The sequence below is a fragment of the Paenibacillus sp. TY11 genome (assembly GCF_059772165.1).
Genome location: NZ_JCBAIQ010000006.1, coordinates 115,192 through 172,862, shown reverse-complemented (window position 1 = coordinate 172,862; position 57,671 = coordinate 115,192). Strand labels below are relative to the sequence as shown.

General features: G+C 45.3%; 51 protein-coding genes, 1 pseudogene and 1 riboswitch. Of the genes and pseudogenes, 13 read left to right on the top strand and 39 right to left on the bottom strand.

The window, feature by feature from the left end:
* Positions 1-725 precede the first annotated feature (725 nt).
* Positions 726-893, top strand: a complete 168-nt coding sequence (locus AC6EJC_RS08425; RefSeq protein ID WP_007432475.1) for a hypothetical protein — start codon at positions 726-728, stop codon at positions 891-893.
* Positions 894-1,008: 115 nt separating this feature from the next.
* Here AC6EJC_RS08425 and AC6EJC_RS08420 read toward each other — a convergent pair whose 3' ends face one another.
* The 11 genes from AC6EJC_RS08420 to AC6EJC_RS08370 all read right to left on the bottom strand — a co-directional run bounded on the left by AC6EJC_RS08420 (position 1,009) and on the right by AC6EJC_RS08370 (position 13,094).
* Positions 1,009-2,055 carry a FecCD family ABC transporter permease gene (locus tag AC6EJC_RS08420; RefSeq protein ID WP_444953564.1) on the bottom strand — a complete coding sequence of 349 codons (1,047 nt, stop codon included), beginning with the start codon at positions 2,053-2,055 and terminating at the stop codon, positions 1,009-1,011.
* Between the two features lies 1 nt (position 2,056).
* Complete coding sequence (locus AC6EJC_RS08415) at positions 2,057-3,121, bottom strand: FecCD family ABC transporter permease (protein WP_444953563.1); 1,065 nt, start codon at positions 3,119-3,121, stop codon at positions 2,057-2,059.
* 226 nt (positions 3,122-3,347) lie between these two features.
* Positions 3,348-4,295 (bottom strand): ABC transporter substrate-binding protein, encoded by a 948-nt coding sequence (locus tag AC6EJC_RS08410; protein WP_444953671.1) that lies wholly within the window; start codon positions 4,293-4,295, stop codon positions 3,348-3,350.
* A 71-nt stretch (positions 4,296-4,366) separates the two neighbouring features.
* The gene (locus tag AC6EJC_RS08405; RefSeq protein ID WP_444953562.1) at positions 4,367-6,082 is read right to left on the bottom strand and encodes an ABC transporter ATP-binding protein; all 1,716 of its coding nucleotides are present in this window, start codon (positions 6,080-6,082) and stop codon (positions 4,367-4,369) included.
* 37 nt (positions 6,083-6,119) lie between these two features.
* Positions 6,120-7,118 (bottom strand): ABC transporter substrate-binding protein, encoded by a 999-nt coding sequence (locus AC6EJC_RS08400; protein ID WP_444953561.1) that lies wholly within the window; start codon positions 7,116-7,118, stop codon positions 6,120-6,122.
* A 215-nt stretch (positions 7,119-7,333) separates the two neighbouring features.
* Complete coding sequence (gene rbsB, locus AC6EJC_RS08395; RefSeq protein WP_444953560.1) at positions 7,334-8,254, bottom strand: ribose ABC transporter substrate-binding protein RbsB; 921 nt, start codon at positions 8,252-8,254, stop codon at positions 7,334-7,336.
* A 34-nt stretch (positions 8,255-8,288) separates the two neighbouring features.
* Complete coding sequence (rbsC, locus tag AC6EJC_RS08390) at positions 8,289-9,257, bottom strand: ribose ABC transporter permease RbsC (RefSeq protein WP_444953559.1); 969 nt, start codon at positions 9,255-9,257, stop codon at positions 8,289-8,291.
* Between the two features lies 1 nt (position 9,258).
* Complete coding sequence (locus tag AC6EJC_RS08385; RefSeq protein WP_444953558.1) at positions 9,259-10,740, bottom strand: sugar ABC transporter ATP-binding protein; 1,482 nt, start codon at positions 10,738-10,740, stop codon at positions 9,259-9,261.
* 30 nt (positions 10,741-10,770) lie between these two features.
* Positions 10,771-11,193 (bottom strand): D-ribose pyranase, encoded by a 423-nt coding sequence (gene rbsD, locus AC6EJC_RS08380; RefSeq protein WP_444953557.1) that lies wholly within the window; start codon positions 11,191-11,193, stop codon positions 10,771-10,773.
* 1 nt (position 11,194) lies between these two features.
* The gene (gene rbsK, locus AC6EJC_RS08375; RefSeq protein WP_444953670.1) at positions 11,195-12,073 is read right to left on the bottom strand and encodes a ribokinase; all 879 of its coding nucleotides are present in this window, start codon (positions 12,071-12,073) and stop codon (positions 11,195-11,197) included.
* Positions 12,066-13,094, bottom strand: a complete 1,029-nt coding sequence (locus AC6EJC_RS08370; RefSeq protein WP_444953556.1) for a LacI family DNA-binding transcriptional regulator — start codon at positions 13,092-13,094, stop codon at positions 12,066-12,068. The genes rbsK and AC6EJC_RS08370 overlap by 8 nt, the downstream gene beginning before the upstream one ends.
* 210 nt (positions 13,095-13,304) lie before the next feature.
* Between AC6EJC_RS08370 and AC6EJC_RS08365 the strand changes: the two genes are divergently transcribed.
* Positions 13,305-14,036: a DsbA family oxidoreductase gene (locus tag AC6EJC_RS08365; protein ID WP_444953555.1), complete on the top strand. Its 732-nt coding sequence runs from the start codon at positions 13,305-13,307 to the stop codon at positions 14,034-14,036.
* A 94-nt stretch (positions 14,037-14,130) separates the two neighbouring features.
* On the opposite strand, the gene AC6EJC_RS08360 is transcribed toward AC6EJC_RS08365, so the two are convergent.
* Together AC6EJC_RS08360 and AC6EJC_RS08355 are read right to left on the bottom strand one after the other, a co-directional pair.
* Positions 14,131-14,919: an SDR family oxidoreductase gene (locus AC6EJC_RS08360; protein WP_444953554.1), complete on the bottom strand. Its 789-nt coding sequence runs from the start codon at positions 14,917-14,919 to the stop codon at positions 14,131-14,133.
* Positions 14,920-15,127: 208 nt separating this feature from the next.
* On the bottom strand, positions 15,128-16,132 hold the full coding sequence (locus tag AC6EJC_RS08355; protein WP_444953553.1) for a copper amine oxidase N-terminal domain-containing protein: 1,005 nt from the start codon (positions 16,130-16,132) through the stop codon (positions 15,128-15,130).
* Between the two features lie 250 nt (positions 16,133-16,382).
* Here AC6EJC_RS08355 and AC6EJC_RS08350 point away from each other — a divergent pair, with 250 nt between their 5' ends.
* Positions 16,383-17,300 (top strand): AEC family transporter, encoded by a 918-nt coding sequence (locus tag AC6EJC_RS08350; protein WP_444953552.1) that lies wholly within the window; start codon positions 16,383-16,385, stop codon positions 17,298-17,300.
* A gap of 351 nt (positions 17,301-17,651) precedes the next feature.
* On the opposite strand, the gene AC6EJC_RS08345 is transcribed toward AC6EJC_RS08350, so the two are convergent.
* From AC6EJC_RS08345 to AC6EJC_RS08335, 3 genes are all read right to left on the bottom strand, one after another.
* Positions 17,652-20,726: a cellulose binding domain-containing protein gene (locus AC6EJC_RS08345; protein WP_444953551.1), complete on the bottom strand. Its 3,075-nt coding sequence runs from the start codon at positions 20,724-20,726 to the stop codon at positions 17,652-17,654.
* 476 nt (positions 20,727-21,202) lie between these two features.
* The gene (locus AC6EJC_RS08340; RefSeq protein ID WP_444953550.1) at positions 21,203-21,712 is read right to left on the bottom strand and encodes a peptidase dimerization domain-containing protein; all 510 of its coding nucleotides are present in this window, start codon (positions 21,710-21,712) and stop codon (positions 21,203-21,205) included.
* Between the two features lie 44 nt (positions 21,713-21,756).
* Positions 21,757-22,266 carry a GNAT family N-acetyltransferase gene (locus AC6EJC_RS08335; protein WP_444953549.1) on the bottom strand — a complete coding sequence of 170 codons (510 nt, stop codon included), beginning with the start codon at positions 22,264-22,266 and terminating at the stop codon, positions 21,757-21,759.
* A gap of 114 nt (positions 22,267-22,380) precedes the next feature.
* On the opposite strand from AC6EJC_RS08335, the gene xerS reads away from it, so the two are divergent.
* Positions 22,381-23,481 (top strand): tyrosine recombinase XerS, encoded by a 1,101-nt coding sequence (xerS, locus tag AC6EJC_RS08330; protein ID WP_444953548.1) that lies wholly within the window; start codon positions 22,381-22,383, stop codon positions 23,479-23,481.
* Between the two features lie 4 nt (positions 23,482-23,485).
* Here xerS and mobB read toward each other — a convergent pair whose 3' ends face one another.
* Both mobB and AC6EJC_RS08320 read right to left on the bottom strand, forming a co-directional pair.
* Entirely contained in the window at positions 23,486-24,034 is a 549-nt protein-coding gene (gene mobB / locus AC6EJC_RS08325; RefSeq protein WP_444953547.1) for a molybdopterin-guanine dinucleotide biosynthesis protein B, read from the bottom strand.
* Entirely contained in the window at positions 24,031-25,308 is a 1,278-nt protein-coding gene (locus AC6EJC_RS08320) for a molybdopterin molybdotransferase MoeA (protein WP_444953546.1), read from the bottom strand. The genes mobB and AC6EJC_RS08320 overlap by 4 nt, the downstream gene beginning before the upstream one ends.
* Positions 25,309-25,825: 517 nt before the next feature.
* Here AC6EJC_RS08320 and AC6EJC_RS08315 point away from each other — a divergent pair.
* On the top strand, positions 25,826-26,041 hold the full coding sequence (locus AC6EJC_RS08315) for a helix-turn-helix transcriptional regulator (protein ID WP_444953545.1): 216 nt from the start codon (positions 25,826-25,828) through the stop codon (positions 26,039-26,041).
* A 565-nt stretch (positions 26,042-26,606) separates the two neighbouring features.
* On the opposite strand, the gene AC6EJC_RS08310 is transcribed toward AC6EJC_RS08315, so the two are convergent.
* The 4 genes from AC6EJC_RS08310 to AC6EJC_RS08295 form a co-directional block, all read right to left on the bottom strand.
* Positions 26,607-26,738 (bottom strand): hypothetical protein, encoded by a 132-nt coding sequence (locus AC6EJC_RS08310; RefSeq protein WP_444953544.1) that lies wholly within the window; start codon positions 26,736-26,738, stop codon positions 26,607-26,609.
* Positions 26,723-27,259, bottom strand: coding sequence for an accessory gene regulator ArgB-like protein (locus AC6EJC_RS08305; RefSeq protein ID WP_444953543.1), 537 nt, complete (start codon positions 27,257-27,259; stop codon positions 26,723-26,725). Before AC6EJC_RS08305 ends, AC6EJC_RS08310 begins: the two co-directional genes overlap by 16 nt.
* Complete coding sequence (locus AC6EJC_RS08300; protein ID WP_444953542.1) at positions 27,210-27,923, bottom strand: hypothetical protein; 714 nt, start codon at positions 27,921-27,923, stop codon at positions 27,210-27,212. The genes AC6EJC_RS08305 and AC6EJC_RS08300 overlap by 50 nt, the downstream gene beginning before the upstream one ends.
* Before the next feature lie 120 nt (positions 27,924-28,043).
* Positions 28,044-28,502 carry an SRPBCC family protein gene (locus tag AC6EJC_RS08295; RefSeq protein WP_444953541.1) on the bottom strand — a complete coding sequence of 153 codons (459 nt, stop codon included), beginning with the start codon at positions 28,500-28,502 and terminating at the stop codon, positions 28,044-28,046.
* A gap of 208 nt (positions 28,503-28,710) precedes the next feature.
* Here AC6EJC_RS08295 and AC6EJC_RS08290 point away from each other — a divergent pair, with 208 nt between their 5' ends.
* Positions 28,711-29,034: a helix-turn-helix transcriptional regulator gene (locus AC6EJC_RS08290; RefSeq protein WP_444953540.1), complete on the top strand. Its 324-nt coding sequence runs from the start codon at positions 28,711-28,713 to the stop codon at positions 29,032-29,034.
* 120 nt (positions 29,035-29,154) lie between these two features.
* Here the strand turns inward: AC6EJC_RS08290 and AC6EJC_RS08285 are convergent, their stop codons facing one another.
* The 5 genes from AC6EJC_RS08285 to AC6EJC_RS08265 all read right to left on the bottom strand — a co-directional run bounded on the left by AC6EJC_RS08285 (position 29,155) and on the right by AC6EJC_RS08265 (position 32,772).
* Complete coding sequence (locus AC6EJC_RS08285) at positions 29,155-29,910, bottom strand: DUF4247 domain-containing protein (RefSeq protein WP_444953539.1); 756 nt, start codon at positions 29,908-29,910, stop codon at positions 29,155-29,157.
* Between the two features lie 13 nt (positions 29,911-29,923).
* Positions 29,924-30,430: a DUF4178 domain-containing protein gene (locus tag AC6EJC_RS08280; RefSeq protein ID WP_444953538.1), complete on the bottom strand. Its 507-nt coding sequence runs from the start codon at positions 30,428-30,430 to the stop codon at positions 29,924-29,926.
* Between the two features lie 25 nt (positions 30,431-30,455).
* Positions 30,456-30,863 (bottom strand): DUF350 domain-containing protein, encoded by a 408-nt coding sequence (locus AC6EJC_RS08275; RefSeq protein ID WP_444953537.1) that lies wholly within the window; start codon positions 30,861-30,863, stop codon positions 30,456-30,458.
* Positions 30,864-30,993: 130 nt separating this feature from the next.
* A complete protein-coding gene (locus AC6EJC_RS08270; RefSeq protein WP_010348252.1) occupies positions 30,994-31,662 on the bottom strand; it encodes a PspA/IM30 family protein in 669 nt (222 codons plus the stop codon).
* 87 nt (positions 31,663-31,749) lie between these two features.
* Positions 31,750-32,772, bottom strand: coding sequence for an NADH:flavin oxidoreductase/NADH oxidase (locus tag AC6EJC_RS08265; protein ID WP_444953536.1), 1,023 nt, complete (start codon positions 32,770-32,772; stop codon positions 31,750-31,752).
* 305 nt (positions 32,773-33,077) lie between these two features.
* Here AC6EJC_RS08265 and AC6EJC_RS08260 point away from each other — a divergent pair, with 305 nt between their 5' ends.
* Entirely contained in the window at positions 33,078-33,884 is an 807-nt protein-coding gene (locus AC6EJC_RS08260) for a polysaccharide deacetylase family protein (protein ID WP_444953535.1), read from the top strand.
* A gap of 197 nt (positions 33,885-34,081) precedes the next feature.
* On the opposite strand, the gene AC6EJC_RS08255 is transcribed toward AC6EJC_RS08260, so the two are convergent.
* The 3 genes from AC6EJC_RS08255 to AC6EJC_RS08245 all read right to left on the bottom strand — a co-directional run bounded on the left by AC6EJC_RS08255 (position 34,082) and on the right by AC6EJC_RS08245 (position 37,353).
* Positions 34,082-34,750 carry a 3D domain-containing protein gene (locus AC6EJC_RS08255; protein ID WP_444953534.1) on the bottom strand — a complete coding sequence of 223 codons (669 nt, stop codon included), beginning with the start codon at positions 34,748-34,750 and terminating at the stop codon, positions 34,082-34,084.
* A 6-nt stretch (positions 34,751-34,756) separates the two neighbouring features.
* Positions 34,757-34,925: riboswitch (cyclic di-AMP (ydaO/yuaA leader) on the bottom strand.
* 255 nt (positions 34,926-35,180) lie between these two features.
* Positions 35,181-35,903, bottom strand: coding sequence for an amino acid ABC transporter ATP-binding protein (locus AC6EJC_RS08250; RefSeq protein ID WP_444953533.1), 723 nt, complete (start codon positions 35,901-35,903; stop codon positions 35,181-35,183).
* Complete coding sequence (locus tag AC6EJC_RS08245) at positions 35,890-37,353, bottom strand: ABC transporter substrate-binding protein/permease (protein ID WP_444953532.1); 1,464 nt, start codon at positions 37,351-37,353, stop codon at positions 35,890-35,892. The genes AC6EJC_RS08250 and AC6EJC_RS08245 overlap by 14 nt, the downstream gene beginning before the upstream one ends.
* A 149-nt stretch (positions 37,354-37,502) precedes the next feature.
* Between AC6EJC_RS08245 and AC6EJC_RS08240 the strand changes: the two genes are divergently transcribed.
* Positions 37,503-38,681, top strand: coding sequence for a M20 family metallopeptidase (locus AC6EJC_RS08240; protein ID WP_444953531.1), 1,179 nt, complete (start codon positions 37,503-37,505; stop codon positions 38,679-38,681).
* A 39-nt stretch (positions 38,682-38,720) separates the two neighbouring features.
* Positions 38,721-39,737 (top strand): UCP032817 domain-containing protein, encoded by a 1,017-nt coding sequence (locus AC6EJC_RS08235; protein WP_444953530.1) that lies wholly within the window; start codon positions 38,721-38,723, stop codon positions 39,735-39,737.
* Positions 39,738-39,824: 87 nt separating this feature from the next.
* On the opposite strand, the gene glgA is transcribed toward AC6EJC_RS08235, so the two are convergent.
* Positions 39,825-41,267: a glycogen synthase GlgA gene (gene glgA / locus AC6EJC_RS08230; protein ID WP_444953529.1), complete on the bottom strand. Its 1,443-nt coding sequence runs from the start codon at positions 41,265-41,267 to the stop codon at positions 39,825-39,827.
* A gap of 20 nt (positions 41,268-41,287) precedes the next feature.
* On the bottom strand, positions 41,288-43,210 hold the full coding sequence (gene glgB, locus AC6EJC_RS08225; protein WP_444953528.1) for a 1,4-alpha-glucan branching protein GlgB: 1,923 nt from the start codon (positions 43,208-43,210) through the stop codon (positions 41,288-41,290).
* 237 nt (positions 43,211-43,447) lie between these two features.
* On the opposite strand from glgB, the gene AC6EJC_RS08220 reads away from it, so the two are divergent.
* Positions 43,448-44,674 carry a glucose-1-phosphate adenylyltransferase gene (locus tag AC6EJC_RS08220; RefSeq protein ID WP_444953527.1) on the top strand — a complete coding sequence of 409 codons (1,227 nt, stop codon included), beginning with the start codon at positions 43,448-43,450 and terminating at the stop codon, positions 44,672-44,674.
* A gap of 95 nt (positions 44,675-44,769) precedes the next feature.
* Here the strand turns inward: AC6EJC_RS08220 and AC6EJC_RS08215 are convergent, their stop codons facing one another.
* From AC6EJC_RS08215 to AC6EJC_RS08195, 5 genes are all read right to left on the bottom strand, one after another.
* On the bottom strand, positions 44,770-46,194 hold the full coding sequence (locus AC6EJC_RS08215) for a sensor histidine kinase (protein WP_444953526.1): 1,425 nt from the start codon (positions 46,192-46,194) through the stop codon (positions 44,770-44,772).
* The gene (locus tag AC6EJC_RS08210) at positions 46,191-46,889 is read right to left on the bottom strand and encodes a response regulator transcription factor (protein ID WP_444953525.1); all 699 of its coding nucleotides are present in this window, start codon (positions 46,887-46,889) and stop codon (positions 46,191-46,193) included. Before AC6EJC_RS08210 ends, AC6EJC_RS08215 begins: the two co-directional genes overlap by 4 nt.
* A gap of 1 nt (position 46,890) precedes the next feature.
* Positions 46,891-48,225: a hypothetical protein gene (locus AC6EJC_RS08205; RefSeq protein WP_444953524.1), complete on the bottom strand. Its 1,335-nt coding sequence runs from the start codon at positions 48,223-48,225 to the stop codon at positions 46,891-46,893.
* Positions 48,222-48,947, bottom strand: a complete 726-nt coding sequence (locus AC6EJC_RS08200; RefSeq protein ID WP_444953523.1) for a phosphonate ABC transporter ATP-binding protein — start codon at positions 48,945-48,947, stop codon at positions 48,222-48,224. Before AC6EJC_RS08200 ends, AC6EJC_RS08205 begins: the two co-directional genes overlap by 4 nt.
* 82 nt (positions 48,948-49,029) lie before the next feature.
* Positions 49,030-50,187 carry an MFS transporter gene (locus tag AC6EJC_RS08195; protein ID WP_444953522.1) on the bottom strand — a complete coding sequence of 386 codons (1,158 nt, stop codon included), beginning with the start codon at positions 50,185-50,187 and terminating at the stop codon, positions 49,030-49,032.
* A 446-nt stretch (positions 50,188-50,633) separates the two neighbouring features.
* On the opposite strand from AC6EJC_RS08195, the gene AC6EJC_RS08190 reads away from it, so the two are divergent.
* The 3 genes and pseudogenes from AC6EJC_RS08190 to AC6EJC_RS08180 all read left to right on the top strand — a co-directional run.
* Complete coding sequence (locus AC6EJC_RS08190) at positions 50,634-51,551, top strand: hypothetical protein (RefSeq protein ID WP_025722652.1); 918 nt, start codon at positions 50,634-50,636, stop codon at positions 51,549-51,551.
* A 65-nt stretch (positions 51,552-51,616) separates the two neighbouring features.
* The gene (locus AC6EJC_RS08185) at positions 51,617-52,381 is read left to right on the top strand and encodes an HAD family hydrolase (RefSeq protein ID WP_444953521.1); all 765 of its coding nucleotides are present in this window, start codon (positions 51,617-51,619) and stop codon (positions 52,379-52,381) included.
* A 253-nt stretch (positions 52,382-52,634) separates the two neighbouring features.
* Positions 52,635-53,019 (top strand): annotated as a pseudogene (locus AC6EJC_RS08180) (transposase); the annotation flags it as partial.
* 30 nt (positions 53,020-53,049) lie between these two features.
* Here the strand turns inward: AC6EJC_RS08180 and AC6EJC_RS08175 are convergent.
* Together AC6EJC_RS08175 and AC6EJC_RS08170 are read right to left on the bottom strand one after the other, a co-directional pair.
* Positions 53,050-55,416, bottom strand: coding sequence for a type IA DNA topoisomerase (locus AC6EJC_RS08175; protein ID WP_444953520.1), 2,367 nt, complete (start codon positions 55,414-55,416; stop codon positions 53,050-53,052).
* Positions 55,417-56,050: 634 nt separating this feature from the next.
* Entirely contained in the window at positions 56,051-57,538 is a 1,488-nt protein-coding gene (locus tag AC6EJC_RS08170; protein ID WP_444953519.1) for a glutamate synthase subunit beta, read from the bottom strand.
* Between the last annotated feature and the right edge of the window lie 133 nt (positions 57,539-57,671).

Genomic DNA, 57,671 nt, shown 5'->3' with positions numbered 1-57,671 from the left:
CATCCGATTTTTAAATAATCATTATTGTATCTCCCCACTTCCAAAATGTTATAGCCTCATATTCTTTTCTTTTCATTAGGTAGTTGTAATGACTCCGACATTTAGAACTGCAAAATTTGGTTAACTGAGCTCGCTGATATGGAATAAACCAATGATTGCATTGAATACACCTTTTCAGTTCTAGTTGCCCCCCTCCATAGCTTTCAGCAAACTGATAAGTGATTCCATATACATTCGCTTTAACTGGTCGGGTTCATCTATAAATTCTGTATGTAAATGCTGATCTTCAGAAACCTAGCTAACTTTTAAGCGCACAAATTGATTTTCTGCAAATACACAATTGATCCTTTGTATTAACTCGCTATTAAGCCCCTGCTTGTTCAGGACAGCCTGAGCAATATCCAATACGCTCCTTACGGACAAATATTTTAAATGGATTAATACACTTAATCCGTTTATATCAAAAAAACTATTATATACATGAAGTTAATTACGCCTAATCCCCTGTTATCGCCAGCATCAGGAAGTATATCTAAGAACTCATGGGGTGAGTCGCTGTCGACACGGCATGGATGATGAGAAAAAGTAATTTGCAGTCTCGCTCCGTTTTCCCTTGATCATCTAGCACGATATACTTAAAGAAGTCGAAAGGCAACCTTATATTCAGCCTATGCTCATTTCAAAAATGTAGGTTTATTCATGACAAAGGGAGTGTTCATTTATTTATGAGTACCGAAATGCTGGAACGTCGAAGTGAAATTCTAAAACGAAACATCCATCAGTTGCTGGTTCAGGAAAATCAACACGGCGTGACACGTCAGGAAAATTACACGTTGCATAAAATGATCAGAGAGCTGCATCAAACCTCTCATGCCTTGAATACTTCCCGTTGAGATGAAAGGCTGCTAAATCAAATGAACAAATAACCTTCAGCCCACTTCTTTAGTGGTGTTGAAGGTTATTTGTTGTGTGTAGCCTTTAATTGACAGGTGGTACCCTTTCGTGATGTTACCCTTTGGATCGACTCAGCAGATATAAGAAGTATGGCGCACCAATGATGGCTACAATCAAACCTGTCGGAATTTCTTTCTGTAAAGGTAAGGATCTTGTGATCGTATCCGCTACGAGTACCAGGAGTGCTCCGATTAAAGCACAGGCTACCAGCAGCATTTTATGCTTCGGACCCACCAGTTTTCTCGCCAAATGTGGAGCCACCAAACCGACAAAGCCGATACCGCCACTAACCGACACACTAGAACTGGCCAATCCAACCGCAGCAGCGAGAAGGAGAATACGTTCCTTTTCGATAGGTGTACCTAACCCGGATGCCGTCTGATCCCCCAGATTAAGCACATTCATCACATTTGCTTTATAGTATGCGAAAGGAAGCAATACAATCAGCCAAGGCAACAGGGCCATTACGAATTTCCAGTTTGAGCCCCATATGCTTCCTGCTAACCAACTAGCCACAAACGTGTAACTTTCAGGTGTCAGCTTTAGAGTCATAATGATCATGGCAGCACTGATACCCGCCGCTACGCCAATTCCGCTCAGCAGTAGCCTTGTCGGGGAAATTCCTTCGCCTTTCTTGTAAGAAAGCGCGTAGATCAGAATAGCAGCTGCTCCTGATCCAATCAGCGCAAGAGCGGGAAGTAAAAACAATGAATTCGTAGTTTGCATAGATGGGAAAAGCAATACAAACAGCATGACCATCAGCCCGGCGCCCGCATTAATCCCCAGAATACCAGGGTCCGCTAGGCCGTTACGCGAGACCCCTTGCATGATGCAGCCAGAAACAGCCAGACCTGCACCGATTAGAAGGGAAATAACCATTCGTGGCAATCGGAATTCAAATAGGATTAATTCCTGCTGTGGAGTCCCTTGTCCAAACAAGGTTCTAAATAGCTCCATTGGCGAAAGCCGGATGGTTCCCGTATTCGCACTTATGGTGAACGCAGCAATGAGCAATACGAGCAGAATGACTACAACCATCCAATCATGGATTTTTTTACGATGACTAGCTTTGGCAATAGCCCCATTCGTAACGTTATTCATCTTACAGTGCCCTCCTTTCTTTACGTGCCAGATAAAGGAAGAACGGAACACCAATTAAGGCAATAAGCACGCCCACCGGTGTTTCCTCAGGTGCGTTAATCATACGGGCCGCCAGATCGGCAAACACGATGAGTAAAGCTCCCATAATAGCCGAACATGGAATAATCCAGCGATAATCGACGCCAACCAGCTTGCGGGTTATATGGGGAATAATCAATCCCACGAAACCTATAGAGCCAACCAACGATACCGCGGCACCCGCCAGGATCAGAACAAGAATCATCCCGGCCACTTTTACCAACCCAGTTCGCTGACCAAGACTCAACGCAATTTCGTCTCCAAGACTAAGCAACGTAATTGATCGTGACAACATGAGAGCGCCGATAAATGCTGCCACAACCCAAGGCAAGACAATACCTAGCTGAACCCACTTGGTTCCACTAAGTCCTCCAGCATACCAAAAGGCCAAATCCTGCCCAACATTAAAGTACAAACTGATCGCATCCGCTAAGGCAGACAGCAATGCCGTCACAGCTGCACCCGCCAATACAAGACGAACTGGCGTAAGACCGGCTTTGGATATGGAGCTTGTACCATATACCATCACAACAGCCAAGGCTGCACCAACAAAGGAATACAACATCAACTGTAAAAAGGAAGAGCCGGGAAAAAGAGCAAAGCAAATCGCCATCGCCAAGCTGGCTCCCGAGTTCAGCCCAAGCAAGCCCGAGTCAGCAAGCGGATTGCGGGTCATCCCTTGCATAATTGCCCCTGCTACGGCAAAGCAAACTCCGATTAACACACCCCCCAGAATTCGAGGTAGACGGATTTCCCAAATAATTTGATGGTTTTGCAGCTCAGGATTAAAATGAAAAACGGCGTTCCATACCTCTTCCAGCCTGATAGAGGCTGCACCAAATGATAGGGATAGAGCGATACCGAATGCTAAAAGTGCTAGCCCGGCTGTCAGGATAAGCGAAGCTGCCCAAGGTCGCGAGTGGAATTGAGTCGGCGACTGGTTATGATTACTTTGAGCGGGACTATCCGATGATTCTGATAATTTCATAACTATTGTTCACCCTTACTGTTGAATAGTATGTAGCTATCACGAAAACTGTATTGAAGATGATGTTGATAATGAGAATTATTATCACGCAATCTTTACTATTGTAAATTAATGCGGCAACGGCTTCAATAGCAAATTTCGACGAATACCTAATGCTCTGCTATATTGTGAACAAATAAAGCCCTTCGGTATAAATACCAAAGGGCTGCCAACAACACCGAAGCGGCTACTTCTGTGCGGCGTTCTCTTTATTCCGCTGGACAATCATATCTGCGATTTCTTCAGCTTGCCCTACAATGGCAATGGGATCGAAGTACCAATATCGATCCTCCTGGAGCTCAAAAACTTTACCCTTCCGGACCGCATTTAGTGATTTCCATATACTGTCCCCTGCATAACCGGTAGTATCCTTGCTAACCGTCAGAAAAATATAAGAGCCGGCATATTGATTAATGACTTCTTTGGAAACCGACTTCCATTGAGTCTCACCTAATAATTCTTTTTGGACTAGCGGCGGAGGTGTCAAATTCAGTCCTCTGTAAACCGCCTGTCCTCCTCTGCCAAAGTTATCACCATATACAAAGTATTCTTTATCCGAAGCTTCCATTACGGTAAAAGTATCCCCAGGTTGAACAATTCCCTTCAACTTGTCGCGTGCAGCCTGCATCCGCTGATCGTATTGGGCAAGCCACGTTTTGGCTTCCTGCTCTTTTCCAAGCAGCTCACCAAAAGCTGTCAGTTCCTCATGTACATCCTTGTACGTTCCATAAGGAATGACGATGGTCGGAGCAATTTTACTGTATTTCTCATATTCAGAAGCATCTTTGGAACCAATCAGAATCAAATCTGGCTCCAGAGCTAATACTTTTTCAACGGATACGCTACCGCGGTCTCCAATACTTGCAACGCCCTGTACAAGATCCTTCGAGAACGGATTATCCAGATAATATTTAACACTTCCCACAGGTTTAATACCTAGAGCTAATAAATTATTCTGGTATATATCTACTACAATCCGCTGAGGGTGAACCGGAATCTTAACATCTCCATAAATCGTTTTGACTGTTTTCGTTGCCTCTGACTTCTGTTCGTTAGAAGTTTGATTCTGCTTTTCGTCAGGTTGCTTTGCATTTCCACCACAGGCGGTAAGAGCTAGAATGACTGACAGAAGCATCGTAACAATCCATATTTTCCTTTTCAAACCAATTCATTCCTCTCTCTATTTAAGGTGTCACAGCGGCCTATTTACGTTCCATACTGAGCTTGGTGCAGGCGGCTATATGCACCTTTTACCGCCAATAACTCTTCATGTCTACCTTGCTCGGCAATCCCTTGTTCTGCAACTACGATAATGCGGTCGGCATTTTTGATCGTTGCCAGACGATGCGCGATGACAAGTGTCGTGCGACCTTGAGATAGCTCTGTCAGTGCCTGTTGAATCGCGGCTTCTGTCTCTGTATCCAATGCCGATGTCGCTTCATCTAAAATGAGAATTGGCGGATTTTTAAGGAACATCCGGGCAATAGACAAACGTTGCTTTTGACCACCGGACAGCTTCACACCTCGCTCACCGATCATTGTATCCAGACCATCCGGATATGAGCGAACAAGGTCTTCAATCTGTGCTCGACGAGCAGCATCCCAGATTTCTTGTTCCGAAGCACCAAGCTTACCGTAAGCAATATTTTCACGAATCGTTCCATCAAAGAGGAATACATCCTGCTGTACGATACCAATCATGGATCGCAGCGATTCCAGCTTCATCTCACGGATATCCATCCCATCAATGGTAATGCTGCCTTCCTCGACATCGTAGAAGCGAGGCAGCAAACTGCAAAGTGTCGTTTTACCCGCTCCTGAAGGACCAACAAGTGCTACGGTTTCTCCCGCATGAATGGATAGGTCCACTTTACGTAATACCTTGTCTTTGTTCTCGTAACCAAACGTTACACCTTCAAATTGAATATCTCCGTTGAGGTGGCTAACGGTCTTGGCCTCTGGCAAATCTTCTACATCCGATTCACTTTCCAACAAATCCAGGTAACGTCGGAAACCGGCAATCCCTTTGGGATATGTTTCAATGACGGAGTTAATTTGTTTGATTGGTGCGAGAAATACATTGGACAGCATCACAAATGCGATAAATTCACCATAGGTCATCTGCCCCTCAATAACAAACCATGTTCCACATACAAGCACAAACAATGAAACCAGCTTCATCAGGATAAAACTAATCGAGGAATTCCAGGCCATAATGCGGTAAGCGATCAGCTTTGTTTTACGAAACCGTCCGTTATTTTCAGCAAAACGTTCCATTTCATGTGCTTCGTTAGAGAACGCTTGAACAACGCGAATCCCGCTAACGTTGTTTTCAATCCGGGCGTTGTAATCCGCAATATCAGAAAACATACGATGGAAAGCAGCATTCATTTTGCGACTAAAATACAAGGACAAGTAAATCATCAGCGGTACAATAATAAATGTCAGCACAGCCAGCTTCCAGTTAATGCTGAGCATAATACCGAACGCCCCGCCCAGCGTCATCAACGCGATGAACAAATCTTCGGGCCCGTGGTGGGCAATTTCCCCGATATCCATCAGATCGTTGGTCATACGAGAGACGAGATGCCCTGTTTTGTTATTGTCAAAAAAACGGAAAGATTGCTTTTGCACCCGATCAAACAGCTTTTTACGCATGTCCGATTCGATGTTAATTCCCAGCTTGTGGCCCCAATAGGTAACCACGTAATTCAGCCCAGCACTTATGACATAAATACCGAGTAGAGCTAGGCAGGCATATAAAATCCATTTCCAGTTCCCGCTGGGCAGCAAATCATCGACCACCCGGTTGACTGCCAGCGGAAAAGCCAACTCCAGCAGTGCAGCCAGCAAGGCACAAGAGAAATCAATGATGAACAAAGTCCGGTAAGGACGGTAGTATTCAAAAAATCGTCTAAGCATGGTTATGGCTTCTCCTTTCTTATTTCAATTGAACTGATCACTTCGGATCGACGGAAAACATTTTAACGGCCTCATCGAGCGATTGGTCAACGGCTAGCGGTGAGTACGTAAACCACGGATCGGCTTTGATGAAATATACTTTGTGGTTTTTGACAGCCGGGAGATTTCTCCACAATGCGCTTTGCTCGATCTCCCTGAGCATGCCGTCCTTGCTCGCTTCATCATAAACCAGCATAATAATTCGGTCTCCTGACAGTTCAGGTAACTTTTCCATTGAAATAACATCATAAACATAATTAAATTTCGGGTCCTTCGCCAGCTTCTGGCGTATGTACTCAGGAGGATTCAATTCCAGTGAACGGTAAATAACATGTCCTACATTCCGCGCTCCGTATACCCTTAACACATTCTTATCGTAGGCCATATAAATGGTAACCGTTTCATCTTTTTTGAATTTTCCAGCCAGCTTTTTCCGTCCTTCGGCAGCCTTTTTGTCCAAGTTAGCGATCCACTGCTCAGCTTCCTTGTCCTTACCCAGTACGGCTGCGACGTTCCGCAGTTGTTTGAATACATCCCCTTCTCCAAAAGAAACGACTACGGTTGGAGCAATTTTCTCCAGCTGCTCCTTCACTTCTGGCGTGGTATATTCTGTTGTGATGATCAGGTCTGGTTGTAGCTCCAGCACCTTTTCTACATTCGTCGGGTTCCCAATATCCGCAACTCCATCAATCTTACCCTTTAAATAGTCGCCTTCCAACAAATGGGAAGCAGCGCCTGCAGGCTTAACTCCCAAGGCCAGCATAGCATCCAAATATTGCGTTGTGACGACTCGCTGCGGATTTACAGGGATACTGATCTTATTGCCACTGGCATCTGTATATTCGCGCATGGCAACCGTTTTGGATAGTCCGGAAGGATCATTAGTGCCAGTCTTTTCGTTCGTGCTAGCTGCGTTTCCGCATGCACCCAATACAACCATCAAAAGAAGCAAAAGACAAAGTGTGATTCCCCATTTTAATCTGTTACTTTGCTGCACAATATAAGTCCTCCTTAGATATATACATTAAAAATGATAGTGATTCTCATTATCATACAATTGTTATTCTATCTTTTACCGCCTCTTCTTACAATACAAAAATTAAAAACTTCCATTTACGTGTATGTATCGTCATAGTAGAATAGCCCAAAAAAGGACTGATGCGCATTACAGCATCAGTCCGAAAGCTTAATATGTTGGGTCAAGCGCCCGTTTTATTTCGATTGATCCACTAACTCCAACTTAGCGGGAATTGATTTTTTCACGGTTTTACCTTGAAGTACATCCTTGGCTGCCTGAACCGCCAACTGCCCAATCAACTCAGGTTGCTGAGCCACGGTGGCTGTCAGCTTCCCCTCCTTAATTGATTTAAGCGCATCCTCGTTACCGTCAAAGCCGATGACTGGAATGTTCTTACCTGAGCTTTGGATTGCTTCGATGGCCCCCAACGCCATTTCATCATTGTGGGCAAATACAGCCTGAACGTCCGGGTTGCCTTGCAGCAGATTTTCCATCACGTTCAAACCTTTGGACCGATCAAAATCAGCCGACTGCTTGGCTATGACTTTCAGGTCCTTATCTGCTACTTCATGGAAGCCTTTCCCGCGTTCACGGGTAGCCGATGCGCCTGGAACTCCTTCCAACTCAATGACCTTGGCACCTTTTCCGACTTGATCAATTACGTATCTGGCAGCCATCCGTCCACCTTCTACGTTGTCCGAAGCGACGAGCGCTTTCACATCTCCTTTATCAGCAGATCGATCCAGTGTTATGACCGGGATATTCAATGCATTCGCTGATTGCACTACGGTAGAGATGGCCGACGAATCTGTCGGATTAATGAGTAACGCGTTTACTCCCTGCTGGATCAGATCATCCACGTCATTACTTTGTTTCGCCGAATCATTTTGTGCATCGACGACAATGACCTGCAATCCTTGTTTTTTGGCCTCTGCCACAACTCCGTCTTTAAGAGAGACGAAGAATGGATTATTCAGCGTTGAGATCGACAAGCCGATTTTAATGTCCTTCAGGCTCGCGGCCGCTTTAGGTTTCGCCCATTCGGGCGGCTCCAAGGAACACCCTGTCATGAGCAGGAGCAGCAAGGCAGTCATGATTAATGTAAGCTTTTTCATATTTATGTGTCTCCTTCTACGCAGATTAGGTGTATTATGCGGATTTTTTACGGTCAATCAATACAGCAATAGCGATAACTATCCCTTTTACTACCATTTGATAAAAAGAGTTAACCCCCAGCAAATTCAAGCCATTGTTTAGCGTACCGATGATAAGCACACCAATTAACGTGCCTACGATTCGTCCGCGTCCTCCCGAAAGGCTTGTTCCACCTAGTACGACAGCCGCAATGGCATCCAGTTCATAAGAGGTACCCGCAGTCGGTTGAGCTGAGTTCAAACGAGAGGTCAAGATAGCACCCGCCAACGCGGATAGCATTCCAGCCAGAGAGTAAATCCAAATTTTTACTCGCGGTACTTTAATACCAGATACAATCGAAGCCTTCTCGTTACCGCCGATGGCATACGTTTTGCGTCCGAATGGTGTTTTATGCAAAATGATCCACAGTACAGCAAAGGTGATGAGCATCGTAATCGCCGGAACCGGAATACCAAACTGATAACCACGGCCAAACAATTGAAATACCAGACTGTCTCCGAGTCCTGTAATAGGGTTACCGTTGGTATAAACGAGTGTCAATCCTCTGAAAATGGTCATGGTTGCTAGTGTGGCGATGAACGGAGCCATTTTACCTTTAGTGATCATCAAGCCGTTGACCATCCCCATCACGCCACCCAATGCACAACCGATGATAATCGCCAAAATCGGATCGAATCCGGCCAGCATCATATTTGCGACAAACGCACTGGATAGTGCTAATATGGAGCCGACTGACAAATCAATTCCACCTGTAAGAATAACGAAGGTCATACCGAACGCAATCAACGCATTAATGGATACCTGGCGCAACAAATTCAAAATATTAAGCGGTTCCAAAAAGCTGGGATTTAAGGCCGATACGATGATCACCAAAATAATGAGTCCTAACAACGGGCCAAGCTTCTGTGTGATTTGTGATATTTGAAAGCCTTTGCTACCTTTTGCTTCATTCATAGTTGTCATATTACTGTCCTCCTGTAGCTAGCGTCATAATATTTTCTTGTGTGGCTTCTTCCCTGCTTAGCTCCCCGCTGATCTTACCCTCATGCACCACGACAATACGATCGCTCATGCCGAGTACCTCGGGAAGTTCTGAGGATACCATGATAATCGCGACTCCACGTTCGGTCAGCTCGTTCATCAACTGGTAGATTTCCCGTTTGGCTCCCACATCCACGCCTCTCGTCGGTTCATCAAGAATGAGTACATTGGGACCAATACCTACCCATTTGGCAATAACCACCTTTTGTTGATTACCACCTGACAAACTGCGAACCGTTGTTTCGCCCGATTGGGTTTTAATTTGTAAGCGCTTTATTAATGTGTTAACAAAATCGAGCTCTTTTTTGCCTGAAATAAATCCTTTTGACGTAAAGCTGAACAAATTCGGCAGCACCATGTTTTCCCGGATTGAAAAATCCAGCACCAATCCCTCATCTTTTCGGTCTTCTGTAATGAAGCCTATCCCTAGTTTGACCGCGTCATCCGGCTTACGAATAGACACCTTTTTTCCACGTACATGGATCTCACCACGATCCAAAGCATCAAGTCCAAATAACGCCCGCATAATCTCGGTCCGTCCCGAGCCCATCAAGCCTGAAAAACCTACAATTTCCCCAGATCGTACAGTGAAATTCACATCTTCAAATAACCCTTTATGCGAAGCATTTTTGACCTCCAGAACCACTTCTCCCAAAGCTGGCGTTCTTACCGGATAGCGTTCAGTCAGCTCTCTACCCACCATTTTCCGTACAACTTCATCAAAATTCGTATGGGGAATCGCCTGAGTATCCACCGTTTTCCCGTCACGCATGATGGTAATCCGATCACAGATCGCGAATATCTCCTCCATCCGATGTGAAATATACACAATCGAAACACCATCTTTTTTCAAGGAAGTAATAACCTCGAACAGCTTCTGGATTTCCCTTTCGGTTAAGGCGGCTGTCGGCTCATCCATCACGATAACTTTGGCATCCGTCATGAGTGCTTTGGCAATTTCAATCATCTGCTGTTGACCCACCGAACACTCGCCTGCTTCACCGTTCAATGGAAGGTTTACCGAGAGCTTGCTGAATTGCTCATTTGCTAGCGCTTTCATTTTGGAGCTATCTAGTAATCCCCATTTAGATGTCATTTCCTTGCCGATAAACAGATTTTCCAGCACCGTCATCTCCGGCCACACATTCAGTTCCTGGTGAATAAAAGCAATTCCTTTTTGCTCCGCTTCTTTGGGGTTAGCAAAATAGGTTTCCTGACCGTCAATGATGATCGTTCCCTCATCTCGCCGATGCAGTCCGATTAAAATATTCATCAGCGTTGATTTGCCTGCACCATTTTCACCCATAAGGGCATGTACTTCACCTTCACGGAGATCAAAATCAACACCACTCAGCACCTGATTGGTTCCAAAGGCTTTGTGAATTCCCTTCATTTGAATCTGCATGCTGTACCCCCCTTTTTATTCAAAACTGATTTATCCAAAATGAACTCCTGCCTGCAAAATACAATTGGCATATGGCTGATCTTCTCCTGTACGAATGACCGCCTTGGCATAACGGGTCAGCTCCTTGAATTGTTCATGAGAGCAAAACTCAATGATGGCAGTTTGCGGATTTCCTGATTGTCCCTCTGCAAATGTGCGGTTAATGTACTGTAAAGCGTGCTGATTAGCTTGTTTGATTTCTTCGGCCAGCGTTACTTTTTCGATCACCATATCTGCTGCAATGACATCAACGACGTCCTGAAAGGATGGAACACCCAGTTTAAGGGCCAAATCAATTTTGGTAACGCCTTCAGGAACAGGTAAGCCGGCATCAGCCACCACAATATAGTCCGTGTGGCCGAGATCCGACAGTACTTTGGATATATGACTGTTCAGGATTCCATGTTTCTTCATATTATAATTGCTCCTCCACTTCACGACGGGTTGGCATTCCACCCTGAGCTCCAAATTTGGTAACGGACAATGATGCGGCACGATTAGCAAATTTCACACTGTCTGCCAGCGATTTCCCTTCAGCCAGTGCCACCGCAAAAGCAGCGTTAAACGTATCTCCTGCACCTGTTGTATCAACGGCTTCTACTTTGTAAGTAGGAACCACAACTTCCTGTTCTCCGTCGAAGAACCGTACACCGTTGCTGCCCTCAGTTACAAACAGCTTGTTCGGATATTTGCGCAGCGCTTCTTGAAGGCTCATATCCTTAAACATAATGGCAGCTTCATGCTCATTCGGCGTAATATAGGTCGCATTCGCAATTACGCTTTCTTCCACCTCACGAGCCGGGGCTGGATTCAGCAACAATGGTACCTGGTACTTCGCACAAATTTCGCTTACATAAACAACCGTTTCCGACGGTATTTCCTGTTGAATTAACACAATATCCGAACTTCGGATGACATCAAGCGCTTCTTCCACATAGGCGGGTGTCACTTCATTATTTGCTGCTTTTACCACGACAATACTGTTATCACCCTCAGCCAGTACAATATGTGCTGTACCGCTTTCCATATGTGTAACCGGTTTCACATTTCGGATATGAACATGATTTTCTTCAAAATTGCGTAAAATCTGTTGTCCAAAATGATCATCCCCTACACGTCCAATCATCGTAACGTCCGCTCCGAGTCGTGCTGCGGCTACTGCCTGATTAGCTCCTTTGCCTCCAGGTACGGTTGTAAAGCTTTCGCCCAATACTGTTTCACCAGCACCGGGACGCTTGGACGAAGTAACTACGAGATCCATAGAACTGCTTCCGATAATCGAAATTTTAGCCATCATAATCAACCTTTCTCGTCGTTTCCCGTTCAATGAATTTGACGGGCAATTGTATGCTTGAATAGGTAAGTATGTTCGAATGAAGATTAGGTACGCTGGACTTCGTTGCTTGCGACTGCTCAATCAATTGAATCAGCAGACCTGCCGCTTCCCAACCCATTTCATAAGCAGGCTGCCGAATCGTTGACAAAGGCGGGAATAACAAGCTGCTTAATGGTATATCATCAAACCCGATAATTTGAACATCATCCGGGATTTTCTTTCCTAATCTATGTGCCTCATGCATTACCGCTGTAGCCACAATATCGTTACTGGCGATAACTCCGTCCGTATCCGGGTACTTGCTGAACAGCTCTTTGGCCCACGACTCGGCCTCCTTGAACGAAAAGGACGTTGTCTCGACGACATGGTATTCAATGCTGGATTGCTGAAGCTCTTCAACCGCCCCGCGAAAACGATCCTGTGCTGGACGAATATGTGCAGGGCCCTGCATGACTGTAATTTGTTTGCTGCCGCGGACAACCATTTCCTGAGCAGCCAAGCGACCGCCATAGGCTCCATCCGCATATACGGAGAGGCTGTCACTGGAAGTTCGATCGAGAAACACGACCGGGATTTTCAGTTTGGCGTAACAGTCGGCATCGGGATCATTGGTAGATGAAATGACACCAACGACATTATTTTGAACAAAAGTATCCATGTAATCCAATTCTTTTTGGCGATCTTCATCACTATTACCGAATATAATCCGAAAATCATTTTCCTGCATTCGATCCTCCACCCCACGAGCCAACAAGGGAAAGTAAGGGTTCGTAATATCCGGCAGCAGCAGACCGATTAATCTGGATTTCTTTTTATACAGAGAACGTGCAACTTCATTGGGCTTGTAATTTAACTGCTTCACAGCAGCCTCAACCTTTCGCCGTGTATCCTCATGCACATATCCGGTTTGATTAATAACTCTGGATACGGTCGCTACGGAAACACCTGCAAAGCTTGCTACCTGCTTAATTGTTGTCATAGTGTACATCAACTCCAATATGTGTAACCGGTTACACATATAAAATATCATAGCTTTTATTTTTTGACAAGCATTTATTTGCATGTTGAATGCTTTAGCTTTATAATTATTGTTGTAACTAATATAGTTTCACCTTTTTGCACATTCTAAAGTGGGCAGGCCCACTCCCGGTTACTCAATAAAATACGTAAACATGGAGGCTTTTTCCTGATGAATATCGAAGTTTGGTCTGATTATATGTGTCCGTTCTGTTATATTGGCAAACGCCGTTTGGAGCAAGTATTACAGCAATTCCCACACCGCGATGAGGTGCAATTGACGTTCAAGAGTTTTGAATTGAACCCGGATGCTGTGAAAGATAGTGGTAAAACGATCAATGAAGAACTATCAACTAAATATGGCGTCAGTCTGCAAGAGGCTCAGGCTATGAATGATCGTATGAACGAAAACGCACGCTCTGCAGGTCTGGAGTACAATATTCATGCCATGGTGCCGACAAACTCTCTCGATGCGCACCGTCTAACCCTTTGGGCTCAAACACAAGGCAAAATGCTGGAGCTGAGCGAGCGTTTATTCCAGGCTGTTTTCATCGAAGGAAAGCATACGGGTGATCATGAAGTGCTGACAGCGTTAGCAGCTGAGGTTGGTTTGGATCAGAAGGAAGCCGCTGCTATATTAGCGAGTGACCGCTTTGCTGATGAAGTTAGAGCCGATGAAGCTGATGGCGCTGAGTTGGGTGTTCGGGGTGTGCCATTCTTTGTATTTGATCGAAAATTTGCTGTTTCTGGTGCTCAGCCGGAGGACGTATTTTATGATGCGCTTCAAAAAGCATGGGACGAACGCTCACCTTTCACTATGATAAGCGCGAGCTCGTCCAAGCATGATGCAGGTGGTGGTGTATGTACCGACGACGGTTGCGAGATTCCAGGCCGCGAGAGCTGATCGACAATGAATGAAGATGTTTAACTCCCTAAATAACTTAAAAAAAGCGTGCCAGCACCAATTAAACCTGATGCTGGCACGCTTCTTTATTTTTTTATAACGATTTAATCATCCCACCATCCACAAGAATGGTACTGCCTGTCAAATAGGATGAAGCTGAAGACGCCAGAAAAGCAACGACTTTACCGAACTCTTCAGGCTCTCCATATCGTCCCAATGGAATGCCCTCTTCTGCTTGTTTGCGAACCTGATCCGTCGTTTGGTGGGTTTTCTCAGCTCGATGCTCGTCCAAGCTGCGAACGCGATCGGTTGCTATTCTCCCCGGTGCTACAGTATGTACCAGGATATTATAAGGAGCTAATTCCAGAGACAATGTTTTCGCCAATCCAGCGACCCCAGTACGTAGTGTATTCGAAATGATTAGGCCCGGAATCGGCTGCTTAACTGAGGAGGAAGCAATATTTAAAATTCTGCCGCTTTGTTGTTTTTTCATATATGGTAACGCCTCACGGATTAACCGGATATGACTAAGTAAATTTTGCTCAAAGGCCTGCATCCAAACTTCATCTGTAAAATCATCAAAGGTGCCCGCAGGAGGACCACCCGCATTGTTAACCAAAATATCGACGGTGCCAAACAAATCGACTGTACGGCGGATGGCCAGGGAAATATGTTCAGGTTTTGTTACATCGCAAACTACATATTCAACGCGGCCACTCGCCGTTTCCTGTAATTCCGCCTGCGTCCGCTGAAGCTCTGCTTCATTCCGTCCGGAAATGACGACATTCGCACCTTCGCGTGCCAGTTCCCGTGCGCTTGCCTTTCCGAGTCCTTTACTGGAACCTGCAACAAAGGCAGATTTTCCTGTTAATCCTAAATCCATTTATGCCACTCCCTTTTCTCAGTGTTCTCTATATAATTGTACACATGACCAGCACGTAATGCGAATAGCTTGGTAGTATCATGAAGGCTATCTATCTTCTCACCATTAAAAAGAATACGAAATCATTAATTGCAAGGTAAAACAAAAAAGGCCTGACATTTAGTCAGGGGCCCTTTTTGTTTACAAAATTTTGTTTGTTTACAGCACGTTATGATGTTGATGCAGGTGTTGTTGTTGGCTGCTCGTATACAACAACGGACTGGCTCTCAGGCTCCCATTTAACATTTGTCCCCAAGGCCTCTCCGATTACCCTTACAGGTACCATTGTCGTCCCATCCACTATGGATGCTGGCTGCTCGATAGAATACGGCTGACCGTTAATATATGCTTTCGGACTGTTAACAAATAATTTGACGGACACGCCGTTACGGGTGACAGTAACAGCCTTTTCTTTCGGATCCCAGGAAACCTTTGCATCCAAAGCTTCGGAAGCTGTTCTAAACGGAACAAGTGTGGTCCCATTGCTGTTAATCGGTTTGGCATCGTATTCTTCACCATTCACGAACAGCTTCATACCCGACGGCCGTCCGGCCTTCTTCGAGAATTCACCCAGCTTTTTGTAGCTGTCCAGATTGGACACATCAGCCAGTACCGCCTCCCCCTGCATGTAAACGGCATCTGTTACATTTCCGTTTTTATCCAGTAGCTCAGCTGCCTCAGTCAGTGCTTTACCGGAATTCTGGATCAATTCAAGTTCAGCAACCTGCTCCGGAGTCAAACGGTCCGGGTATTTCGTAAGCAGCAGATTCGCAATAACCGCTCCTGCCGGCTTATCCTTCGTATTTTCTACCGCATTAAGCAGACCCTTGTAACCGTTGCGTCCCTTGTGACCATTATGGTCTTTGGACTCCCCGTATGTATCATCCGTTACTGCAACAGGTTCGGTTTTTCTGATTTCTGCGTGTTTGTCTTTTTTACTGTTTTCATCCTTTTTATTGGATGCTTTATCCTTTTGTTTTTTGGACTGATCATTGACTGAGTCATGGGGATTGATTAGCTCTTCCCCGCTCTTTTCATTCCCGTCTTTAACAGACGTCTTTGCTTCCTGTTTGTTCTCCTGATCATTTCCGCGTCCCTGCTTGGCTTCAGCGGTTCCCGCTGCCAATCCCAAGACCAGTATACACGCTAGTAAAGCTGTCCAAGTGTTTCTCATGATGCGATTCCTCCTTATAGTAAAGACCGGGGTCAAATGTCCCTAGATGTATTAACGGCTTCTCTAAGCTGATTTTTTATCTTTTCTTTAACTAATGTGTGAGACACCGCTATAGCTGCAGTACAGATTGCCAAAACCACTATAAAATTTTATTATACGCCTAACCTATTAACACAGTATAATGAGAATTACACATGCATTTTAAGAATCAGCCTTTACATTCGCATAATAGAAAGAAGATGAAACAGACATGTTCGGCACCATTCTTTTGGACGTTGTTTTACCTATTTTTGTACTTATCGGTTTTGGTTGTATCATGCAATATTTTTTCCGACTGGACTTGTACACCTTAGCTAAAATCAATTTTTACTATATCACCCCCGCAGTTGTGTTTACGGGTCTTTATAACTCGGAAATATCCTTAATGCTCATGGGTGAGGTTTCGCTTTTTTATGCCTTGTACATAGCTATTCTGTACGTAATCAGCACAACCGTCGCCAGATCTCTGAAATACAGCCCTGGAATGCGTGGAGCTTTTACAAACAGTGTTATGCTAGATAATTCAGGAAATTATGGTCTGCCAATCAATCAGTTGGTGTTCAAAGGTGATCCGCTGGCCATTTCCGTTCAAGCACTGATTATGACCTTTCAAAGCTTTGTCACATTTACATACGGTACTTTTGTTGTACAAAATGGCAAGGCCAATACTCGAAAAATTTTAATTAATTTTCTGAAAATGCCTGTTCCCTACGCGCTTGCGCTAGGCTTGCTTCTAAATCTGCTGCATAGTCCATTGCCTAATTTACTGGCTGAGCCTTTGAATTATATTAGCCAGTCGATGGTTGCCGTTGCTTTGCTTACTTTGGGAGCACAAATAGTGCAATACCCCTTTCGTTTGCGCCGTACAGCCGTGTACATCAGTATGGTGCTACGTCTGATTGCTGGTCCGATGGTCGGTTTTATGCTAGTGTTGCTGCTAGGTCTTAAGGGGATTCCCGCTCAAGCGCTGCTCATTGCATCGGGTATGCCTACCGGCGTTAACACAAGTATTTTGGCGGAAGAATATAAAAATGAACCCGATTTTGCGGCACAGACAGTATTACTTTCTACGATTGTGAATGTCATTACGATGACACTGTTAATTTCAGCATCCCGGCATCTTGTTTGAGGTGTATGTAAATATAAAAATTGGATTAGAGACGCTTTTTGTCTGAGGGCAGGAGCGTTTCTTTTTTGCAAGAAAAAAAGAACGTATGTTTGTACAAGTGTTCCTTTTTCTACTTAAAGTGGTGTGTTTGTTTTATGGAGATTGTATGCGAGAAAGAATCTTTTTGCTATTATGAATTTTTCATATAGTGAAATAATTATATAAAATTAATTTGAATCTCTGTTGGTTGTGTTTTCAACTTGTCGTTGCTTTGTTTCCGAAAAAGATTGACGGGCAACAATGTCATCAAAAATAAAGCCAGCTCGCTCATTAGAGTGGCTGACTTTGACTTAGGATTATTCTTATTATGGTTTAGGGCTCAATTCCCCATTGCTTGCTTCCAGACAGGTAAGCGGTTATTTTAGTGGAATCTTGTAAACTGTTTGCTGTGGAATTAAAGGAATAATCATCGGTTTGTGTGTAATTGCTCCAGTCCACTTTGGATATCCGGGTTTGCAACTCTACACTTTGACCAGGCTCTAAAGAACCCGCAGCCGACTTAAAACCGATCTCTGCATAAGAATCTGCCCCTGGCTTCGCATTGGATAGTGTTTTGAAGCTAGCAATCACATTCTCTGTACCGATGCTTGACCAATCCGTGAAGAAATTTTGCGCTTTCTCCCCGTTGATGGTGTAATAATAACGCAATGTAACGTCTGCTAGGGAAACGGATGAAGTTCCCGTATTGGTTATTTTAAATTTGGAACTGATTGTATTGCTTGTGGCGGATACATTCCCATTAAAGGTTTGCACCTTCAGAACGCCCTCGCCTGTTCCCGGCTCACTTGGCGTATCCCCTTTCACCGTAATCGTGAACAACGCATCATTGCCTGCACTAAAATGGAAGTTCAGCGTGGTCTCACCTTTAGGAAGTTTAGATAAATACTTGTTGGTAAGAACGACTGTCTCGTCACTAAGCGTATAATCTTCACCTTTGTTCAGCACCACGTTCCCTTGCTGGATGGCTTCCAGCGTATTACCGTTAAGTGTAAGCTTGACAGTAATATCGGCATTGCTGTTATCCACTCCATAGGTTGCAGTCGTTGGTGTAATACTTGCTTGCCCGGTAGACGGCTGATCACCGCCCACACGATCCGCCACCAGAATACCGCGGCCATTCGTTCCCAGATAAGCACGTCCATAAACCCGAGGATCTCCAATAATTGTGGTCACTCGAGCATATTGATGCTTGTCGTCATTAATGCGAACCCAGTTTACGCCAGCATCGTCCGAACGGTAAAATCCACGTGTGCCGTCAATTTTACCGACGATAAATACTGCTGCATTGGTGCGATTTGGTGCTGCTTTGCCAAAGCCTACAAAATCCGCCTCCTGCACATTATCGAGCTTGGTGAATGTAACACCTGAATCCTTGGAATGCCATAAGCCATATGGCCCTCCGTCCTCGGATCCTCCAGCAAACCACACATCCCCTTCCGCTCCTCGTACAGCATCAATGTCCGCATTACCTTCAGTTGGCAAGCCAGATACTGCAGATGCTGTGAAGGATGCACCTCCATTGACGCTTACATATATTTTTCCAGTGGCAAACGCGTAGTATTTGTTAGGATTCACCCGGTCAGAGGCGATCTTTGCATTCGCTGGAATCCCTGTGCTTGCTGTCCATGAGTTGCCGCCGGTTTTGGAGTAGAATACACCTTTATCCGATGTACTCCACAGCAAGCCATTACCATCAGCCGCTACGGCGATGCTGCCTCCTCCTGCTGTACCGGAAGGCTCGCTGTTGGCTTTATACCAGTTCGCTCCGCCATCATTGGAAAATCCGATGGATTTGGCATTTGGATCTTTTTTGTAATCCGCTTTACCCACCCGGGCCATAAAAGAAGGATTCAGCTCGGCATAATCGATGCTTTCGCTGCTTGTAAAGGTCGGATTATCCAACATTTTAGCCGGAGCCTTGAACAGATCGTCATGTCTGAATCCGGAGACATCACCTACTGCGCTCACCAAAGGCGCGCCAGTTGGAGGGCTCACCAGATCCAAAATCGCCGTTTCCTCTACCCCTTTAGCGGCTACCGAAATGTCCAGCTTGCCGCCTTTATCCCAATTGGTCAGATTTTTAGAGCCATAAATCGTAGCTCCCGTGCCGTATAGCATACGGTCGGAATTAAATGGATCTATCTCCATATCTCCAATCATCCAGCCCAGCTTGGGTGATACTTCCGGCGGAGCAGGATTGGCATTGAAAGTCAGCCAAGGCGCACTGGATATATCCAGATTATATTTCAGCTTGCGAGACGGATAACCATCGAACTCCCAAATAGGACTCCAGGTTGCTCCACTATCAGTGCTGCGGTAAATTGTTTCATCCGGCCACCAGGCATTCAACGTAGCAACCATAAGTGTACCTGGCTTCTGCGCATCCACCGTCAGTCCACCATATCCAAAATGATTGTCCGCGCTGCTGCTGGCAACGGGACTAATGTTAGTCCACTGTCCGCTTGCTGTATTCAATTTCCACAGTTCACCCTTTGTTCCGTCATATGGGCCAGCTCCATCGCTATAAGAAATATACAGGTTGCCGTCCGGCGATAAAACGCCGTGATGTGGCAAATAGCCCGTAGGCTGTCCCGCTATAGCAGACCAGGTTGTACCGCCATCTGTGCTACGATAGACACTTTGCTTTTTATCTGCAACACCTACATAGATCGTCTGCGTTGCTTTGCTGGAAGAGCCCGTTTTTTTGTCAAAGGTGATCCAGGCTAAACCGACAATGTCACTGGTATACTCATTGGAAGGGTCCTGTACATACGTCCCCGGATTCGGGAAGCTACTCACCTTGCTCCAAGTTGCCCCGAAATCGGAGCTTTTCCATAGTCCATTACCACTTCGAGCTCCAAAGAACAAAATATTATTCTTATTCGGATCAATTGTCAGACGTTCACCCATCGAGCGCCCCGGCATATTGCCTCCCACCTTAAAAGGAAGCTTCGTTGTCTGCCACGTATTGCCCCTGTCGGTGGAGCGCATAATTTGCCCGTTTTGTTTGTCCCATGAATTAGTATACGTACCTGTAGCTATATATACACGATTCGGATCAACAGGATCGGTCGCTAGTGCATCGACACCATTTTTGTTCCAATCTTCCCAGCCCACAGAATCCGTTAGCGGAATCCAACTCTCATTGGAAGCATTCCAGCGGTAAGCTCCTCCAATATCTGTACGGGCATAGATCAGATCTTTTTCCGTTTCATTAAAAATAATACCAGGTACAAAACCACCACCTCCACCCGTAACGACACTTTTCCAAGTATAATCGTCATCACTTGGAGCTGCATGGGCCGGCGCTATCATCCCTGTCCAGGAAGCACCCGCTACCACAAGCGCCAAACATGCAATTCTCAACCTGCTCTTTGCCTTAGTCAATGAATTCAACCTCCTTCTTCATTATCATTTGAATATGCGAGTCATTTCGAGATAAAAGTAATCAGTCGATTCCCGGATTCGTTCCTATCGTTATCGTTGCATTCCACAAATCTGACAAATGATCTCTCAGGCTCACCCCCAGTCAATCCCAATAGATACACTGCAATATTCGTCATGTTAGCGCTTACATTGATGTCTGCTGAATAGATTCGTCATCCTTTTCTCATTTCCTTGTGTGAAAAATCAAGATAATGTAATATTATCGCCTGCTCCGTAGCTTATAGTATAGGGTTAAGCTTCCTCTCAGAGTTAATACCTTTTATAAATTACTATTATGAATTTTTCATATATTGAATTAATTACTTTATTTCTCATTCTTTATAGGTGTCAAAATACTTTGATTTACAGCAAAAAACCGCGCTGTGCGCGGTTCCGGCTTCCGTTAATGCTATCGTCAGTCATTAAACATGTCCATATTATTGCAAATATTCAAGCGCCAGAGCTAAAAAAATATGTCCTGAGACGAGCAACGCCCGCTCATCAAAATCGAAGTGAGGATGGTGATGAGCAAAATCCTCTGCTCCCATGACCAGCTTCAAATCCAAAAAAGCGTCCGCTCCATACAGCCTACTCACAAGTTCGCGCACACGTTCCGTTTCGACTTCTGCATTCACTAGAGAAGGATAGCCATTCAGATAGTTAATTTCGTATCCCGCATGATAAGCTTCCGACAGACCTTTTACGATACTACGAATTTCGGTTTCGACTTCCTTACGCACTTCCTTATTAAACGTACGTACGGTCCCTTCAATTTTGGCCTTATCTGCAATCACATTAAAGGCAGTTCCCGCTTGAAATACCCCAATCGTTAACACTGCTGATTCAATAGGGTCGACTCTGCGACTAACTGCAGGTTCTAATTGGAATTGTCTATGGATGGATAGAAGACTTGAATTGACAACAAAAAAAGAGCCGAGAGGATACACTCCTTGACTCTTTTTTTGTTGCTAATTTTTCTATTTTGAATTTTTCAGGTATTGAAAAACTGACTTATATTCCCTCGTACCGGATGTGTCTGTTCCCTGTACTCACCGTTCGTATAGCTTCCAATCACCTTACGCCAAAAGGATTGTGCCGGCCTATTCGTGCTCATCTGCGTCACCTTCCAACGTCCGTTGAAACGTCCAAACAGCTCATGAGCCGCCCAAGTCCCAACACCATTATGCCGATAAGGACGAAGCACAAAGAACTCAGCCATGTAGTAGTCAGCTTCTCTATTGCTAGACATTCGGTCAACGAGTGCGAAACCCACAGGAACATCCTGTCTCCAGATCAGAAAAGGCAGCTTCTGTTCACCGCTCGTCCAGTATTGATACAAGTCTGGATAAGCCGGGAATGTCCCCTTCTCAGTGACATCAATTCGAAGATAGGCTGTAAAATCGTACAAATAAAATTGCATGAGCTGCACAATAATGTCCTTCTGCGACTCCGGTACACTCTTTATCGACAGCTTCAATTCCGATTTGATATTATACCCCATACTTTCACCTCTCTTGGCGGTTCAGTCTGTTCTTTACTTCGATTACATTCCATCCAGTGCTGTTCAAAATATGCTAAAATACATATATATTATGACCGGACGAGGTGGAACCCAATGAATATACAAAAGATCATCGACCGGCGCAAACTGGATGAAAAGATGCCGGATCTACCATGGTACGTACAGCAATTTATGGATTACAAGCTACCCGACTTATCCCCCTCTACATTGCTGGAATATGTGCGGGATTACGAAGCTTTTTTTTCATGGCTTCGCTCGGAAGGCTTGTCTGCCGGAGAAACGAACGCCCAAGTTACACTGGAAGAATTGGAGACACTTCATATGGATAGTATTACAGGCTTTCGTTTGTTCCTGTCCACTAAACGCGAAGGCTCCAACTCCCGCATTACAATTTCACGTAAGCTATCGTCCCTGCGTTCACTCTTTCATTATTTGAGTCAGATCGCTGAGGATGAAAACTTTTATCCGTTGCTCAAGCGCAACATTATGGCCAAGGTCGAAATCAAGCGCATACATAAACCCAAGGATACGGCCGCCAAGCTCAAAGGAAAAATACTGGAGGAGGAAGAACTGCTTGAATTCATCGGTTATATTTATGAAGGCTATGGTCAGGATTTGGCCGATAACAAGCAGGCGTTATACTCCTATGAACTGAACAAGGAACGGGATGCCTGCATCGCCAGTCTCATTTTGAACTCGGGCCTGCGCGTATCTGAAATCGTCAATCTAAATCTGGATGATTTAGATATAAACAATAAATTACTATATGTGTACCGCAAAGGCAATAACGACGAAACCTTTAAAACGCCGGTGTATTTCCGCGAGCAATCCAAAGATGATCTTGCACTTTATATGTCTCTGAGACATGCCCGTTACCGCGCCCCAAAAAAAGAAAAAGCTCTCTTTGTCGCGCGTCCTAACGGAAGTACAGAAGGAAAACGGATGACCAAAAGAGCGATTCAGGCGATGATCATCAAGTACGCCAAACGGTTCGGCAAGCCTTACCTGACCGTTCATAAGCTCCGTCATTCCTTTGCTACTGACTATTATTTACAAAATGATATTTACAAAACAAAGGAACAGCTGGGGCACGCTTCGACAGAAACAACAGAAGTCTATGCCCACCTGACTGACAAAACCATGTCCCAGGCGATCGAACGGCGGGTAGAGACTCTATCCGACTCAGCCGATTGATGTCTCAGTCCTGCTCATTCCGGACTCCTTCTCTCTGCTTCTGAATCTGTCCTAGTAGCCAGCGGCCTGCCGGGCCATTGGCATCGGCAGGAAATATCTGCATCGTTTCATCTGAGTAGTGGTGCTGAGCCCAATCCATTTGATGCTCCCAAACCGCTACTCCCTGTACATTTGTCAGCTTATGAGTAAGCTGAGCATCCGATTGTTCCCGCACCATGACCAGCTTCGGATAATCCTCCTGCTTGAAGCCTTCCAGCAACACACAGTCATAGGCCTGAAAATGCCGGATCAGTCCGGTGACAGGCTGACTATATTCCTCTAAAATGGCTGTTCTTCCAGCCGAAACAATAGCTACGCCTTCGGCGCCCGCCTGTCGGTGCTTGTACGTATCTGTTCCTTCATGATCCATTTCAAATTCATGTCCATCATGCTTGATCACCGCTACGCGTAGACCTGACTTCTGCACATGACGAATCAATCCTCCAAGGAAGGTCGTTTTCCCTGTATTTTTGAATCCGACGATTTGACATACAAATGGACGTTTCGTATTCACGTCACCTGCCCGCCTTGAAGCACTAGTACACGCACCTCTTCACCTTCGCGCAAGCCTTCTGTTGTGGGAGGAACCACGATCAGACAGTCGCTGTCCTTAATCGTGACCATGGCACTTGATTCATCTACTCGCGCAGGAATCGCATATACTTGCCCACCACGTATTTCCAGAGAGCTGCGTACAAAACGGGTAAAATTGTTCACCTTCGTATAATCTGCTCCTAACTTCGCCTTCCAGGTTTGCAAATACGGATGTTCCGAAGATAACATCATTTGAATAGTCGGCCGTACAAACAGCTCACAGCCTACAAAGCACGCACCGGGATTGCCCGAAAGCGCAAATAACAGCTTGCCGTCAATCACTGCGGCTGTGGTCACACTGCCTGGACGCATGGTAACCTTGTTGAACAGCATATTCACATCTTCCTGTCGTACCAGGTCACCCATAATATCAAAATCCCCCACTGATACTCCACCACTCGTGACCACGATATCGTAGGCAGCTATTGCTTCACGTACAGAAGCACGGGCGAGACTCAAATCATCATGAATGGCTTGCAGAATGAACGGCTCTCCTCCTGCCTCTCTAATTTGAGAAGCCAGCATATATGTATTACTATTTCGAATTTTCCCTGGTTGTAACGGCTCATCCACTGCAAGTAATTCCGATCCTGTGGAAAAAACGGCCACCCGTGGTTTCCTGTAAACGGGTACCCGATGTACACCAAAAGTAGCCAGTACCGAGATGTGCCCCGCTCCCAAGCAGGTTCCCTTACTGAGCAAAAGCTGACCTTCCTGAATCTCATGACCAATCGGTGTCACATTTTTGCCAACTTCCATACGCTTCTTCAAACCGACGTATGTCTGTCCATTTTCCTCACGCAGCTGTGTCGCTTCCAGCATGACAACCGTGTCTGCTCCTTCAGGTAATTGCGCTCCTGTCATGATGCGGGCCGCCATTCCCCTCTCCACCCGCTTGTCCGATACGGTACCACATGGAATTTCATCAATCACGTGTAGCCAGATTTCCTGACCGGACGAACAAACTTCAGTGTCTGAACCAAGGATCGCATAGCCGTCCATACCTGAGCGGCGAAAACGGGGATACGGATGTGGTGCTGCCAAATCCATCGCCAAATAACGTCCATGCGCCTGCTCCAGCCCTACGTCCTCCCTTTCACCCTGTTTAACATAGCTAGCTATCCTGCTTTGTGCTTCTTCCACCTGAACTGCTTTACGCTGGAATTTTTCCGCGTTTAATGGCGTATGATTCATGTTCTCACTCCGTTCTTCTAAAATGCTCTCTTTCTGTTATAACGCTAAAACCGTTATCTGGCAAATCCGAGCGGTGTTTATTTGGATAGTGGCAAGTCTCTATCCACAAAAAAACAGCCCGAAATCTCATGCCCGGGCTATTTTTGCAGGTCTATTTTAGAATTTTGCTCGTCATTACACAATTATCCTATATCTTAGGTTATTATTTTACCGAAATAGATTAAATCTATGGGGACACTATACAACGAGGACATTTCCTGCGCTCGAGCTATTGTTAAATCAGATGAATCTTCCTCAATACGTTTTAATTCGTTCATTGACATTCTAAGCATGTTGCAAGCTATTAATTCACTATATCCTGAAGCGAGTCGTGCCATCTTTATTGTAAAAAAGCTGGTGTAAGTTAGATTTTCATTTTTATCTGCGACCACCCAATCAACTCCAACAATGTAATTGATAAAAAATTAATTTGCCTGTATACTAACGAAACACTTTCCCCTATTAAGGAGCAAGTAAGGTGCAAAAACTTACTCGGGGGAAATGCCTTTTGAAAGAGGTGCTCAAATCTCATGGACGCACTCAATCTTGGCTCGCCCGACGAACTGGATATTCGCGGCAACAAATATCCAACTGGATCGCGGGACGTGACAAAATGTCATTTGAGGCGGCAGTCCTCATCTCTAGGATGTTGGAGTGTAAAGCTGAGGACCTATATGAGTGGGAACTTGCCTGACAAACAGGCATTTCCTTCGGGTCATTTGTACATGCGGGCATTTACATTATGTTCCCTACTTTCATCCTCCTCTTCCTTTATGTAGTTTGTTTACACCTCCATTTAAAACATTGTTATTTTTTCCATAATCAAATTTTACCACATGGAAAATGATTAAAAACGGGAAATATGTCGAATTTAATCGAATTCGTCTGACTTATCCTAGTCTAACTGATTATTGACTTTTTCTTTTAAATATGTAATAAAAATAACCCGTGAATTTCACGGGTTATTTCCACAGCTTTTTAAGTGCTTTAAGTTTATTATGAGACATCGAGCAAGTGAAGTCAGATCCTTCAAATCGTATCAGACCTCCAGATGCGTTAGACTCAACCTCACACACCAAGTGGTGGGAACCGTAAATCTTCCATGTGAAGTATGAAAAAGCGGGATGTGATAATTGCTTTTAGGCTTCCACAATTCAATCGCAACAAGGTGATTTTCACCAAAAAAAAGAGCAATCTCCTAGTGTATTGTCATCAAGCAATTTAGTGGCAAGGATTCGCTTTCCCTCTTTTTCATTTAATCAGTTGTTTTCTTTTTTCTTCAGCTCTGCTGGTATCGGTTTTGCGCCAAATATTGTTTTTTCACTTTTGGTAGATTCGTTAGCGTATTTCCCAAGGCTTATGTTTAAAACTCTCGCTAATTTCTTATCCATTTTCGCTCACCTCCTTTCCATAAAGGAAGAATGCTGAATGCTTGAATAGCTAAAGCTAAACATATGATGTGTGATTGTATAAAAAAATTTATTGCGCAAACCAAAATACATATCGTTTTATAATATTTGTGGCGATTGGTCTTATTAATATAAATAAAGTGATTGGGAGCATAAAGTATAAACACCAATAATGAACAAGTGTTCATAATCAAAATCGTAGATAAATTTAAAGAAACAAAAGGTATCGTTACACAAATTGCCGTCGTAAAACAGACACAAAGTGTAAGGTTACTGAAATGTGCTCCTCCTGAGAATCTCCTCGCCAACATGATAGTAACCAAAGCTAATAATGATCCCCAAAAATGCCCTGCCACCCAAGCTGTAACCGCGACCATGAGTACTGCTGAAATTTCGGTAATTTTGATACCAATCGCGTACTCCATCACTTCTACACTTGTGGGTCCATCAGGATCAGCTTTCTTTATTTCTGATGCGATGTGCCTCGATAGCGCTTCTAGCATCCTCGTAATCACCTTTCTCTGAAAAGAAGTACGATATTCCGAAAGTTAGCAACGAGATAGAAAGTAATCCTATCGTATTTGAGTTATAGAGCATGTACAAAGTAACACAAATAGTGGCAGATGATATTAGGGCGCCTAGAATCAACATCTTGTTTAGGGATGATAAGTAATTTACACCTTTTAAAAAATCATGTGGGGGCTGAATTATAAATGAGAAACCGAAGTTGTATTTCCCCATAACAAAAGAAATAAAGTACGCAGTAATCATAGAAGCTAGCTGTATAACGTAAATAGAAGAGCCAGCAGTATCACTTATAACCCCCGGTTGTGCTACTCCGAAAAAATTTGCAAATAGATATACGAATAGCTGCAGATTAATGTAGGCTGTTAGACCAGAACCAGCAGAAAAAGCTGCAAGGTGTGTTTTGATCCCAAAACCGAATCTTAAAAAGAGAACCATTAACAAATACTGAAGCGGAAAATCTAATTTAGGCATGCCTATAACTTCCCTCATGAGAAAGGAAAACAAAGCTATACCAATTGCATAGAAAAGTATTTTTCTTCGATTTTCCCACACAGGAAGCATATAAAGCTTTAAGACCAAAGTAACAGCCGCTAAAGCATCGAAAACACCAAGTAAAATATACAAAAAAGCAGATAACACAGATACACCATCCTCCTAGTTCGCCTGATGTAATTGTATATTTTACTAATAGATGTGGCAATGAAATAATCTAGTAAACTGGATTTTTTTGTATATATGTAAGGTAAATATTTTTTGGTGTCACCCATATGAATCCGTCATCATCCTTTTGTCGAGCTGCTCAAGTACAAGCGGCCAAGCCTGTTCATGTTGGTTCCTTGAATTCTCGTCTGGAAAACCTGCATGCGTTAAGCAAAGATGCGTGGCATTGCCGCGAGGTTTAAGTTCAACTGTGACAACTGTTTCAGCTCCCTTAGTGCCGCCTTCGCCAGTAACCCAGGTCAGTTCGATAAGTCGGTTTTGCTCAAGTCTTAGAAATCTTCCGTAATGCGGATGACGCCTCCCCTCAAAATGCGTTTCGAAAAAGAAAGTAGTGTTCACTTCAGCCTGCATTAATACCGATCCTGGGGCTGCAAACCAACTGTCAAACTGCTTCGTCCACGCCTGATAAAGAACATTCGGCGAACACTCCATTTTTCGTTCCACTGTTAGATTAAACGGTCTTTGTGAAAGATCTGGCCAAGAAATAGATAGTGCCATTTAATTTTCAATCCCTTCAATCAAACAGAATTTTGATATCTCTACATCATTATAACCATAAAAAGGTGAAGGTTGCTGCTGTGATGATGAATTGCTCTATTAATAAAAAAGCCACCCAAATGAGTGACTTGTATCTGCCAATGTACATATGTTGGTTTTTTTTGACATCAAGGTTATAATCTACTTAAATTAGAGTGGAGGGATTATAGTGGCTTTAAGCGACAACTTTAAAAAATTACGTATAAAATATGATTTGAGTCAACAAGAACTTGCTGAGATAGCTGGAGTTACCAATAAAGCAGTTTCAGCTTGGGAGACCGGACTTTCTGAGCCACGTATGGGTGCTATAGAAAAGATGGCTCGTCATTTCCGTATAAAAAAAAGCAATATCATTGAAGAAGGTGGTATTGAGCAAATAGGCCTTGACCAATCGACTACTATTGCAGTGCATTTCGAGGGTGAAGACTACACGGAAGAAGAAATAAAAGAAATTTTGGAGTACGCACAATACATAAAATCAAACCGTAAATAAGGGTGATTCACATTGAATGGCTTTTACCGCTGTTTATTACCAACGTTATCTCAATAAACTAAAAAAGGAACTGTGCAACAATACCACAGTTCCGCAATTCTTTTGTTACAAGATTATCCATCATCGTCGACTTCGTCGGCTGATTTTACCTGAACCGCTGCGTGTTTTAGGCTTACTATAAGATTTACGCGGCGAATCAAATATGCTGGAACCGCCGCTGCCGCCCCGGTCACGTGAAATCGAGCCTCTGCTCGGTGAACTGCTGGACCCTCTGTCAAACAGACTTCCGCTTGACCCGACACTGGAATCCGAATTCTTTCCTCTGCGGGTAACCGAACCTTTCCGCTCCACCGTAATTGGCGGGATCGCTTTTTTCTCCTGTGCCGTAGGAGCACGATATTGGCCCTGAGAAGGTCGGTATACATCTCTGCTTGAATAACCTCGGTAGGAGCCTGACCCACGTAACGAATCAAACAGAGCATCCAGCACGGTGGCCGTTAAGTATCCTTTTAGAAAGCTTGAACTGTAATTTTGTTCGACATACTTTTTACTGTCGATTTCAATGAGTGTATCTTCCTTCTTAGCTGGATCTTGCTGCAAATGGTACCACTCATCGCTGTATACCAGAAACATTCGCTCATTGCTCTGCGGTGACATTTGTTCTGGTGTACGCTGTTCTTTCAATTCCTCCGCTACTTCTGGAACCGTTTTGCCAGCAGCCCGGTACACGTACGAGGTCGAGTTTCCGCTGCCACTAACCGATTCCAGCGGATACGTATCTTTCACATTTGGCGCGCCGCAGCCGCTCAGCACGGATACGAACAAGCTTAGCGCCACAATGACCTTTAATGCATACTGCCAGGTGCGTTTGCTCATGTGTAACCCTCTCCTAGCTTGCCCGAATAACCTTGACGTCTCCGGTAATCACTTCTTCTCCTTCATAAAGCATAAAGCGACCGTCCTGCCACTCTACCCGCAACAAATGATAATCATCGGACTGGTACTGCCAAACATGCTGCTCTCCACCCTGGCGGAAAGGAGCACGGCCCATAACGGTAACATGCCCAAAATACTGCTCCTCCAAATGATACGTTGTATCATCCAGCTCTAAAATGGTCGGCACTTCCTCCGGGTTGTCCAGTCTGCCGTCGATGGCCTGATATAGTCCAAATTGCAGTGTTTCACGTTCCTCAATATGAAGATAACTGATTTGATTACCATCCTGAAGCGTCAAAACAACGGCATTCCGGGCACGATTATGTACACGACCTACCACTTCATAGGTGACAAGCGACACTTCACAAATATCTCCTGGATTTAAGTGAAGCATGCTTTTCTCCGCTTTCGGCGGCTCCGGCTTCGCAAACAGATTTGAAATTCGTTTCCACACACCCATGGTCATATTCCCTGCCTTTCTTAGCCTAGAAGCATGCTGTAATGATCAAGGCGCCAACCAGATGCAGCGCTCCTGAAAACAGACCGAAACCAATTTTACCTTCCTGTGTACCTTTATCCAGATCAAACTGTGCCCAGTACCGCAACAGCAAACGTACAATAACTTCCAAAACAAGCAGGATGACAAAGGCGATCACAGAATACACAAGCGCTTCGAGCAAATTATTAGCTGTAGCGATGGAACCTGACAAAATATATCCCTGTGCAATCAGCTTCATAATCATTCGTACCGTTACGGCCATATTCCCGGCTTTCACTTCGGCAAAATCCTTATACTTCGTAAATAAAGAGTCGACATACATTAATACGAACAGCAAAATAGCACCCGCACCAGTCCATACAAGCATCGCTTTCATCGTTTCTAAAAAATGCATTTCATACCATCCTCCACATCTTCTTGACCTTCATATATTGATTTACGCCTCCAGGCAGGGAAAAGCGAAGGAGAAAACGTTTCTCCTTCGCTTCCTGAGCAATCACACTGGCGGCAATGCTTAAAAGCTCTTATTTATTTTCGTATTGCTTCAACAAAGCGGCAAGCTCATCGTCCACGGCGCTTTTCTTATCCAGCTCTTTGAATTCCTCATCCAGCGATTTTTCTTTGGAAGACATTTCGTTGCTCGCTTCGGCACGTGCTTCTGCTTGCAGCATTTTTTCTTCCATACGCTTCAATCCGGCAGTTGCCGTATCAGAGCTAAAACCGTTCATAGCTTTGTTAATTTCAGTTTGTGCTTTAGCTGCGTTATAACGGGCAACCAGTGTCTCGCGCTTGTTTTTCATTTCTGTCAGCTGTCTGCGCATTTCATCCAGCTTGCCACGCAGGTTATCGGCTGCAGCTTTGTTCTGTTCGTAACCAGCTTTGAACTCGTTCATTTTTTGTTCAGCAGATTTCTTTTCTTCCAACGCGCGACGGGCCAGATCCACATTTTGTGCTTTTGCAGCGGTATGAGCCTGTTCTTCGCGTTTTTTCACCAAAGCGGCTTGTTCTTCGTATTGCTGTTTGAATCTCTTTTCAATAGCAATTTGAGCGGCTACCGCTTTCTCTGCGTCTTCCAGATCCTCTTGCATATCACGAATATATTGATCCGTCATTTTAACTGGATCTTCTGCCTTGTCGATAATGGCGTTAATGTTGGACATCGTAAGATCTCTTAATCGTTTGAAAATAGACATGTGAAGTTCCTCCTAGAGTTGAATGCTTAAATTTTAAGCTCTGTACACATGTTTACGCAAGCTTTGCAAAGAGGGTTTCAAAAATATCTAAAAGCCGCGCAAGTAAGGCTCTGGGATATCCGCCTGTACTTTTAGCTCCCGCGATGCATGCAGAGCCCAATAGGGATCACTCAACATGGCCCGGCCTATTGCTACCAGATCAGCTTCTTTCTGCTGAACAACCCGGCGGGCATCCTCATAATCATCCAGTAAGCCGACAGCAATCACAGGCACATTCAGCTTTTCACGGATGGTATGAGCCAAATCCACCTGATAACCGGCACGCGCAGATGGGCCTCCATTGGAACCAATCGGACCCTCACCACCAGAAGAAATATGGAAAATGTCTACACCCGCATCACGATATCGTTCCCCTATACCTGTTATGTATTCCACATTATATCCATCCTGGACATATTCTTTGGCAGAAATCCGCATAAGCACAGGCATATCAGCAGGAAGAACCTCTTTAACAGCACGTATGACCTCAACACCGAACAGTGACAAATCCTGCCCATATTCATCTTCTCTAGTATTTGTTAAAGGGGAATGAAATTGATGAATCAGATAGCCGTGAGCGCCATGAATCTCTACCGTGTCAAAACCGGCTTCCACCGCGCGGCGGGCCCCTTCTTTGTAAGCTTGGACCAGTTCCCTGACTTCAGCTGTCGTCAAGACGTGCGGCTCTTTAAAGCGTTCGCTAAAAGGAATCGAGGACGGAGCGACAGATTGCTCAGCATCTTCAGCCTTGCGTCCGGCATGGCCTAATTGAATGCCAATTTTGGCACCATACTTGTGGACTTCCTCCACAATCTTACGATATGCAGGTATATGTTCGTCACTCCAAATGCCCAAATCACGATCCGTAATGCGCCCATCCGGATGGACCGCTGTCATTTCCACAATAATGAGCCCAGTGCCTCCTACCGCCCTGCTCACATAATGGACATAATGCCATTCCGTCGGATTCCCGTCCTTGGCCTCCACGCTGTATTGGCACATCGGGGGCATTACAATCCGATTTCTTAAAGAAAGGCCCTTTAATTGATAAGGAGTAAACAAGTCGGTCACTTTTATCCATCCTTCCTTCAATTCCATGTCTGTATAATTATGAATTGCATCCCCATTATACACCAGCTGTCACGGTATACCGAATCCGTTGTAAGGCTAAAACTTGCGGAAATGCTCCCGTTTTCGGTCATGTTTAAGAGAATATGTGCGTTTAGCTACATCATCTTCACTGATAATCGTTTCATCATGTGCTTCTTTTCAACCGTGTATGAGCCTAACTCGGTCACCAGCATATTTTTAATAGGACAGGTACATAATAGTCGAGAGCACCACTAGGTACCACTGCACGGAAAGGGGGGATACATATGCCGTACAGGGGAGTGTTGCCAAGCATGGCACTGTTACTAGCATTTTCAAGTTTTCCCGTTCACGCGGATGCGCCTCCCAACATCGGAACGCCCCATCCCAAGGAAGCAGCTGTTGCTTCTTCTGTACATCAGAGTACAGACCGAGCTACTCCTACATTAGCGATGCTGCGAAAAAAACATGCAGACATTTTTAAAATGTGCGGCCCGCACACCCGCCAAATTGCCTTAACCTTTGATGATGTGCCCGATTCCAGGTATACGCCGCAGGTTTTGGACGTATTACAGGCGAACGGCATCAAAGCCACCTTTTTTATCGTCGGTCACCGTGCGGAAAAGCATCCGGGGATCATACGCCGCATTATTCGTGAAGGCCATGCTATAGGAAACCATTCCTATACCCATCCGGATTTCAGGAAGGCCACACCAGAACGCTTTCGCAACCAGATTACAAAAACAGAGCGTATTTTACAAGCCAGCGTAGGTTTTCGCCCCAAGTTGATTCGCCCACCCTACGGTGAAATCACGGAGCCTCAAATCCAGTGGGCACGTCGTCATGGCTACATGATTGTCAATTGGAATGTAGATTCTCTCGACTGGAAGGGATTAAGTAAAACACAAATTCAGCGCAATGTGATCCCGGCTACCGGGCCTGGCTCCATTATTTTAATGCACGCAGGTGGAGGTCAAAGTTCCAATTTGCAAGGCACTGTCCAAGCTCTGCCGGGTCTAATTCACTCTCTAAAAGCTAAGGGCTACAAATTTGTTACAGTCCCCCGGCTACTCCACACATCGGAACGGAAATAACAATACGTTTATGATTCAGCTACAAGCTAAATTAACGTAAAAAGGCTGTCTTACCAGCAGAAGTTTTCTGCTCGTCAAGACAGCCTTTTTTTACCGATAGGACTGATAAGAATCCGACCCAGTTATATGTTGTACGATACGGGCATTAAATTTACATAATATATATTATGTTTAATTAAACCATATATACGCAAATGCTATTTATTAATAACGTACAGTTTCACATTTTGAAAGCCAAAGTCGTTCACAAATGATTTGTTGCCAGGAATAAAGATATCAATCCGCTTTCCTGTAATGGCGCTGCCCTGATCGCGGGCGACGGCTACAAAAGAATGATCTGGCAGGCCGGGGTGGGAATAGCCCGTAACCAGCACTTTCGTTCCCATCGGAATGACGCTCGGGTCTACCGCAATCGTGCCTAGTTTAAGCGGATTGCCGTAGTAATCGACCGCGCCCCACTTGCCATTTTCATCAGCTGCGGCAGAATACGCTGTAGCTTTAACATCAACTACTTTACTGTAATTGAATGTTTTTCCCCATGCTTTAATCGTTGGCCCCTCATTCGCTGGTGCTGTCTCCGTAAGAAGCTGTGACTTCGAAGCCGAAGCCGCCTTCACACTTTTTTCGCCAGGCACCTTAATTTGTAGACCTGCATATATGTTGTTGGGGGCAATATTCGGGTTCGCCTTCGTTAGCTCGTTTACCGGTACTCCATAACGTTGAGCAAGCAAAAAGAAGGTATCACCCTCTTTGGCAGTATGAAGCGAAGCAGCATTTGCTACTCCAGCTGTCTGTGCCAGCCCTGCAATAGCTGCGGCAAGCACCGCAAATTTCATGGTTTTTCCAATATGTTTCAGATGTTTCAAAGATATGTACCTCCTCTGTTATGCCTACGAAGTTAGCTGTCGGATTCGGACTCAGGAGAAGCCCTATGCTTATGCAATTCACCCCTAGGCATATTCCACATCGTCTTATGACGTATCGGAATGACTGCCGTTGTTACGTCCCCCGCACTTCCCATGATTTGGGCCCAGCATTCAGCGTTTGTCATAACCCCATGCTGTCCCGGTAAGTTTTGGCTCACTGCATAATATCACAAATTTGTAACCTTATCTGCATGAAAATGTTGGGACCTTGAACATCATACTATACTTGTTACAATTTTGTCATCAAGAAAACGATATCTGTTACGAAAATATGGGGAAATGGTGACAAAAAAAGAAGAACCCTCCGTCATACGGGGGTCATCCCCATCGACCACGGAGGGCTTACTTTATAGCTCATAGAAGTACTTTCTTACAATACCTTGGCAAGAAAATCACGGGTGCGATCATGGCTTGGAGTACCAAAAACCTGCTCTGGTGTACCTTGCTCCACAATTTGACCGTTATCCATAAAGATGATCCGATCGCCTACCTCGCGGGCAAAGCCCATTTCATGCGTCACGATCACCATCGTCATGCCGCCTTCGGCGAGCTTCTTCATAACATCCAGAACCTCTCCAACCATTTCAGGGTCCAAAGCAGAAGTCGGCTCATCGAACAACATCACATGCGGCTGCATGGCCAAAGCACGCGCAATCGCAATACGTTGCTTTTGACCGCCGGATAACTGGTTCGGATAGGTATTTTTCTTATCCTCAAGCCCCACGGTACGCAGGAGCTCCAGCGCAATTTTTTCCGCTTCCTTTCCTGACTGTCTTCTAACCTGCGTTGGTGCAAGCGTCAGGTTCTGCAACACTGTTTTGTGCGGGAACAGATTAAAATGCTGGAACACCATTCCCATTTTCTCCCTAGTCGCATTAATATTATGACCACGGGCCGTAATCGACTCACCCTCAAACAAAATCTCCCCGTCCGTCGGCTGTTCCAACAGATTCATACAACGCAAAAACGTACTTTTCCCCGAACCGCTGGGGCCGATGATGACGACTACTTCACCTTTGGCGATGTCTATATCAATGCCTTTTAAAATTTCGTTCTTGCCGAACGATTTACGCAGTTGTTTAACGGTGATCACTGGCTCTCAACTTCCTTTCCCATAAACCCAGCAGCTTAGATAAGCTGAATGTCATTACAAAATAAATAGCGGCGGCGATTACGAACGGACTCAATCCTTCGTAAGTAATATTTTTAATGACCTGGGCCTGATACATAATATCCACCATCCCAATGGTCGAAATAATAGATGATTCTTTAATGATCGTAATAAACTCATTACCGATAGCAGGCAAAATAGATTTGAACGCTTGCGGCAAAATGACGTGACGCATAGCTTTGCCTCGTCCCATCCCGAGCGAGCGAGCAGCTTCCATCTGCCCACGGTCTACTGCCTGAATGCCAGCGCGAAAAATTTCAGCCAGATATGCCGAGCTATTCAGGGATAATGTGATTATACCGGACTGGAGTGGCGTAAAATTGACGCCCAACGTCAAAGCAACCCCGTAATGAATGATCATGAGTTGCACCAGCATAGGTGTGCCGCGCAGTATCTCTACATAAGCTGTACCTAACCACTCAATAACACGAACACCACTCATCCGCAGCAAGGATATGATCAGACCAATGATGAATCCGAATAGTACTCCAAGCGCAGACAGCAACAGGGTGTAGCCGATGCCCGTAGCGTAAAAACTGCGGTATTTCCAAAAAATATCTACAATGTTATTCGAAGAAACCTGCCGATCCGCAGAAAGTGCACTCGCTTCTGTGGAAAACTTCTCAATCGACCCGTCTGCTTTCAGGCGAGCCAACGTTTTATTTACAGAGGCAAGCAATTCTGCATTCCCCTTACGGATACCTACAGCTGTTTCTGCCCCCTCATCCTCAGGCACCGCCTTGGCAAGTGTTACAGTACCATCTAACGTGTATCCTTTAGCAACCGTATCTTCGATTACAACAGCGTTGATACGCTGGGTCCGAAGCTGGAGTACCAGATCGGATATTTTGTCCAGTGAAGTTACAGAGGCATTGGGCACTTTTTGAGCAATCTCTTCCTGAATACTCCCCTTTTGCGCGCCGATCTTCTCGCCTTTCAGAGCAGCCATCGTTGAATATTTGTCCTTATCCTCTGGGCGTACCATAATGACTTGCTTGGAGCGATAATATACATCCGAAAAATCAATGCTCTTTCTTCGTTCATCCGTCGGTGTCATACCAGACAGTACCAAGTCTACGCGACCACTTTGCAGAGCAGGCAGCAAAGCGTCAAAACTCATGTCCTCAGGGACCATCTCCGCACCCAGATCCTTAGCGATTTCCTTGGCGATTTCAACATCGAACCCAACAATGGTATCCTTACCATTAATGACTTTATGAAACTCATACGGCGGAAAGTCGGCACTCATGCCTACTACAAGTTTTTTCTGTGGCTTTTCTTCCGTTCCGTATGCAGTGAGCGTGGGAAGACCAGCCAACAGCAAGATAACCGCCGTCAAAACCAGGGCGGTAAAACGATATGCCTTTTTCAATCTTTTTTTCTCTCCTTAAATTCTTTATAATAAATAAGATTGTGTCATTATAAATGAATATGCATGATTATGCAATGAATGTTATAGTACAATTTCAGTATACCTAACGCAGTACCTACATTACAGCCTTATATAAAGGAGTTTTCAGCATGGATTTTAAACAGACCATTCAACAAACAATTGAGCAACATGCCCAACGGTTTAAGGACATATCGTTATATATTGGCGCAAATCCTGAACTTGGAAACGAAGAATTTTTGGCCTCTGCTCGTTTAAAAGAAGAACTGGTTTTTCACGGATTTGAGGTCCAGGCACCGGTATTAGGTATAGAAACAGCCTTTATTGCCACTTATAAAGCAGCCAAACCCGGACCGGTTGTCGCTTTTCTGGCAGAATACGACGCTCTGAAAGGTCTCGGACACGCCTGTGGGCACCATTTGATATGTATGATGAGTACCGGTGCTGCCGTCGGCCTCAAATCGATCATCGACGAGACGGGTGGAGAAGTACGGGTATACGGCACACCTGCCGAAGAAACACGCGGTGCAAAGGTTCCGATGGCGGCTGCCGGGTTGTTTGATGATTGCGACATAGCGCTTATGACGCATCCTTATGACCGTTACGAAAAATCAGGAAAATCGCTGGCGATTGATGCTGTACAGTTCGAATTTTTTGGTCAATCCGCCCACGCAGCTGCCAGTCCGCATGAAGGCATTAACGCGCTGGACGCTGTGATTCAAACGTTCAACGGCATCAACGCGTTCCGTCAACAAGTCAAAAGTACAGTACGTATCCATGGCATCATTAATCAGGGTGGGCAGGCAGCCAACATTATTCCTGATTACGCCTCTGCCCAATTTTATGTGAGGGCTGCTACACGTCAAGAACTGAATCCGCTGACCTGCCGTGTTATTCAAATTGCTGAAGGAGCTGCTTTACAGACCGGGTGTCGTTTGGAGACCTCCAATTATGAGACTTCTTATGATGAAATGGCGACTAACCGTGTACTTTCTGATACCTTTACCGCAAATTTGGTGCAGGCTGGCATTTCACAAGAAGACATAACGGAAGGCGAAGATCACGGCTCCATGGATATCGGAAATGTATCGCTTCATTGCCCTGCTATCCATCCGTACATTCAAGTTATTGACGAGAAGCATGCCTTGCATACACCAGAATTTCGCGATTTGGCGATGCAGGACCGGGCAATGGAAGGAATGCTGCTGGCCGCGAGAACCTTGGCATGGACTGCTTGTGATGTAATCACGAATCCTGAACTGCTGACCCAGATTAAAGAAGAATTCGCTCTGCTGAATAGCGAAAACTAAAATCTTAATTCCGTCTTCTTTCAGAAAGGAGCAGCCATCATGAATAGTATGAGTAGCTTTTGGACGTTGTTTGTTGTGGTTGACCTCATCATTTTGTGGTTTATATTTCGTGCAATACGCAGGAACCGGGGAAACAGAAAAACGCGCCGCCGGAATGCATTTTTCCTCAGCTCCCCGTCTCCTTCGTCCCTTGCGCAGCAACGTCATCCGGAGATTACGGAGCTGATGCAGCTACTGGAGCAATCCATTCCGGTCTCCTATGCTCATAGCGTAAGGCGACGTGTAATGGAAGCCCATCCTGAACTGACGGAGCAAGAATATGATTGGCGCTGGCATGAGCTAAAACGATACTTTATGCTATGCGCGATTATGAATCGGGTGCCTATGTTCAGTAGTGATGTGGATGAATTATGGCACGAAATGTTGATGTTTACCCGCGAATACCAGCAATTCTCGGAAGCTTTTTTTGGTCGTATGCTTCACCATGCGCCCCATTCGGGCGGCTCTCAGCCAATGCCGGAGGAGCGGGCGTGGTTTGACTGGTTATATGTGGAGTGCTTTGGCTGGAACCGCTATAGCGCCAGTTTATGGGGAACTTTTTTTAATCATCCGTTACCGAACGACGAGCTTTCACATTATTACAAACTGGCAGCCTCGGCGCAACCAGCAGGTGACCGGTGGAATACTCAGGCGAATCTAGGCATTTCACAGCAGGCACAACAAGCGGTTCATAAGATTGTACAACATCTGCGTGAGCGGGTGAATAAAGCGGTAGATGATCCTGAGGGTAAGCAACTGCCTAAGGTCAACTATTTACAGGTCGACTATCTGCTATTGGCTGTTGTGTGGTATTCATGGTATCAACCTGATCAATTTGCCACACATATGCACCCGGATGCTACAGGCAATGCCGCACTAGCCAGCTCATCCGGCTGTAGCTCTGCAAGCGGCTGCTCGAACTGGGATACTCACCACTCACACCAGCATTCCTCCCATGACAGCTCTCATGGTGGCGGCTCTTCGTGTGGAAGCAGCTGTGGTGGCGGGGGCGACTGATCACAGCAAAAAGGGAATTCCTCAGCCAAACACTGGCTAATTGGGATTCCCTTTTTCATTAACATGCCTATGGTATTCCTACTCTGTTCAATCGGTCTTTGTTAACGAACGGTAAATATCCATATATGCTTCGGCTGAAACATCCCAACTATACTCTCCTGCAAAAGCCGTTTGTGTAAGCTTCGACCAATGCTTAGGTTGGCGATAAAAATGAACAGCACGACGAATCGTATGCAGCATGTCATGTGCATTGTAGTTTGTGAAACTAAATCCGTTTCCTTCACCTGTGGACTCATTGTAAGCCTGCACAGTATCGTTTAGGCCCCCTGTCTCTCGCACAATCGGGATGCTTCCATAACGAAGCGCCAGCAGTTGGCTGATCCCGCAAGGCTCAAACCTCGATGGCATAAGATACATATCGCTTGCTGCATATATTTTTCGTGACAGAGGTTCGCTAAAAGCGAGCTGCGCGGACATTTTCAGGGGATAGCGTCCCGCTGCTTCCCGGAACCAGTGCTCAAAAGCCGGATCCCCTGTACCCAGCACGACAAACTGGATATCGTCATAATACAAGATTTCGTCAAGCACTCTCGTCACCAGATCTAGCCCCTTCATATCTACAAGCCGGGTTACCATGGCTATCATAGGTACGTCCGGACGCACCGGCAGACCCAGCTCCTTTTGCAGGCCTACTTTGTTTTCCTTTTTCTTTGCCAGACTCGTGCGATACTTCGTATAAATACGATTGTCCGTGGCAGGATTGTAGCTTTTGGTATCAATTCCGTTCACAATCCCCGACAAACGTCCCTGCTCTCCAAGCTTACGCAGCAGTCCTTCCAGTCCATATCCGTAAAATTCCGTCTGAATCTCCTCTGCGTAGGTAGGACTTACTGTTGTGACATGATCCGAATAGGTCAGCCCACCCTTCATAAAATTCAGTCTGCCATGATACTCCACACCCTCGGGGGTGAAATAGCTCCCGTCCAGGTTCAACAGTTCTGTTAAGACCTCATACGGAAAATCCCCCTGATACAGCAGATTATGTATCGTAAACACTGTGCGAATATCGCTGTAGAAGGGCAAATGTCGATAATCGGCATTCAGAAGCAGTGGAACCATCGCCGTATGCCAGTCATGACAATGCAGAATATCCGGCTGAAAATTCAGTTCAGGCAGCACTTCCAAAATAGCCCGGTTAAAAAAGGAAAAGCGTTCTCCATCATCCATATAACCATAAATACCGTCACGACCGAAGTAATACTCATTGTCTATAAAATAAACCTTGATTCCGTCTAATGTCAGTTCCTCTATTCCACAATATTGATCACGCCAGCCTACGGCTACTTGCTTCACCGCTACCGGGCGTAAAGAATTGGTATACGTATCAGGGATACCTGCATATTTAGGCAAAATGATTCGGACGTCGCACCCCGCCTGTCGAAGTGCCTTCGGCAGTGCGCCAATGACATCAGCCAACCCTCCTGTTTTAATAAATGGATGTGCTTCCGCTGCCGCAAACAAAATATTCATATGTGCTTCCTCCCTATTGGTTAATCTGCTTTTTTAGGCCTCCGGGGCGCCTTCTTGAGTATAACGATGCTCAGGGATGGAATGGTCACCTCCAAGCTGTGAAGCTGTCCGTGACAAGGAATTTGGGCGGTCCGTATCACTCCGGAGTTCAGCTGGCCACTTCCTCCAAAATCCTTATGGTCGCTGTTCAGCATCTCCATATAGCTCCCTGCCTTTTGCAATCCAATTCGATAATTTTCTCTTTTCACGGGCTGAAAATTAATAAGGACAACCAGCGTATCTCCCGGCTTTTTGCCTTTACGTAAATACGTAATTACGCTCTGTCCACGGTCTTCAGCTTCAATCCACTGATAGCCGTCCCACGAATGGTCCAACTCCCATAATGCCTTTTCCTGAATATACAAATGATTCAGTACTTTCGTATATGCGTGCAGAGAGCGGTGACTGTCATAGTCCAGCAAAAACCAGTCAAGTTGATCCTCATCCTTCCATTCAATAAATTGACCAAATTCCCCTCCCATAAATAAGAGCTTTTTACCTGGTGAAGTCATTTGGTAGCCGAGAAGCGCCCGTAATCCGGCAAATTTTTGTTCATAGGTGCCCGGCATTTTATCAAGCAGCGACTTTTTACCATGAACGACCTCATCATGCGACAACGGAAGTGTAAAATTTTCGCTGTATGCATAGGCTATGGGGAATGTCAGCAAATTATGGCGCTCCGGCCGTTGTTCAAACTCCGATCCCATATAATCAAGCGTATCGTTCATCCAGCCCATATTCCATTTGTAATTGAAACCGAGTCCCCCATCGCTTACCGGTGAGGTCACCATCGGCCAAGCACTGGACTCCTCTGCCATCATGAGCGCATATGGATAATAGCGGAATACCGTCTCATTCAGTTGTTGAAGGAAGGCGATTGCCTCCTCATTTTCAATCCCTCCACTGGAGTTGAGGCGATATTGTCCGTCCTGTTTTTCAAAATCCAGTCGTAACATACTCGTCACTGCATCCACACGCAGGCCATCAATATGGTACATATCCATCCAGAACAACGCATTGGAGATCAAAAAAGAACGTACTTCTGGCTTGCTATAATCAAACGTTAGTGTCCCCCAGCCAGGCTTTTCCGCGATTAGTGGGTCCGCATATTCGAACAGGGGCGACCCGTCAAATAGTCTTAATCCATGAGCATCCTTGGCAAAATGGGCCGGAACCCAATCCATAAGCACTCCAATTCCCGCCTGATGGCAACGATCCACCAAATACATAAAATCATGCGGTTCACCGTAACGGCTTGTGAGTGCAAAATATCCGGTGAGCTGGTAGCCCCAGGAGAGATCATATGGATGCTCACTCAGCGGCATCAGCTCAATATGGGTATATCCCATATCGGTCACATAAGGCACAAGAAACTCAGCCATTTCCCTGTATGTATAAAACGTACCGTCTTCTTTTTGCCTCCAAGTGCCCAGATGAAGCTCGTATATATGAAGAGGCTTTCCATAAGGTGCTCTTCGTTTTCGGCGCCAAACCGCATCGTTCCAAACATAACCATTCAATGAAGCGACTACAGAAGCCGTTGCCGGTCTCACTTCAGCACGTACCGCGTAAGGGTCTGCTTTCAGAAACCGTTCACCGTTTGCACCCGTAATGTCGTATTTGTAAAAAGTTCCTTGGGATATCCTCGGAAAAAAACGACTCCAAAAACCGGATTTGGGAACCCTATATAAGGAATCCTGTTCCCCATTCCAGTTGTTGCGATCTGTAGCAAGCCCGACATGGAGAGCATGAGGAGCCCAGACCGTAAAACGGACGCCCTGTTCTCCGTTCTCCACAGTAAGGTGGGAACCCAAAGATCGGTAGCTGTGATAAAGCGTTCCTTCATGAAACAAATAAATATCTTCCGATGAAATAGCCTGTTGCGGAAGAGTTTGGTCTGTCATCACGTCACCACCCTTATATGTTTGTAAGTACAAAATGTATGATTTGGTAATGCATTCGCTTTTGGGTCAAAGCTGACCTGAGTTATTACCCCATTCTAGCCACAATGAACAGAAAAATGACTATGAAAAAAATAAACCTTAGTTTTTGGGGAATCTTATATACCTGATGGTTTCAAGAGCACCCCATACCGTTTATGTATGTACTACAACAGACAACTAAACCGGGAGGGAAACGAAATGTTTAATAAAGAATGCATTGCCATGCTGCTGGCAGGCGGAGAGGGACGCCGTCTTGCTCCCCTTACTTCAACGATTGCAAAACCCGCCGTACCTTTTGGCGGTCATTACCGAATCATCGATTTTCCTCTCAGTAACTGCGTAAATTCAGACATTGATACTGTAGGTGTACTGACGCAATATGAGGCGGAATCCTTGCACGAACATATTGGGGATGGAACGCCATGGGGTCTTACAAAAACAGATGACAAAGGAATTACCCTGCTTCCATCTTATAATACAGGTAACGCTGAATACTTAGGAACGGCAGACGCTATTCATAAGAATATCGAATATATTGACAGCCAAAATCCAGAGCATGTGCTTATTTTATCCGGTGACCATATTTACTATATGAATTATCGTGAAATGCTGAACTACCATAAGGAAAAAGGAGCTGCGGCTACCATTTCTGTCATGGAGGTTCCTTGGGATGAAGCACACCGTTTTGGTGTTATGAGTGCCGATGAAGAACTGCGCGTCACAGAATTTGCAGAGAAGCCGGAAAAACCGGAAAGCAATTTGGCCTCCATGGGGATTTACCTTTTCAAATGGGATTACTTGAGAAATTACCTATTGGAAGACGCACAGGATGCTCAATCCAGTCATGATTTTGGTAAAGATATCATACCTAAAATGCTGGCGGACCAAGAATCTTTATACGTTTATGAATTCCAGGGCTACTGGAAGGACGTAGGTACTGTTAAAAGCCTATGGGATTCCCACATGGATTTGCTGCAAGAAGATTGCGCTATTGACCTGCAACGCAGGGACTGGCCGATGTATACGCGTGAACGCCGCACAAGGTTGAGCGCACAAAAGGTACCTGACCGTAAAACGCAGTCATTGGGTAGCCTGCTGCATGATTCCTGCCAAGTAGAAGGCCAAATTGAACGCTCCGTTGTATTTAGTGGCGTCGAGGTTGGTAAAGGCTCAGCGATCAAAGAAAGTATTGTTATGCCTGACACACGTATTGGGCGCAACGTGCATATTGAACACGCGATTATCGGTGAAGGTGCTGTGATTCGTGATGGTGCCGTCATTAAAGGTAATCCGAGCGAAATTATGGTCATCGGACCCAATGAAACAGTATTTGGAAAAATGGCGGTCCGGCCGCAGACTACACGTATGCTGAAAGAAGCCTATGAGCGTAATACACGCTTGCGTGCTGAAGGTTTTACTTCATAACGGTACCCCAAAATTTCAAACAGCCAGCCCTCCAATATAGTGAGGACTGGCTGTTTTTCTGATTACATCTATACCCTTAGCATTCAGTTATAAATCTAGCCTTCAGTGAGTTGCAGTGGCTCTACAGGTTGTTCGGCTTGCAAAGCAGGCAATGAAACTGTAATGGTGGTGCCTGCTCCCAATTCACTTTTGATGAGCATTTGCCCTTGATGGCGCTCCACAAACTGCTGTGAGATTGCCAGCCCCAATCCTGTACCGCCATTTTGATGGTCTACCTGGAAAAAGCGGTCTCTTACTCTGGCAAGGTTTTCTTCACTAATCCCGATCCCTGTATCCTGTACGGATATCTCGATATTGCCTTCATTCCGTTGCAAAGACAGAAAAATAATCGAGCTTTCATGGGAAAACTTGATAGCATTATCCACAATGTTCAAAAATACCTGTTTTAGACGGTTACCGTCTCCATGGACGAGATATGCCGTTTCCTCCGAATCCAGCTGGAGCTTAATCTGCTTCATTTCTGCCTTGGCCCATACGTTCAGCATAATTTCCTGTAAAAGCTCCCGAAGATCCACCGTTCCCATCACAAGCTTCATGGCATTTTGTTCCAGCTTGGAAAAATCGAGAATTTCCTCCACCAAGCCAATCAGCCGATCCGTCTCCTTGGAAATAATCTGCATCCCGATTTTCGTCTCTTCCGGGTCATAGCCGCCAGAATTTAACGTTTCACTCCAGCCCTTAATGGAAGTAAGCGGAGTACGCAGTTCATGAGATATGGATGAAATAAAATCATCCTTGATTTGATTCGTTCTGACAATTTCCTGTGCCATGTAGTTCAGCGTCGAAGCCAGTTCACCCAACTCATAGCGATAATCGCCTTCAATGCGTGCATCAAACTTCCCCTGCGCCATCTGAGCGGATACATCGCGGATATTGTTAATCGGCCTAACAATGGAATTGGCGAGTCCTGTACTCACCACAAACACAATGATAAGTACAGCTGCCATGATACCCACGGAAAACAGCGTAATGGTAAACAGCTTATCGTTTACCAGTTCCAAGGAAGTTGTATACCGGATAATATACACTTGGTCTCCGGCGATATTGTCCAGCTTTTTGGATACCGCCATCACCTGCTGCCCCGTACCCGCCTGCTTTCCGATCCAACTGCCCGTATCCCCTGCTAGCGCTTGTGTCACATCACTCGTCTGCACACTTAAATCTGCTGCAAAATTCGTCGAGTTATCAATTACATTCCCCTGTTCATCGAGCAATTGCAGTTCAGTGTTGGGTAGAGAAAATGTATTCAGCAAATACGATTGTAAGGATTGCTCCGGCTCTTTGAATTTAGATGCAAATTCACTTACCGATGAGATGCGGTTCTCGATTTTTTTATAAATGGAGTCATAATAATACGACCGGAGGAGAATCATGAAAATGACCTCTACTAACAGAAGCGCCAAGAACACTACAAAAAAATAGTGAAGCACAATCTGTCTGCGAATTCCCTTTTTGATCATTGAGACTGACCTTTCCATTTATATCCATGTCCCCACACTGTTTGTAAAAAAGCAGGCTCGGAAGGATTGTTTTCAATTTTCTGCCGCAGACGTCGGATGTTCACATCCACAATTTTCGGATCGCCCATATATTCCTTGCCCCATACGTGGTCAAGCAAAACATCTCGGCTGAGCGGTGTGTTTTCTTTTTCCAGGAAAAATTGAATCAGGGAAAACTCTGTCGGCGTCAGCTCGATCAGCTGTCCGTTCTTCTTAAATTGCTTAGCAATCAAGTCCAGTGTGAACGGACCGGACTGGAAGGACACCTTGGCTGCCGTTTCGCGATGTACATTCACCCGACGTAATAACGATTGAATACGTGCAATCAGCTCCGTCGGGCTGAAAGGCTTGCTCACATGATCATCGGCCCCTACAGACAAGGCATACACCTTATCCTGCTCCTGTACCTTAGCGGTGAGAAAGATAATGCCGATGCGCTCATTCGTTTCCCGAATTCTCCGACAAACCTCGAAGCCATCCATCCCGGGCACCATTACATCGAGCAGTGCAATATCAACATCCCGCACCGTGTTCAAAATATTCAGAGCCTCATGCCCTTCGGACGCCTCCAGCACCTCAAAACCGTTACGTTTCAAGTTAATGACGATAAAACTACGGATGGATTCCTCGTCTTCCATGATTAAAACTTTACTCACTCTATTCTACCTGCCTTTCCCCCAACTTGTTTTTAATGGTTTTACGTGGTTCCAGTTCACTGGATCGCTTAATGCCAATTACCTGTGCATTCGTTCGCCATAATTGGCTATATCCTTCGTTGTTTCGTTCCCATTGTGACAACGAGAAATATTTTATTTCCGCTATCGTTTTGTCCGTATCGTCCAGAATGAACCGTAAATAGCTGTCCTTATTTGAAACTTTCGGATCAATGGTGACCTTTCCGTGCAGCTCCTTCGGTAACCTGAAATAAACCTGTTCGTTAGAATCACGATACTGCTGCTGCTTGAAAATCGTTCCTTTTGCCCCGTCCCACTGATAGAACGATACAAAATATGGAACCTCATCCAGCGGCTTGTTACTCCAGCCTTTAGGCTTCTCCAAATTACCAAATTCCAGAATACCGTCACCATCCACATCACCACTGGCGATGGTCGCATCCTTGAAGGTAACATCCATGAGATTAAGCTTCCTGAGCTTGCCGTGATCCATCACAATGACATTGGAAACGGTAGTGGTCTGGGCAATATTGGTGTCAATAATGATCCCCTGCCTATCCTCCGCTACTTTGCCAGCGACGACATTATAGACACTTAAGACCTGACTGTCCAAATCCAACGATCCGATTTCCTTAAAGGTTCCCCCGCTGAATTGGAATGTTTTAACCGTAAAGAATTCATTACGGCGCAGCGTGATAATCGTCAAGTCATTCAAATTGTCCCCGTTCAAGTCCATCTTGTTATGATTAAAATCGTCTACGACGAAGTCCGTATAACCTGTAGCATATATTTTTTCCAGAGTTCCTCCGGTATAGGAATACACGATGAGCCCCTTCTGATCCCCGCCATCTCCACTATCGCCGCTGGAAAAACCCGCTACAATATCAAGCGTACCGTCATTCGTTAAATCCACGAGCTTAAATGATTCCAACACAGTGCCTTCTCCATCAAACGTCAGCTTCTTTACCCAAGTTCCACCCTGATCCTCAAACAAGGCACCATGTATTTTTACGCTCTCATCTGGTGTTTCATAAAAGAGCACTGCTTCGTCTGTGCCGTCATTGTTCAAATCTCCCGTCCGAATTGGCGTAGGGTCATCTGGGTCATTCGGCCTTAAAGGCTGTACCGCCCCTAGTTGCGTAATCACTGCACCATTCAACTGCTGCTTCTCGTCAGACATTGTCGGTGTTTGCATTAGCGAAATTGGATCGCTAATGACATTACAACCGCTTAAAAATCCAGCAAGGAGCAGCAATGTGCAGCAACCAGCCACCATTCTCAACAGCATTATTTTCACTTTTCTTGCCGTCCCCTTCACAATTTGTTCTTTTCTGCTTGTGTCAACCGTCTTCCCTGGATATCAAACACCAGTTCGCCATCATTCAATCCCCATATACGAGAAGCAAAGCGTTCAGCCATTTCCAGCGGCAGTACAGTAATGATTGTCACTCGCTCGTCAGAACACAGCTTACGAAATGTCTCTAATACATGGGCCGCCGAAGCCGGATCAAGTCCATTTACAGGCTCATCAGCCAAAATGACCTTGGCTCCGTGAACGAGAGCACGCGCAGTCGCTACCCGCTGTCGCTCGCCGCCACTGAGCTTGTCGCATTTATCATGCGCCTTATCGAGCAGGCCCAGATCCTCCAGTACGTCCATTGCTCCCATATAATCGTCGGAACGCACCATGCCAGTCACCATTCTCCACAGTGGAGTTTGACCGGATCTGCCAATGAGCACATTTTTGAGAGCGGTCCGATTCATATTTAGATGCGGGTTTTGCTCCAGGTATGCCCATTCTCGCTTTATTTTCATCTTGCCCGTCCACCCGGATTTCAGCACATCATTGCCACCTACAATTAAACTGCCTTCTTCCCATGGCTCTTGTAAAGCAAGACAGCGTAACAGCGTCGTTTTGCCGCTTCCACTTGGCCCCACTATGGCAATGAATTCGCCCTGATGAATTTCAGCATCAATTCCTCGAAGTAACAGGGTCCGTTCAGGCCCCACTTGCCTGGTCAGCTTCCGAATTTTAATCATCTATGTGATTCCCCTTTATCCGCCATCAATACTGTTTATATTTTATAGTAAATGTGAAACAAATACCATGCAAACCGCAGTTTTAAACTCCCGGTACTCTTTTTCTGGAAAACAGACCTAACAATCCGAAAACAACGTAACTTCCTCCAAGGACAAGAAACATGCTGCCATGGGTTCCAAAGTCCAGAAGTCCTCCGCTAATATTAGGTCCGATCACACTTCCCAGATTAAAATGAAAAGATGCCAGTACATTGGCAGCCGCCAAAAATGATTTGGGCAGCAGATCAGCAGCATAGGCCAAACCGAGGGAGAAAAAGGAGCCTACTAAACCACCTGCTATGGTCAGCAATACCAAAGTGAACATAAAATGATTGCCGCTCCATGGTAACAACATAAAGGTCAAACCACCTGCTATACCTACGCTCATTAGCACCTTTTTACGTCCCCAGCGGTCACTCAATATACCTAACGGCAGTTGCAGCACTAGCCCTCCCAAACTGACAAACGGCAGCAAGGCGGCGATTTCATCGGTATGAAATCCAATGCGCAGACCATAGACCGGAAAATTGCTGTTCAGGCTCGCTTCCATATAGCCGTATAGAAATGCAGGCAATAGAGCGTACCATGCCCAGCTGTAGCTGCGCCGGAATCTTTGTGCGGGACGTGCCTCGGTTTCCTGCTTCTCCGGTCTGGAGTCCGGTAGCTTGATTAACACCAACAGCAAAACAAGCAAGCACAGTAAGGCCAACGCAGCAAATGGAACCAGCATTCCATAATCGAGTAGCCATAAACCCAGTGGTCCTAATGCAAAACCCAAACCGTACGACATACCATAAAAGGAAATGTTGCGACCTCGATTCTCTGCTGGAGTCACCAGCAATATCCACAGCTGGGCGGAGTAGTGCAGCGCACTGTCACCAATACCTACTAGCAGACGCAGTACAAACCATACCCGAATATCAGGGATTAGCGGGAACAGCAGCAACGTAATGAGCACAAGCACAAGCCCTCCGGCCATGAGCTTTTTGAACCCCAACCATCCCAAAGTCCGTTCAGCCACCAACGTCATTGCGAATGAACCAATATACAGCGCAGCCGCATTCATTCCATTTAGTGAAGATGAAACCCCCATTTGTTCCAATGAGATAGACAGAATGGGTAATAGTAAACCTTGACATAATCCGGCAACAATAATAACTGCAATTAAAATAAAATAATGAACCCGTAACGACGACGACATCACAGCTCCTCCTGGTAGAACAAATAAAATATCAGCATCATAAAATGATTGTTAAGAAATGATTTGCATTTGATTCCATAATCAATAATAATTCTTATCAATATGTATGCTATGTCATCCTGAAAAACCTGCAAAACACATACAAATTAAGGTGTTTTTAGTGCATTAAAGAAAGAAAGAAAAAAATCGCCATCTGAGATGACGATTTTACGGAAAGAGCTTGTCTGGTATGTATCCGACTCCGTTCGGTTAAGGAGCCTCGTATTGTTCAATCCGAACCCGTTCACGTCACAACGCACTGTTTCATATTATAGTGGACAATGCCCGGCAGAACAAGCCATAATAAATAAGTGAGCAATTTCAAAATGCTCATGTTGTGCTTATGGACGGGCTTAATTACGTTCACCGCTCTGGGCTAGAAGACAGAATAGGAGGCATTTGGTTCCATGAGTTATCAAATTAAAATAGACACTTCTCCAATTTACGAATTGCTCGGCAGCTTCATGGCCTATGTAACTAAAAAATGGGTACAAGATATGGACTTAGGCCATGAATGGATCGATAAGGTGGATGCACGGCTACAACATGAAGTTCGTACTGAGCTTGCTACAGCTCAGGATTGCCCTTTTAGCGACTATGACGCACTCTATGCCTGGGCGTTACTTCGACCGGAATCGGATGAAATATCCGATTACATCTCTTATTTAGACCACGGTCCGGATAAAGATATGTTTGAGCTGCTTGTTCCGCATATCCCTTTTTTAACCTTTGAAGAATCTTTACGCATTCGTAAGGTATACGCACCACTCCTCCGATTGTGGGATCGTGATTATTTTCGGGCTTTGGAAGGCGAACTGCGCGTGTTGGCAGAGGAAGACGCTGCGGAAAAGCGCATGCTGCTGAGTAAAATGGAACCGGAAGCACTGGTTGAATATGCGACAGCTGGACTAGTCGTGCCACATATGGAAGATTTGGATACGGTAGTCCTGTTTCCGGTCGTACATAATCGCCCAATTAATTCATACTGTTTTTATACCCGCACGCTGCTGATCCAGTATCCGGTAGATATCCCCGAGGAGAGCGAGGAAGAACCGCCTACGCTTCTACTACGGCTTACTCGTGCGGTCAATGATCCGCAACGACTGCGAATTCTGCGTTATGTGGCTCAAGGTCCTAAGTCTCTCGAAGATATGCGCCATGATTTGAGCCGCTTAGAAGATACACTCATGTCTGATATGATGATTTTGCGAGTGGCTGGTCTGCTCCGCATTCACATCGGACGCTATCATAAAGAAAAATTCAGTATCCGTCCCGACGGTGCGGCTGATTTACAGGTATTTTTGGAATCCTATATTGGATTGTAATTTGAATCGCACCTTTAGTTATAACCGAACACCGTTAAAGCTTTGGCTTGGAAGGAGTATGCATCATGTCGTATCCGAAGCAGCACATTTTATTTGATCTGGATGACACTTTGGTCCATTGCAACAAGTATTTTGACCTTATTCTCAACCACTTTTTCGATTTGCTTCAGGAATGGTTTGCAGCCCATAACCTAGCAAAAAATACGATTCGCGAAAAACAAATCGAAATTGATGTGGCTGGGGTTCATCAAGTGGGGTTTGCCAGTGAGCATTTTCCACAATCTCTGATAGATACGTACCAATTTTTCTCGGAACAATTCGGACGCCGTGTAGATTCTCAGGAAGAACAGGAGCTTCGCTCGCTTGGTCGAAGTGTGTACGAGCAGGAAATCGAACCGTATCCGGGCATGGTCGAAACGTTGAACTCACTCCAAAAAGCAGGACATTCCCTCCATCTTTATACTGGCGGTGAGCAGGTCATTCAAGAAAGAAAAATTGAACAAATGAAGCTGGCTACCTACTTTGATGACCGCATCTACATTCGTCAGCATAAAAATGTTGAAGCACTGGAAGAAATCATCCAGCTGAATCGCTTCGACCGAAGCATCACCTGGATGATCGGGAATTCTCTGCGCACTGATGTATCTCCAGCCCTTGCGGCAGGTATTCATGCTGTGTATCTCAAGCAGCCTAAGGAATGGGTTTACAATATGGTTGAATTGCAAAAAAACGTGAACTCCGTGATGTATACGATACAGAAGCTAACGGAAGTGCCACGGGTTATCCACGAAAGTATACAATTGCATCAACAAAAAAGGACCCTCGGATAGAGAGCCCTGCAAAGAGAATACAATTTCTGTAAAAAGTAACCCAGTACCACGCCGGTACTGGGTTTGCTGTATACTGGAAGAAAAGGAAAAGCGAGTTGAGTCGTTTTGCTGCAACCAGCCAAACAATTAACCCTGTCGTTTCATGCGGAGTTATGAAACTGACCAAGCTCCTACGCGTCCAAAGTGAATAGACGGATGCCGATTCCCAGCGTGCTGTCTTACCTGGCGCTACTTGGCGAGACGGTAGAGGAGCTACTACTTTGATGTAGAGAAGTGTAAAACCGGCCCTTAACGCGGAAGGTGCTACAAGCTAGGTGCCCGAAGTAAGACGTACTCGATTCGGATCTTGGCAGAACACTTCAAGAAGCAGATTGAGTTTGAACTCAGCGACACGTTTAAAGAGCGAATTCAAGCGCAGATCGATCATTGAACATAAAAATGCAGAGATGAAGAGATTTCATGGTATGGGAACAGCCAGATACCGGGGTCTTTTCCGCATGCGATTACAAGCTTACCTCACTGCATTCGCTGTAAACGTAAAACGAATGGTGAAGCTAATAGAGCAAAAGCAAGGCTTTTGCATGGCTCTCTCGAATAGGATCCTTTTTTCGTTTTTAAAACGTTATTCAACCTTCTGATTCTGTCAAAATAGTGGTCTGAACCCTGTCTTAGGCTTCCTCACGAACGCTAAGTTGTCCTGTACCTGGTTCATTCAGAACAATTCGCGCTTTGACGGTCGATCCATCTTTCCGCTTAAAAGACAACAATTGTGTCTGTCCCTTCGTTAACAGAGACTTGAGCATCGTTTCGGTGATCTGCTTGCCAGCATACTCCTTCCAGACGACAAAGCCACAGCCCTGCTTGTAGTGGCTGCACCCATACCCTTTACGGCCTTCAATAATGCTTCCGCCGCAATTGGAGCGTGGGCAGCTGCCCAACGCTTGTCTTTGGCTCGCTGAAGTGCCTGACGGCCCGTTGGACGAGCCGCGCACTGCTCTTACAGCGGAGCCTGCCATACTCGCAGCACGGCTTGCTGGCGGCGCTTCTTGCTCCAGTGTTGCGCTTCCAGCGCTGCTACCGCGTCCTGATGTAGCGCGTCCCGTCCCTTTGGCGGTGGCGCGTCCACTCGCACCTGTACTACGGGTGTTTCCCTTCCCCCCCGAACGATTGCCTCTGGCTTCCTCGCCAAAGGCATTTGCCGGAGCCGGTGGCTGCTGCTTCACCTTGTCAATGATGGACAACGTAAATCTTTTAACGTTATCCATAAATTTCTCCTGAGCTGCCTCACCCTTGGAAATTTGATGTAGACGACGTTCCCATTGACCTGTCATTTCCGGTGAGGCTAATAAATCAACCCCGGCATGACGGATCAGGTCAATAGCCATCTTTCCCTTATCAGTAATAAGAATCTTTTTGCCCTTCATTTCAATGTAGCCGACCTTCTTCAATCGTTCAATTGTGGCAGCCCGTGTCGCAGGTGTGCCTAAGCCGGCATCTTTCATGACCTCGCGTAATTCCTCATTCTCCATCTGTTTGCCCGCGCTTTCCATCGCTTTAAGCAATGTACCCTCCGTGTAGCTTTTAGGGGGCTGAGTCGCCTTTTCTTTCATCTCGGCGCGAACACAATCCACCGGACGTCCCGCATCAATCTCAAACTTCTTGTCCGTCCACTCGTCCGTTTCCTCTTCATCCTCTTTTTTGGATGATTTGCTCTTTTTACCTTTATCCTGGTCAGCCTTGCTCAAAACCACTTTCCATCCCAAGGAAAGAAGCTCCTTGATATTTGTCTTAAACAGATGCTTGTCCACCTGCGTCATTACAGTATGCATTTTATATTCAGCAGGTGGGAAAAAATGTGACAAAAACCTGCGAATAACCAGGTCATATACATTTTGCTCCTCTTTGCTTAGTGTTCCTGGCCTTTTTAACGTCGGCAGAATAGCATGGTGATCCTCAACACGAGACGGATTGCAGACCGATTTATTCTGTTTATGGACCAAATTGGGGTTTGCTTGTTGTACCAGGTCAGCATAAGGACCTGTCCCCAGCATCCGTAGTGCCTTGTGCATACCGTCTATATTTTGCTCTGTCACATAGTTAGAGTTGGTACGCGGATAGGAAATGACCTTGTGACGCTCATAAAGCGCTTGTGCCACATCCAGTGTTTTTTTGGCCGAATAACCGTACTTGGCATTCGCCTCGCGTTGAAGCAGCGTCAAATCGTACAATTTAAAAGGATACTCCTTTGTCTGCTTCGTGTCATACTTGGTAATCTTACCTGTTTTTCCGCGAACCGCCGCAGCGATCTCCTCAGCTTCTTCCGGCTTCGTCAGTCGATCCCCCTGCCACGCACCTTTGTACTTGATCTGACCTTGCTTAAACTCAGCCCAGACGTCATAGAAGGTTTGAGACTGAAATGCCTCAATTTCCTTTTCCCGATCATGAATCAATGCCAGCACGGGAGTCTGCACCCGCCCTACCGACAAGAGTGTGTTATGTCGTGTTGTGAACGCTCTGGAGGCGTTCATGCCGATCAACCAGTCCGCTTCACTTCGTGCCCGCGCAGCTTGAGTCAGAAATTCAAACTCCGAAGCATCTCGCAATCGTTCAAAGCCTGTCGCAATACTTTCCGCCGTCAAATCTGAAATCCACAGCCGCTTAACCGGCTGACGTAACTTTAACTGCTGCTGAATCAACGCAAAAATATATTGCCCTTCCCGTCCAGCATCACAAGCATTTACGATAGCATTGCAGCGTTTAGCCAGTTCACCAATCATTTTCAGCTGATCCTTTGTTTTCGGATTCGGTACAATTTTGAACTGCTCAGGGATAATAGGAAGATCTTTAATATTCCATCGTTTGTACTTAGCATCGTATGCATCCGGCTCAGCCAAACCCAGCAAATGTCCGATCGCCCAGGTTACAATGTATTTCTCCCCTTCCAAATAGGTACGATTATTTTTAGCCCGTGGCTCCATAACAGCGGCAATCGTCCGTCCCATATCTGGTTTCTCAGCAATAATCAACGTCTTCATTCATACTCCATTCCTTCCTGACGGCCTTCTGTTTCTCCTCCATGAATCATACATAACCATGGAATGTTAATGAAAACACAGGTATCCCGGCCTCATGCAAAAGGAGCCTTCTCCCGACGAAAGCTCCTTTGTAAATTCATTTAGTCTAACGCTTCAACAATATACGTGTATTATACCATAGATATCATAGTTCTCTCAGGTCATGATTTTATGTAGCCTTGGAAAGGATCATATTATTATCTTTATAAAGTCTTATGAAAAAGAAAAATCATTCCAAACTACACCACAAGCAAATAAAAGTTATGTGTATGTTAATTTATATGACGCAAATATCGGTTTTAATCTTTTTTTCTTGCGAAATCATTCATTTTTCTATAAAAAAACTACACCCAACACCTTTTTTTATGTTATGATCATTATAGATAAGAAATATATGACTAGTTAATTGAATATGAGTCATATTATATGACATTTAATTTACAACATTTTTATTCCATCATAGAAAATTTGTTTCAGAAAAATACTGCAATCCAATAACCGTTATATGTCACTTCTGAGACACTCAGCTTGAAATGCAAAATAAAGCCCCATCCGAAGATGGAGCTTTGACTTGATCCGTAACATAAAATTATAATTACACCAAAACGGTAGCACCCATGAGGTATTTATCAACCTCACGTGCAGCTTCTCGACCTTCATTAATAGCCCACACGACAAGACTTTGTCCGCGACGCATATCACCCGCAGCAAAAACCTTATCCACATTGGTAACATATTTCCCATAACGTGCTTTAACGTTGGAGCGGCGATCCGTCTCCAAACCAATTTGCTCTACAATCGTTTGCTCAGGACCATCAAATCCAATGGCAATAAGAGCAATTTGTGCCGGGAATACGCGCTCCGTACCTGGAATCGGTTGATAGATTTTACGCCCCGTTTCATCCACAATACGTTGAATTTGAATGGTGTGCAGCTCTTTCAGATTACCGTTCTCATCACCTACAAATTTGGTCGTCATGATGGAGAACTCACGCGGATCTTCTCCGAACAACGCCTTCGCTTCCTCTTGTGCATAATCGAGAGAGTACACGTTCGGAAATTGCGGCCAAGGATTGGCAATTGGGTCACGCTCCAAAGGAGCTTTGTTGTGTGTACCAAATTGAGTGACACTCCGACAACCATGCCGCAAAGAAGTAGCTACACAGTCCGAACCCGTATCACCGCCGCCGATTACAATAACATCCTTACCTTGAGAGGACAAATAGTTGCCATCTTCCAGATTGGAATCCAAGTAACTTTTGATGGTACCATTCAGATAATCCATCGCATAATGAACACCCTTCAAATCGCTACCTTCAATGTTGAATTCTCTTGGCTTCGTAGAACCACCGCATAGGACAACCGCATCATATTCAGCAATCAACTGATCGGTAGGGATATCTTTGCCGATTTCCGTATTTGTGATGAATTGAATACCTTCAGCCTCCAGCAAATCCACACGCCGCTGAACAACCTTCTTATCCAATTTCATGGACGGTATGCCATACATTAATAATCCACCCACACGGTCTGCACGCTCATACACAGTCACGCTGTGCCCTGCTTTGTTAAGCTGTGCAGCTGCAGCCAAACCTGCCGGGCCCGAACCAACAACAGCCACTCGTTTGCCTGTACGCTTTTCTGGCGGATTAGGGACAACCCAGCCTTCCTCAAAACCCTTTTCGATAATAGCTTCCTCAATGGTTTTAATTGTAACAGACTGTCCGATCAGGCCGACTGTACACGAACCTTCACATGGCGCAGGACAGACACGACCTGTGAATTCCGGAAAGTTATTCGTTTTGTGCAGCCGCTCTAGCGCTTCCTTCCACAAACCACGATATACGAGATTGTTCCATTCCGGAATGAGATTATGAACCGGGCAGCCTAAAGTTGCTCCCATGATATCCATCCCCGTATGACAATAAGGAGTTCCACAGTCCATACAACGCGCCCCTTGGGTACGCAGCTCTTCTTCAGACATATGCTTATGGAATTCTTCCCAATCCTTTATACGCTCTGCCGGGTCCCGGTCTGTAGGAAGCTGTCGTGTGTATTCCATAAATCCAGTTGGTGTAGACATGTTACGTTCCCCCATCTCTTCGCTTATGAACCCCGATCATCCATTCAGAATTTAAGTCAAATTCGAATTTGTCTGTTTGTATCATGAAAGGGTCTGTTCTCGTTGAATTTGATTTATTGTATCACAATACAGC

Coding starts and splice junctions, on each gene's coding strand:
- AC6EJC_RS08425 (WP_007432475.1), top strand. CDS start 726: ATGAGTACCGAAATGCTGGAACGTCGAAGTGAAATTCTAAAACGAAAC.
- AC6EJC_RS08420 (WP_444953564.1), bottom strand. CDS start 2,055: ATGAATAACGTTACGAATGGGGCTATTGCCAAAGCTAGTCATCGTAAA.
- AC6EJC_RS08415 (WP_444953563.1), bottom strand. CDS start 3,121: ATGAAATTATCAGAATCATCGGATAGTCCCGCTCAAAGTAATCATAAC.
- AC6EJC_RS08410 (WP_444953671.1), bottom strand. CDS start 4,295: ATGCTTCTGTCAGTCATTCTAGCTCTTACCGCCTGTGGTGGAAATGCA.
- AC6EJC_RS08405 (WP_444953562.1), bottom strand. CDS start 6,082: ATGCTTAGACGATTTTTTGAATACTACCGTCCTTACCGGACTTTGTTC.
- rbsB (WP_444953560.1), bottom strand. CDS start 8,254: ATGAAAAAGCTTACATTAATCATGACTGCCTTGCTGCTCCTGCTCATG.
- rbsC (WP_444953559.1), bottom strand. CDS start 9,257: ATGACAACTATGAATGAAGCAAAAGGTAGCAAAGGCTTTCAAATATCA.
- AC6EJC_RS08385 (WP_444953558.1), bottom strand. CDS start 10,740: ATGCAGATTCAAATGAAGGGAATTCACAAAGCCTTTGGAACCAATCAG.
- rbsD (WP_444953557.1), bottom strand. CDS start 11,193: ATGAAGAAACATGGAATCCTGAACAGTCATATATCCAAAGTACTGTCG.
- rbsK (WP_444953670.1), bottom strand. CDS start 12,073: ATGGCTAAAATTTCGATTATCGGAAGCAGTTCTATGGATCTCGTAGTT.
- AC6EJC_RS08370 (WP_444953556.1), bottom strand. CDS start 13,094: ATGACAACAATTAAGCAGGTAGCAAGCTTTGCAGGTGTTTCCGTAGCG.
- AC6EJC_RS08365 (WP_444953555.1), top strand. CDS start 13,305: ATGAATATCGAAGTTTGGTCTGATTATATGTGTCCGTTCTGTTATATT.
- AC6EJC_RS08360 (WP_444953554.1), bottom strand. CDS start 14,919: ATGGATTTAGGATTAACAGGAAAATCTGCCTTTGTTGCAGGTTCCAGT.
- AC6EJC_RS08355 (WP_444953553.1), bottom strand. CDS start 16,132: ATGAGAAACACTTGGACAGCTTTACTAGCGTGTATACTGGTCTTGGGA.
- AC6EJC_RS08350 (WP_444953552.1), top strand. CDS start 16,383: ATGTTCGGCACCATTCTTTTGGACGTTGTTTTACCTATTTTTGTACTT.
- AC6EJC_RS08335 (WP_444953549.1), bottom strand. CDS start 22,266: ATGGGGTATAATATCAAATCGGAATTGAAGCTGTCGATAAAGAGTGTA.
- xerS (WP_444953548.1), top strand. CDS start 22,381: ATGAATATACAAAAGATCATCGACCGGCGCAAACTGGATGAAAAGATG.
- AC6EJC_RS08320 (WP_444953546.1), bottom strand. CDS start 25,308: ATGAATCATACGCCATTAAACGCGGAAAAATTCCAGCGTAAAGCAGTT.
- AC6EJC_RS08310 (WP_444953544.1), bottom strand. CDS start 26,738: ATGGATAAGAAATTAGCGAGAGTTTTAAACATAAGCCTTGGGAAATAC.
- AC6EJC_RS08305 (WP_444953543.1), bottom strand. CDS start 27,259: ATGCTAGAAGCGCTATCGAGGCACATCGCATCAGAAATAAAGAAAGCT.
- AC6EJC_RS08295 (WP_444953541.1), bottom strand. CDS start 28,502: ATGGCACTATCTATTTCTTGGCCAGATCTTTCACAAAGACCGTTTAAT.
- AC6EJC_RS08285 (WP_444953539.1), bottom strand. CDS start 29,910: ATGAGCAAACGCACCTGGCAGTATGCATTAAAGGTCATTGTGGCGCTA.
- AC6EJC_RS08280 (WP_444953538.1), bottom strand. CDS start 30,430: ATGGGTGTGTGGAAACGAATTTCAAATCTGTTTGCGAAGCCGGAGCCG.
- AC6EJC_RS08275 (WP_444953537.1), bottom strand. CDS start 30,863: ATGCATTTTTTAGAAACGATGAAAGCGATGCTTGTATGGACTGGTGCG.
- AC6EJC_RS08270 (WP_010348252.1), bottom strand. CDS start 31,662: ATGTCTATTTTCAAACGATTAAGAGATCTTACGATGTCCAACATTAAC.
- AC6EJC_RS08260 (WP_444953535.1), top strand. CDS start 33,078: ATGCCGTACAGGGGAGTGTTGCCAAGCATGGCACTGTTACTAGCATTT.
- AC6EJC_RS08240 (WP_444953531.1), top strand. CDS start 37,503: ATGGATTTTAAACAGACCATTCAACAAACAATTGAGCAACATGCCCAA.
- AC6EJC_RS08235 (WP_444953530.1), top strand. CDS start 38,721: ATGAATAGTATGAGTAGCTTTTGGACGTTGTTTGTTGTGGTTGACCTC.
- glgA (WP_444953529.1), bottom strand. CDS start 41,267: ATGAATATTTTGTTTGCGGCAGCGGAAGCACATCCATTTATTAAAACA.
- glgB (WP_444953528.1), bottom strand. CDS start 43,210: ATGACAGACCAAACTCTTCCGCAACAGGCTATTTCATCGGAAGATATT.
- AC6EJC_RS08220 (WP_444953527.1), top strand. CDS start 43,448: ATGTTTAATAAAGAATGCATTGCCATGCTGCTGGCAGGCGGAGAGGGA.
- AC6EJC_RS08215 (WP_444953526.1), bottom strand. CDS start 46,194: ATGATCAAAAAGGGAATTCGCAGACAGATTGTGCTTCACTATTTTTTT.
- AC6EJC_RS08200 (WP_444953523.1), bottom strand. CDS start 48,947: ATGATTAAAATTCGGAAGCTGACCAGGCAAGTGGGGCCTGAACGGACC.
- AC6EJC_RS08195 (WP_444953522.1), bottom strand. CDS start 50,187: ATGTCGTCGTCGTTACGGGTTCATTATTTTATTTTAATTGCAGTTATT.
- AC6EJC_RS08190 (WP_025722652.1), top strand. CDS start 50,634: ATGAGTTATCAAATTAAAATAGACACTTCTCCAATTTACGAATTGCTC.
- AC6EJC_RS08185 (WP_444953521.1), top strand. CDS start 51,617: ATGTCGTATCCGAAGCAGCACATTTTATTTGATCTGGATGACACTTTG.
- AC6EJC_RS08175 (WP_444953520.1), bottom strand. CDS start 55,416: ATGAAGACGTTGATTATTGCTGAGAAACCAGATATGGGACGGACGATT.
- AC6EJC_RS08170 (WP_444953519.1), bottom strand. CDS start 57,538: ATGTCTACACCAACTGGATTTATGGAATACACACGACAGCTTCCTACA.